Annotated in this window: 61 protein-coding genes and 1 tRNA gene (2 of these 62 cut by a window edge); 37 read left to right on the forward strand and 25 right to left on the reverse strand. The window is 70.2% G+C overall.

Going from position 1 to position 55,151, the window contains the following annotated elements; all coding sequences use genetic code 11:
* The 6 genes from JOE35_RS09680 to JOE35_RS09705 all read left to right on the forward strand — a co-directional run.
* Positions 1-523, forward strand: the 3' portion of a protein-coding gene (locus JOE35_RS09680; protein WP_307803018.1) for an MFS transporter. Its footprint begins 701 nt before the window's first position; 523 of the gene's 1,224 nt are visible here — the last part of the coding sequence; the start codon falls outside the window, past its left edge; its stop codon occupies positions 521-523.
* A gap of 257 nt (positions 524-780) precedes the next feature.
* Positions 781-1,350, forward strand: coding sequence for a recombinase family protein (locus JOE35_RS09685; RefSeq protein WP_209560908.1), 570 nt, complete (start codon positions 781-783; stop codon positions 1,348-1,350).
* 110 nt (positions 1,351-1,460) lie between these two features.
* On the forward strand, positions 1,461-1,892 hold the full coding sequence (locus JOE35_RS09690; protein ID WP_209560909.1) for a DUF4265 domain-containing protein: 432 nt from the start codon (positions 1,461-1,463) through the stop codon (positions 1,890-1,892).
* 69 nt (positions 1,893-1,961) lie between these two features.
* The gene (locus tag JOE35_RS09695; RefSeq protein WP_209560910.1) at positions 1,962-2,204 is read left to right on the forward strand and encodes a hypothetical protein; all 243 of its coding nucleotides are present in this window, start codon (positions 1,962-1,964) and stop codon (positions 2,202-2,204) included.
* A gap of 241 nt (positions 2,205-2,445) precedes the next feature.
* Complete coding sequence (locus JOE35_RS09700) at positions 2,446-2,844, forward strand: hypothetical protein (protein WP_192043262.1); 399 nt, start codon at positions 2,446-2,448, stop codon at positions 2,842-2,844.
* A 129-nt stretch (positions 2,845-2,973) separates the two neighbouring features.
* On the forward strand, positions 2,974-3,453 hold the full coding sequence (locus JOE35_RS09705; RefSeq protein ID WP_209560911.1) for a DUF3515 family protein: 480 nt from the start codon (positions 2,974-2,976) through the stop codon (positions 3,451-3,453).
* A 100-nt stretch (positions 3,454-3,553) separates the two neighbouring features.
* Here JOE35_RS09705 and JOE35_RS09710 read toward each other — a convergent pair whose 3' ends face one another.
* Together JOE35_RS09710 and JOE35_RS09715 are read right to left on the reverse strand one after the other, a co-directional pair.
* A complete protein-coding gene (locus JOE35_RS09710) occupies positions 3,554-3,931 on the reverse strand; it encodes a hypothetical protein (protein ID WP_209560912.1) in 378 nt (125 codons plus the stop codon).
* A gap of 100 nt (positions 3,932-4,031) precedes the next feature.
* Positions 4,032-4,400: a hypothetical protein gene (locus JOE35_RS09715; RefSeq protein WP_192043128.1), complete on the reverse strand. Its 369-nt coding sequence runs from the start codon at positions 4,398-4,400 to the stop codon at positions 4,032-4,034.
* A 531-nt stretch (positions 4,401-4,931) separates the two neighbouring features.
* Between JOE35_RS09715 and JOE35_RS09720 the strand changes: the two genes are divergently transcribed.
* From JOE35_RS09720 to JOE35_RS09730, 3 genes are all read left to right on the forward strand, one after another.
* Positions 4,932-5,513, forward strand: a complete 582-nt coding sequence (locus tag JOE35_RS09720) for a hypothetical protein (RefSeq protein ID WP_209560913.1) — start codon at positions 4,932-4,934, stop codon at positions 5,511-5,513.
* 77 nt (positions 5,514-5,590) lie between these two features.
* The gene (locus JOE35_RS09725; RefSeq protein ID WP_209560914.1) at positions 5,591-6,088 is read left to right on the forward strand and encodes an RNA polymerase sigma factor; all 498 of its coding nucleotides are present in this window, start codon (positions 5,591-5,593) and stop codon (positions 6,086-6,088) included.
* Positions 6,089-6,683: 595 nt separating this feature from the next.
* Entirely contained in the window at positions 6,684-7,115 is a 432-nt protein-coding gene (locus JOE35_RS09730; protein WP_209560915.1) for a hypothetical protein, read from the forward strand.
* Positions 7,116-8,432: 1,317 nt separating this feature from the next.
* On the opposite strand, the gene JOE35_RS09735 is transcribed toward JOE35_RS09730, so the two are convergent.
* Positions 8,433-8,924, reverse strand: a complete 492-nt coding sequence (locus JOE35_RS09735) for a DUF3515 family protein (protein WP_209561978.1) — start codon at positions 8,922-8,924, stop codon at positions 8,433-8,435.
* On the reverse strand, positions 8,924-9,610 hold the full coding sequence (locus JOE35_RS09740) for a TlpA disulfide reductase family protein (RefSeq protein ID WP_209560916.1): 687 nt from the start codon (positions 9,608-9,610) through the stop codon (positions 8,924-8,926). Before JOE35_RS09740 ends, JOE35_RS09735 begins: the two co-directional genes overlap by 1 nt.
* Before the next feature lie 160 nt (positions 9,611-9,770).
* Here JOE35_RS09740 and JOE35_RS09745 point away from each other — a divergent pair, with 160 nt between their 5' ends.
* Positions 9,771-10,130 (forward strand): HIT family protein, encoded by a 360-nt coding sequence (locus JOE35_RS09745; protein ID WP_307803019.1) that lies wholly within the window; start codon positions 9,771-9,773, stop codon positions 10,128-10,130.
* 32 nt (positions 10,131-10,162) lie between these two features.
* On the opposite strand, the gene JOE35_RS09750 is transcribed toward JOE35_RS09745, so the two are convergent.
* The 3 genes from JOE35_RS09750 to JOE35_RS09760 all read right to left on the reverse strand — a co-directional run bounded on the left by JOE35_RS09750 (position 10,163) and on the right by JOE35_RS09760 (position 12,092).
* Positions 10,163-10,507: a hypothetical protein gene (locus JOE35_RS09750; RefSeq protein ID WP_209560918.1), complete on the reverse strand. Its 345-nt coding sequence runs from the start codon at positions 10,505-10,507 to the stop codon at positions 10,163-10,165.
* Positions 10,508-10,662: 155 nt separating this feature from the next.
* Positions 10,663-11,226 carry a hypothetical protein gene (locus JOE35_RS09755; protein ID WP_209560919.1) on the reverse strand — a complete coding sequence of 188 codons (564 nt, stop codon included), beginning with the start codon at positions 11,224-11,226 and terminating at the stop codon, positions 10,663-10,665.
* Positions 11,227-11,480: 254 nt separating this feature from the next.
* The gene (locus tag JOE35_RS09760) at positions 11,481-12,092 is read right to left on the reverse strand and encodes a hypothetical protein (protein WP_209560920.1); all 612 of its coding nucleotides are present in this window, start codon (positions 12,090-12,092) and stop codon (positions 11,481-11,483) included.
* 904 nt (positions 12,093-12,996) lie between these two features.
* Here JOE35_RS09760 and JOE35_RS09765 point away from each other — a divergent pair.
* Positions 12,997-13,419 carry a hypothetical protein gene (locus JOE35_RS09765; RefSeq protein WP_209560921.1) on the forward strand — a complete coding sequence of 141 codons (423 nt, stop codon included), beginning with the start codon at positions 12,997-12,999 and terminating at the stop codon, positions 13,417-13,419.
* A 117-nt stretch (positions 13,420-13,536) separates the two neighbouring features.
* Here JOE35_RS09765 and JOE35_RS09770 read toward each other — a convergent pair whose 3' ends face one another.
* Positions 13,537-14,064: a hypothetical protein gene (locus JOE35_RS09770; RefSeq protein WP_209560922.1), complete on the reverse strand. Its 528-nt coding sequence runs from the start codon at positions 14,062-14,064 to the stop codon at positions 13,537-13,539.
* Positions 14,065-14,192: 128 nt separating this feature from the next.
* On the opposite strand from JOE35_RS09770, the gene JOE35_RS09775 reads away from it, so the two are divergent.
* Positions 14,193-14,447, forward strand: coding sequence for a hypothetical protein (locus tag JOE35_RS09775; protein ID WP_209560923.1), 255 nt, complete (start codon positions 14,193-14,195; stop codon positions 14,445-14,447).
* Between the two features lie 213 nt (positions 14,448-14,660).
* On the forward strand, positions 14,661-14,945 hold the full coding sequence (locus JOE35_RS09780; protein WP_209560924.1) for a cupin domain-containing protein: 285 nt from the start codon (positions 14,661-14,663) through the stop codon (positions 14,943-14,945).
* 448 nt (positions 14,946-15,393) lie between these two features.
* Here JOE35_RS09780 and JOE35_RS09785 read toward each other — a convergent pair whose 3' ends face one another.
* From JOE35_RS09785 to JOE35_RS09825, 9 genes are all read right to left on the reverse strand, one after another.
* Complete coding sequence (locus tag JOE35_RS09785; protein WP_209560925.1) at positions 15,394-16,374, reverse strand: alpha/beta hydrolase; 981 nt, start codon at positions 16,372-16,374, stop codon at positions 15,394-15,396.
* Positions 16,367-17,905, reverse strand: a complete 1,539-nt coding sequence (locus JOE35_RS09790) for an MFS transporter (RefSeq protein WP_307803020.1) — start codon at positions 17,903-17,905, stop codon at positions 16,367-16,369. Before JOE35_RS09790 ends, JOE35_RS09785 begins: the two co-directional genes overlap by 8 nt.
* 244 nt (positions 17,906-18,149) lie before the next feature.
* Positions 18,150-18,584 (reverse strand): VOC family protein, encoded by a 435-nt coding sequence (locus tag JOE35_RS09795; protein ID WP_209560926.1) that lies wholly within the window; start codon positions 18,582-18,584, stop codon positions 18,150-18,152.
* A gap of 56 nt (positions 18,585-18,640) precedes the next feature.
* Entirely contained in the window at positions 18,641-19,531 is an 891-nt protein-coding gene (locus tag JOE35_RS09800) for an alpha/beta hydrolase (RefSeq protein ID WP_209560927.1), read from the reverse strand.
* 326 nt (positions 19,532-19,857) lie between these two features.
* The gene (locus tag JOE35_RS09805; protein WP_209560928.1) at positions 19,858-21,252 is read right to left on the reverse strand and encodes an NAD(P)/FAD-dependent oxidoreductase; all 1,395 of its coding nucleotides are present in this window, start codon (positions 21,250-21,252) and stop codon (positions 19,858-19,860) included.
* A 147-nt stretch (positions 21,253-21,399) separates the two neighbouring features.
* Positions 21,400-21,651, reverse strand: a complete 252-nt coding sequence (locus tag JOE35_RS09810; RefSeq protein ID WP_192041624.1) for a hypothetical protein — start codon at positions 21,649-21,651, stop codon at positions 21,400-21,402.
* A 92-nt stretch (positions 21,652-21,743) separates the two neighbouring features.
* Positions 21,744-22,721 carry an aldo/keto reductase gene (locus tag JOE35_RS09815; protein WP_209560929.1) on the reverse strand — a complete coding sequence of 326 codons (978 nt, stop codon included), beginning with the start codon at positions 22,719-22,721 and terminating at the stop codon, positions 21,744-21,746.
* A 59-nt stretch (positions 22,722-22,780) separates the two neighbouring features.
* Entirely contained in the window at positions 22,781-23,668 is an 888-nt protein-coding gene (locus JOE35_RS09820; RefSeq protein ID WP_209560930.1) for an alpha/beta hydrolase fold domain-containing protein, read from the reverse strand.
* A gap of 143 nt (positions 23,669-23,811) precedes the next feature.
* Positions 23,812-23,896, reverse strand: a tRNA-Leu gene (locus JOE35_RS09825).
* 98 nt (positions 23,897-23,994) lie between these two features.
* Here JOE35_RS09825 and JOE35_RS09830 point away from each other — a divergent pair.
* The 7 genes from JOE35_RS09830 (at position 23,995) to JOE35_RS09860 (ending at position 31,764) form a co-directional block, all read left to right on the forward strand.
* Positions 23,995-25,317, forward strand: coding sequence for a M20/M25/M40 family metallo-hydrolase (locus JOE35_RS09830; protein ID WP_209560931.1), 1,323 nt, complete (start codon positions 23,995-23,997; stop codon positions 25,315-25,317).
* Positions 25,318-25,342: 25 nt separating this feature from the next.
* On the forward strand, positions 25,343-26,185 hold the full coding sequence (locus tag JOE35_RS09835; RefSeq protein WP_209560932.1) for an undecaprenyl-diphosphate phosphatase: 843 nt from the start codon (positions 25,343-25,345) through the stop codon (positions 26,183-26,185).
* Positions 26,182-27,441 carry a cysteine--1-D-myo-inosityl 2-amino-2-deoxy-alpha-D-glucopyranoside ligase gene (gene mshC, locus JOE35_RS09840; RefSeq protein WP_209560933.1) on the forward strand — a complete coding sequence of 420 codons (1,260 nt, stop codon included), beginning with the start codon at positions 26,182-26,184 and terminating at the stop codon, positions 27,439-27,441. The genes JOE35_RS09835 and mshC overlap by 4 nt, the downstream gene beginning before the upstream one ends.
* 72 nt (positions 27,442-27,513) lie before the next feature.
* Positions 27,514-28,860, forward strand: coding sequence for a sensor histidine kinase (locus tag JOE35_RS09845; RefSeq protein WP_209560934.1), 1,347 nt, complete (start codon positions 27,514-27,516; stop codon positions 28,858-28,860).
* Positions 28,857-29,609 carry a response regulator gene (locus JOE35_RS09850; RefSeq protein WP_374099703.1) on the forward strand — a complete coding sequence of 251 codons (753 nt, stop codon included), beginning with the start codon at positions 28,857-28,859 and terminating at the stop codon, positions 29,607-29,609. Before JOE35_RS09845 ends, JOE35_RS09850 begins: the two co-directional genes overlap by 4 nt.
* Positions 29,610-29,752: 143 nt before the next feature.
* Positions 29,753-30,637, forward strand: a complete 885-nt coding sequence (locus tag JOE35_RS09855; RefSeq protein ID WP_209560935.1) for an ABC transporter ATP-binding protein — start codon at positions 29,753-29,755, stop codon at positions 30,635-30,637.
* Complete coding sequence (locus JOE35_RS09860) at positions 30,634-31,764, forward strand: ABC transporter permease (protein WP_209560936.1); 1,131 nt, start codon at positions 30,634-30,636, stop codon at positions 31,762-31,764. The genes JOE35_RS09855 and JOE35_RS09860 overlap by 4 nt, the downstream gene beginning before the upstream one ends.
* A gap of 22 nt (positions 31,765-31,786) precedes the next feature.
* Here the strand turns inward: JOE35_RS09860 and JOE35_RS09865 are convergent, their stop codons facing one another.
* Positions 31,787-32,686 (reverse strand): proteasome assembly chaperone family protein, encoded by a 900-nt coding sequence (locus JOE35_RS09865; RefSeq protein ID WP_209561981.1) that lies wholly within the window; start codon positions 32,684-32,686, stop codon positions 31,787-31,789.
* Positions 32,687-32,845: 159 nt separating this feature from the next.
* Here JOE35_RS09865 and JOE35_RS09870 point away from each other — a divergent pair, with 159 nt between their 5' ends.
* The 9 genes from JOE35_RS09870 to lnt all read left to right on the forward strand — a co-directional run bounded on the left by JOE35_RS09870 (position 32,846) and on the right by lnt (position 43,147).
* Positions 32,846-33,538 (forward strand): HAD family phosphatase, encoded by a 693-nt coding sequence (locus JOE35_RS09870; protein ID WP_209560937.1) that lies wholly within the window; start codon positions 32,846-32,848, stop codon positions 33,536-33,538.
* A 75-nt stretch (positions 33,539-33,613) separates the two neighbouring features.
* Complete coding sequence (locus JOE35_RS09875; protein WP_209560938.1) at positions 33,614-34,678, forward strand: tRNA (adenine-N1)-methyltransferase; 1,065 nt, start codon at positions 33,614-33,616, stop codon at positions 34,676-34,678.
* Positions 34,679-34,745: 67 nt separating this feature from the next.
* A complete protein-coding gene (locus tag JOE35_RS09880) occupies positions 34,746-35,675 on the forward strand; it encodes an FKBP-type peptidyl-prolyl cis-trans isomerase (RefSeq protein WP_209560939.1) in 930 nt (309 codons plus the stop codon).
* A 92-nt stretch (positions 35,676-35,767) separates the two neighbouring features.
* Positions 35,768-36,787: a WYL domain-containing protein gene (locus JOE35_RS09885; RefSeq protein WP_307803021.1), complete on the forward strand. Its 1,020-nt coding sequence runs from the start codon at positions 35,768-35,770 to the stop codon at positions 36,785-36,787.
* Entirely contained in the window at positions 36,784-37,803 is a 1,020-nt protein-coding gene (locus tag JOE35_RS09890; RefSeq protein WP_209560940.1) for a YafY family protein, read from the forward strand. Before JOE35_RS09885 ends, JOE35_RS09890 begins: the two co-directional genes overlap by 4 nt.
* A 12-nt stretch (positions 37,804-37,815) precedes the next feature.
* Complete coding sequence (gene tatA / locus JOE35_RS09895) at positions 37,816-38,073, forward strand: twin-arginine translocase TatA/TatE family subunit (RefSeq protein ID WP_209560941.1); 258 nt, start codon at positions 37,816-37,818, stop codon at positions 38,071-38,073.
* 3 nt (positions 38,074-38,076) lie between these two features.
* Positions 38,077-38,913, forward strand: a complete 837-nt coding sequence (tatC, locus tag JOE35_RS09900; RefSeq protein WP_307803022.1) for a twin-arginine translocase subunit TatC — start codon at positions 38,077-38,079, stop codon at positions 38,911-38,913.
* A 4-nt stretch (positions 38,914-38,917) separates the two neighbouring features.
* Positions 38,918-41,440 (forward strand): RNA helicase, encoded by a 2,523-nt coding sequence (locus JOE35_RS09905; RefSeq protein WP_209560942.1) that lies wholly within the window; start codon positions 38,918-38,920, stop codon positions 41,438-41,440.
* 42 nt (positions 41,441-41,482) lie between these two features.
* Positions 41,483-43,147, forward strand: coding sequence for an apolipoprotein N-acyltransferase (lnt, locus tag JOE35_RS09910; protein WP_307803023.1), 1,665 nt, complete (start codon positions 41,483-41,485; stop codon positions 43,145-43,147).
* Between the two features lie 117 nt (positions 43,148-43,264).
* Here the strand turns inward: lnt and JOE35_RS09915 are convergent, their stop codons facing one another.
* The 4 genes from JOE35_RS09915 to JOE35_RS09930 all read right to left on the reverse strand — a co-directional run bounded on the left by JOE35_RS09915 (position 43,265) and on the right by JOE35_RS09930 (position 46,144).
* On the reverse strand, positions 43,265-43,630 hold the full coding sequence (locus JOE35_RS09915; protein WP_123545626.1) for an RNA polymerase-binding protein RbpA: 366 nt from the start codon (positions 43,628-43,630) through the stop codon (positions 43,265-43,267).
* An 86-nt stretch (positions 43,631-43,716) separates the two neighbouring features.
* A complete protein-coding gene (locus JOE35_RS16115) occupies positions 43,717-44,508 on the reverse strand; it encodes a glycerophosphodiester phosphodiesterase family protein (protein ID WP_307803024.1) in 792 nt (263 codons plus the stop codon).
* Positions 44,508-45,668: an SPFH domain-containing protein gene (locus tag JOE35_RS09925; RefSeq protein ID WP_209560943.1), complete on the reverse strand. Its 1,161-nt coding sequence runs from the start codon at positions 45,666-45,668 to the stop codon at positions 44,508-44,510. Before JOE35_RS09925 ends, JOE35_RS16115 begins: the two co-directional genes overlap by 1 nt.
* Before the next feature lie 11 nt (positions 45,669-45,679).
* Positions 45,680-46,144 carry an NfeD family protein gene (locus tag JOE35_RS09930; protein ID WP_197980631.1) on the reverse strand — a complete coding sequence of 155 codons (465 nt, stop codon included), beginning with the start codon at positions 46,142-46,144 and terminating at the stop codon, positions 45,680-45,682.
* A gap of 136 nt (positions 46,145-46,280) precedes the next feature.
* Here JOE35_RS09930 and JOE35_RS09935 point away from each other — a divergent pair, with 136 nt between their 5' ends.
* The 6 genes from JOE35_RS09935 (at position 46,281) to JOE35_RS09960 (ending at position 50,455) form a co-directional block, all read left to right on the forward strand.
* Positions 46,281-47,048 carry an SDR family oxidoreductase gene (locus tag JOE35_RS09935; RefSeq protein ID WP_209560944.1) on the forward strand — a complete coding sequence of 256 codons (768 nt, stop codon included), beginning with the start codon at positions 46,281-46,283 and terminating at the stop codon, positions 47,046-47,048.
* Positions 47,049-47,062: 14 nt separating this feature from the next.
* Positions 47,063-47,518, forward strand: a complete 456-nt coding sequence (locus JOE35_RS09940) for an NUDIX domain-containing protein (protein WP_307803025.1) — start codon at positions 47,063-47,065, stop codon at positions 47,516-47,518.
* A gap of 113 nt (positions 47,519-47,631) precedes the next feature.
* The gene (locus JOE35_RS09945; RefSeq protein WP_209560945.1) at positions 47,632-48,102 is read left to right on the forward strand and encodes a hypothetical protein; all 471 of its coding nucleotides are present in this window, start codon (positions 47,632-47,634) and stop codon (positions 48,100-48,102) included.
* A gap of 70 nt (positions 48,103-48,172) precedes the next feature.
* The gene (gene folE, locus JOE35_RS09950; RefSeq protein ID WP_209560946.1) at positions 48,173-48,766 is read left to right on the forward strand and encodes a GTP cyclohydrolase I; all 594 of its coding nucleotides are present in this window, start codon (positions 48,173-48,175) and stop codon (positions 48,764-48,766) included.
* Positions 48,759-49,667, forward strand: a complete 909-nt coding sequence (folP, locus tag JOE35_RS09955) for a dihydropteroate synthase (RefSeq protein ID WP_307803026.1) — start codon at positions 48,759-48,761, stop codon at positions 49,665-49,667. Before folE ends, folP begins: the two co-directional genes overlap by 8 nt.
* Entirely contained in the window at positions 49,664-50,455 is a 792-nt protein-coding gene (locus tag JOE35_RS09960; RefSeq protein WP_307803027.1) for a pyrimidine reductase family protein, read from the forward strand. Before folP ends, JOE35_RS09960 begins: the two co-directional genes overlap by 4 nt.
* 75 nt (positions 50,456-50,530) lie before the next feature.
* Here the strand turns inward: JOE35_RS09960 and dhaM are convergent, their stop codons facing one another.
* The 3 genes from dhaM to dhaK are packed head-to-tail and all read right to left on the reverse strand — an operon-like array spanning position 50,531 to position 52,955.
* Positions 50,531-51,229, reverse strand: coding sequence for a dihydroxyacetone kinase phosphoryl donor subunit DhaM (dhaM, locus tag JOE35_RS09965; RefSeq protein WP_209560947.1), 699 nt, complete (start codon positions 51,227-51,229; stop codon positions 50,531-50,533).
* 2 nt (positions 51,230-51,231) lie between these two features.
* Positions 51,232-51,903: a dihydroxyacetone kinase subunit DhaL gene (dhaL, locus tag JOE35_RS09970; RefSeq protein ID WP_209560948.1), complete on the reverse strand. Its 672-nt coding sequence runs from the start codon at positions 51,901-51,903 to the stop codon at positions 51,232-51,234.
* A 50-nt stretch (positions 51,904-51,953) separates the two neighbouring features.
* Positions 51,954-52,955 carry a dihydroxyacetone kinase subunit DhaK gene (gene dhaK, locus JOE35_RS09975; protein ID WP_209560949.1) on the reverse strand — a complete coding sequence of 334 codons (1,002 nt, stop codon included), beginning with the start codon at positions 52,953-52,955 and terminating at the stop codon, positions 51,954-51,956.
* Positions 52,956-53,227: 272 nt separating this feature from the next.
* Between dhaK and JOE35_RS09980 the strand changes: the two genes are divergently transcribed.
* The gene (locus tag JOE35_RS09980) at positions 53,228-53,920 is read left to right on the forward strand and encodes an MIP/aquaporin family protein (RefSeq protein ID WP_245186570.1); all 693 of its coding nucleotides are present in this window, start codon (positions 53,228-53,230) and stop codon (positions 53,918-53,920) included.
* Between the two features lie 120 nt (positions 53,921-54,040).
* On the forward strand, positions 54,041-55,151 hold the 5' portion of the coding sequence (gene glpK, locus JOE35_RS09985; RefSeq protein ID WP_209560951.1) for a glycerol kinase GlpK. Its footprint extends 407 nt past the window's final position; the window shows 1,111 of its 1,518 coding nt (coding positions 1-1,111); the start codon lies at positions 54,041-54,043; the stop codon falls past the right edge of the window.

The following is a 55,151-nucleotide window of genomic DNA, read 5'->3' on the forward strand; positions in this document are numbered from 1 at the left end:
GCAGGGCTGGTCGTCCCTCGGCGTCCGGAGCGCGCTCGTCCCGGTGCTGGTCGTGGAGGTGCTGCTCCAGCCCACCTCCTGGACCGGCGTGCTCTTCGCCGTCGCCGCCGTGGCGCAGACGCTCGCGCTCGCCCCGGCGTCCCGCTTCGTCGACACCGTGGGGCGCCGGCCTGCCGTGATCGGCTCGTTCGCGGTCGCCGCGGTGTCGCTGGCCGCCGTCCCCTTCGCGCCCGGACTCGTGACCCTCGGCGCGTTGCTGGCCGTCTACGGAGTCGCGACCGCGTTCATGGGCACGGCCCCGGCCGCACTCGTCGGCGACGCGGCGGGTGCGCGGGGCGGTCGCCCCGTGGCGATCTTCTCGATGTGCTCGGACGTCGGGGCGATCGCGGGCCCCCTCGTCGCGGGGCTGCTCGTCGATGCGGCGTCGTTCGAGGTGGCCTTCGGCACGGCCGCGGCGCTGCTCGCGGTCAGCGCGATCGTCGCGGTGCGGCTGCCGCGCGGCGTCTCGGTGCCGCAGCCGTAGCGGGAGCTCGAGGTCGATCTGCCGGCTGGCGGTCGCAGCGTCGCGACTCCAGCCGGTGGCCCGGTGACCGGTGATCTCGGGTTCTCGGGTTCCCGGGTTCTCGGGTTCTCTGGTTCTCGGTGCACGGTCGTTCATCGGGACACTCCTCGCGACCCTATTTGGCCGACTGAGGTCAAGTGGCTCCTGGCCTGCGGATTCGCGTATGCCTGTCCCGCAAAAATGCCCGGTGATGGGGGTCTAAACGCTACAGTCGTCGCATGCTCATCGGCTATGCCCGCGTCTCGACCTCGGGACAAGATCTCGCAGCACAACGTGACGGTCTCGCAGCACTGGGTGTTGACGATCAACACGTGCATGTTGACCACGGGCTCTCGGGCACTACTCGAGCGCGACCCGGCCTCCGCGAGGCGCTGGCCGCGTGCCGTGCCGGTGACGTCTTAGTCGTCACGAAGCTTGACCGCCTCGCCCGATCCCTCCGCGACGCCACCGACATCGCGGACGAGCTCACGAAGAAGGGTGTCTCGCTGAACCTTGGGGGAGCGGTCTACGACCCCACCGACCCTGTTGGCCGGCTCCTGTTCAACGTCCTCGGCATGGTGGCCGAGTTCGAAGCCGACCTCATCCGTGCCCGGACCCGGGAGGGCATGGCGATCGCCAAGGCCGCCGGCAAGCTCCGCGGCCGCAAGCCCAAGCTCACCGCCTCGCAGGAGAAGCACCTGGTGCAGCTGCACCGCACCGGCGCCCACACCACCAGCGAGATTGCCGAGCTCTTCGGCGTCGCCCGCTCAACGGTTTATCGTGCGATCCAGCGAGGGGAGCAGGCATGAGGAACTTTTTCCAGCGAGGTAAGACCGCCCCGGCGCAGTCTGGGGCGCCAAGGCAGCCATTCGCTGGCGAGCCAGAAGCTTCCGCCACAGAGCCCTACGTCCGTGTCCGTGTGCGGCTCGAGCAGCACGACGGCTGGCCGCCTGCCGAGTCGGAGGGCCTGTGGGCGCAGGAGCGCCCGGGAGGGACCTATCTACTCGCGAATACCCCGTTCTTCGCCTTTGGCCTCTCTAATGGCGATTTAGTCCGTGCGGCGCCCGATGACGACGGCGTGATCTGGTTCACCCAACGAGTCCAGAGAGGCGGCAACCTTACGGTGCGGATCATCACCACCGACCCGGCGGACCTCAACCAGGACGTCGTGGCAGAGTTCGAGCCCCTAGGGGTGAGCGGTGAGAGCATGGAGCGTCCTCGTCTGCTGGCTCTCGATCTGCCACCAGGCTCGGATCTCACCAGCGCCAAGACGTTGCTCGCGGTCGGTGTCACCTCCGGCCGCTGGCACATCGAGGAATCTGACGTCAGCGAGGAGTGGGCCGCTCTCTGACGGGCCGCCGTTAGCGTCCGATGAAGGATGGTTCTTCGGTGACTCTGTGGGCGGGGCTAGCTTGAGCTCATGAGCATCGGAATCGGTGATCCCGTCGTGTTTCCCTCCGTGATCGGTTTGGAGTTCAAGGACGCGGAGAAGGTCGCCTACGCCGCTGGTGTTGTGATCGCGGACTTCGACCCGGACGCGCCCCCCATTGGCGCGACAGTGTGGCCTCACCCTTACATCGTCACGGCACAAGAGCCGGGGCCCGGAGTTGCGGGCCGGGCTTGGGACTCACTCCGCATTCGAGTCGAGCGCCTGACCATCTGATGAGGGGACGAGGTGCCCGATAGCCGATCCCTGACGGGGAACCTGGGCGAACCCAGGAACCCCGCCATCCACAGCGGGGTCTGGGCTGCCCTACGCAACGTAGACGTGTGTCGGCCCAGCACCTAGTGCCCGGTGAAGGATCGGGCACCGGACGCGTTATCGACTCAAGATCATCGAGAGTGCGAGCCCGTTCAGAGGGTGCTCGTGCCCCCAGCGGCCGCGCCATCGCTAGGGTCAGGACATGGACGAGGCCGACAGAGAACTCCTCCGCGAGGCCGAGGCTGAAGTGGCAGCGCTGCCCCACCGCAACCCCCTCACCGACCTGCCACCCCGCCCGGGCGGCGGCCCCGCTGCCGAGACCGCGCCGACCGGTCGGGCTCGCTTGCTCGCCCCGCTGACCCTCATCGTCTGCTTCGTCACGGCCTGTGCCGAGGGTTCGTGGCTGTGGTTCTCCGCCGCAGACTGGACCTCCTCGTTGTGGTTCGCCGTGCCGTTCCTCCTGGTTGCCTCGATCGTGCTTGCAATCGTCGCCGGAGCTCTGGGCGGCCGCGCTGGCCGGTGGGCAGGAGTCTGCGGTGGCATCGCCGTCGTACCGCCCGTGTGCTTCGTGGTGTCGCTACCCCTGGCGCTCTTCGCGTAGTTCAACCCGGCTAGGGCCGATCAGCTGCACGATGATGCCCGGGCGGCGTCTGTTTGACGGGGTGCGCTGTGGGCGTCGAAGGCGCCGACGCGGAAGGCCGGGGTACGGTCTCGCCATGGGGGAAGACGAATGCGAGCTGTAACTGCTGTGGTGGTGGTGGTGGTGGTGGTTGGGGCGTCACTGGCAGGATGCGCGGCGACTGTCCCTATGAGCTCAGCCGACGAGGCCAACGCAGTGGGGTGCGCGCAAGTCACAGTGCATCTTCCTGAGACCATCGCTGAGACCGAAGTGAAACGTGAAACAGACGCCCAGGCCACTGGTGCTTGGGGTGAGCCCGCATCTGTCCTGCTTCGCTGCGGGGTCACAGAGCCAGGTCCCACGGATCTGCCGTGCTACACGATCCAGGGAGTGGATTGGATCGTCGACTCCCCACCAGACGACCCTGACACCGCCATCCTGACCACCTATGGCCGCTCTCCAGCCGTTGAGGTCGTCTTCGACACAACGACGCTGACGGGCGCTAGCGTCATGGGAGACCTAGCCGATGCCGTCGGGTACCTTCCGGCCAACGGGCGCGCATGCACGAGCGCCGAAGACTTAACCTCCTGAGCCAGGCGTACGGATGCGAAATCGCGGCACGAGCCTTTCGTAGCCAGCCCTGACGTGAGCCGCCTCTGATGGCTTGGCGCCGTAGACCGACTCCCTGCGTCTAGAGCGGGCCAACCCCAACCCGAAGGGCCGGCAGCGACGTGGTGAGCAACAATGCCGCCGTTCCCAGGCTCACGACGGCTAGGGGCCGGCGTGTTTCGCGTCGGATGCAACTGGCGATCGCGAGGCCAAGGGAGGTGGCGGACATGATGCCGACAGGTACCCAGGCCGCGAGAAAGATCGGGTAGAGGAACAGCCAGCCTTCGTTGTCCCAGAGGACGACCGGGGCCCACATCGTGGCGTACAGGATGACGTAGGAGATGAGAGCCACAAGGGCCACGATGCCGGCTGCCACGGCAAAGGAACTGGCGGCCACGAGACGAGACGGGCCGGTACGCGGTTCATGGGTTTGGCCAGGCCGCTCCGGGGTGGTCGTCACGATCGAAAGCTAGCAGTCCCCGATGCGGCGTCAACCGCCGGTCGACACCTCAGCATCGATTACTGGCGCCCGATAGGGGATCGGCTGCCGGACAAGGGGCCTAGGTGAGGCTCGCCTTGATGTCGTGCTCGAGCCTGGTGAAGCGCTCTTGATAGACGGCGTAGTGCGCCCTGGTTGCGACCAGGTAGCTGCCCTCGTCGCTCGTCATCTTCAGGCGCACTGAGCTGCCCGCTCCTTCAGAAGCGATGGACCACGTGACGACCATGGGGATGCGCTTCTTTCCCGCCTGAAGCAGCCCACCTAGAAGCCGGTAGGCAGTTCGAGATCCGAGGTTAACGCTGCCTTCGTGCGCCTGTACTACAGGCTTCTGCGCCACATCGCGAAGCAGCTCAACTAGCCGTCTGGCGGCCATGTCCGGGGGGAGACCCGTTGAAATGTCGGCGGTGTGCTGGGCGGGCTGGATCGGCATGCCTATTTGTAGCGCACAAGACGAGCCTGGGTAGGAAGTGCCCGATAGACGATCGCTCAGTGGTCCATTGGCCTTCGCGACGTCCCGTTGACGTCGTGGCCTTTGTTTTCAGGGTCTTCGCCTTTCGCCGCGTCTTCCGTGGTGGTGATGCCCCGGTTCTAGCCGTGTTTCTTCCCCCGGTACGGAGCGCGATTCCAAGCGCTAGGCCAAGCGGTAGTCCTGCAAGAGGGATAGCCGCGCCATCCAGAGAAACCAGCAGGAAGATGCCGACCGTGACGCCAATGGCGCAGAGAAGATAAATCTGTTGGTTGCTTCGAGGCGGCACAGAGGCACAGAGGCCGAAGGCTGGATCGCTGCGTGTCCCGCCAGATGGACGCTCGGTTAACTGGAACCGGCATTTGCGAGATTCCTGGCGCGTGCCGCTCCACCCGAGCGCTTACTAATTCATTTGTGGCTCCCGAGATGCAACGCTTTGGACGTTGCCGGCCATGTCTTGTTCAAACGACTCATTTCCTGAACGGTGGCCCTTTCATGACGAACAGAAACCTCGACGACATGCTGAACAGGAGTCGCCCGGCTACTGCCGAGGCCGATCCAGATTTGCTGTTCCTCATCGCCCCGATGTCCGAGGCTGCGCGCGCAGAAGCCAAGAAGGTGCGGGTTAGGCCACGCGCGACGCCCGCGTTCCGGCGGCCAAGTCGCCCTCTGCTCGCCGTGGCGCTGGGAGCCTCGCTCCTCCTCGCAGGCGGCGCCCTCGTCGAGGGCATCCAGCCAAACTACGAGGCGCGCACCACGATCGTGCTTAGCCTGCCGGGGGACCCGTTCCTCGACGACGGCGACAGCGCGCCGGCGGAATGCTTGGCCACGCTCATCTTCGACGTCTCAGGAGGCGCGGCAGAACAGGACAAGGTGGAAGCGGCGGTCCAAGGACACGACTGGTCGGGGCTCGAGTCTCAAGCCGCCGCGCTCGTGCAGAGCGACCGTGGTGACCCCGACCTAAACAAGAATGTTGTGGCAACCCTCGATGCGGGCGTCCGCGCAACCCTCGACCCTCAGCTCGTCGGCTTCGCCCAATACGGCGGTGTGGGCCTGAGATGCGAGGTCGCCAAGTGAGCTTCGGTCGCGGGGGGAGCCCTGGACTGGGCGGCAGCACCAGTCGTCGCGAGACACCGACGAGACCGCCCGAATCCGTGGATACGCATATCACGTCCACGATCGACGCGTCGTCGCAGGATCTGCTCGGTTATTTCTTGCGCCGAGTGTCATCGCCGGAAGACGCCGCCGACCTCCTCGGTGAGACGTTGCTCGTCCTCTGGCGCCGCGCGGACGACCTGCCCGCCGAGCCGCTCGAGGCGCGCTTATGGATGTTCGGCATCGCGCGACGCGTTCTGTCCACATACCGACGCGCGGGTCTACGTCGCGTCGCCCTGGCTGACCGGCTTCGGCTGGAGCTTGAGGTGCGCACATCTGCGTCTGAGCGATCGACCGAAGGCGAGGAGCTGCATGCTTTGCTCCTCGAACTGGACCTACTCGATCAGGAGATCATCCGCCTGGTGCACTGGGAGGGTTTCTCCCTTGCCGAAGTCGCGACCATCTTGGCTAGGAGACCGGGCACGATTCGGAGTCGTTACGCGCGTGCGCGCACGTCTCTTCGTAAAGCCATCGACGATCAAAACGGTGGCCTCTGATTCCGACCCACAGATCATCCGACGAGGCGCGCCCTGAACGGCAAGTTCGGGTCGAATGCCCGATGCGGCGTCATCCATGTAGCGATTCTGGGGCACTGCCAGATGAGAACGCGACGATCCTTCGCCGCGACTCGCGGTAAAGAGCGGTGTCCGATAGCCGATCGCCTAGCGCGCTTGGAATTCTCACCGATCGGCCGATCGCGCGGGTTCAATCGTGGACTCGCGGTTTGCCTGGCACGGTCTCGTCGTCTCGGGCGCGTTTGTTTGGGAAAAGGCAGAAGACGGTAATCGATAGGAGAACCAGTAGCTCGAGAGCCTTCCAGACGGACCATCCGTGGTCAACGGTTGTCCGGTACGTCCCTACGAGGATGACGACGATGCAGACGGCTGCAAGTGCGCGTCGCTTGGGAACGGGCAGCTTGCGCACAAGCCGCTGCATCTGGCTCTCGGTCACGACGTCACTTCACCACTTGCGCGACTCTGCGGCAACCCTTGGCAAGTGCCCGTTAGGGGATCCTCTATCGGACTTCGCCAGCCCCTCCTTGACGCAGTGATAAGCGTCAGGTTGGACCGATCAGTCTTCTACGGTGTGGCCATGAGGAATAGACGCGTCGTGGCCTTGGCTCTGATCGCGGGCCTAATGCCCCTTGCCGCTTGTAGTCATCAAGGGGTCCTGACGCTCGATGCTGCAGAGGCGCAGATACCTAACTGCACGACCTTTGACGACGTGGCGGTTGAGACCCTGAACGAGAAAGCTTCCTGTGCCCCAGGAGGATCACGCCTTGTCTTCCCCGATGGTGTTGTTTTCGAATTACCCGACGAAATCGGCGCCGGGCTCGATCAGCCCGGCGGGGTCGTCGGGCCGGTGTACACATACGTAGGGGTGGGAATTTACGGCGTCTTCGCTACGCGCAAGTCCGACGACTGCAAGACCGTCGAGGAGTGGGGCACAGCAGAGGCGCGGGAACGCGTGTATGAAGCTTTCGGAGATGAGTACGGGTGCAAGGGACCCAATTCACTACCGTGACGGCCACCTCACCAGGCGCGCCCATGGCATATCTGCGGCGGGTCGCTCGGGATGGCGTCGGCCATGTCCGCCTCTTCTCGACAACGTGCCTGTACGCGACCGTTGGTTCATTCGTAAAGTTACGACATGGGCGTGGTTGGGGGGCGAGCTGGAAGTTCGCGAACTGCTGGCGCTGATCGCGCCCTCAGGGAGGCCTTGTTGTCCGGTGCGGTGCTGGGGGGCCTGGCCTTCTTGGGGATTGCAATGGTGAATGACGACCTGGCCGGTGAGAGTGCGTCCTTTTCTCTTGTGGGCGTCGTGCTCAGTGCTCTCGTGGGTTGCTTCATCGCTGGTGTTGCCGCGTGCACGGGGCTGGTCGTCATGCGCTTGGTGAGTCCGTACAAGCGGCAGGGACGAGTCGGGGTCTGCGCTGGGTCTCTTGCCGCTGGGCTCGCCGCGTGGTTGTTGACTCGAATTCTTATCGTGCCCGAGCTGCTGTTGCCCAACCTTCTTCCTGCGGTTGCCGGATGCGTCGGTTGCGGGATGGCCGCAATCATCCTGACTCGCTCAGGGCAGGCGGACTCGGTGAGCCTCTCAAAAGCTCGAGGAACCCGCATGATCCGCTGTGGACAGCCGACATGGACGTCCTGGCTGCACGTCAGTGTTCGGGAGATGATCCGTCAGACGACCGGCTAGCAAGCTGGCGGTGTCTCTCCTCGCGCCAACCGACGCAAGGTCAAGCCGGCCGTGACGCCGGCGCCTAATGCGGCCATCAGACCGATGACCACTCCGGAAAAGACTGCCTCGGTGAGGATGCCGACAGCCATGCCTGCTGAGATCCCGACAATTGCCGCTGCGGCCGCTGCGGCTAGCGCGTGGCTTCTCGACCTTCCCCAACGGGGACGCTGTCGCCACAGCGACGCACTGATGAGTCCGGCGACAGCCCCGAGGAGGGCGAAGGCCACGGCAGCAGGAACTGCATAGACAAGGGAAATCAAGATCCATTCGGCGATCCCGCCGCCGTCCAGTCCGCTCACGGCGCCCCATACGACCACCCAGAGGATGGGCAATATCAGCGCGCTTCCGGCGCCGACCAGGGCTCCCGTAGAGACCAAGACGCGTCCGTCCGACCGGTGTGCGCGCGTCGGACGCTTCAAAGCAACGCTCATGACGACTCCTCTTTCCCAGCAGGTTAGGGCCTGCCTACGGCACGAGTATCCCCAGAATCAGGTGCTTCAGCGCGTGCTGCTGGCCCCAGAGGTGTGTGCAGCATCAGAAACGAGCCCCCTCTGCGGGTGACCCGTGCCCGATCGGGGGCTCGCTGACCGCTACGCCCGGTCAGGAGGGCAAATCTTCGGCGCTCGTGCAAGCTCGTCCAGTCGTTGGGAGATATCCGACAGCATCAGCGAGGTCTCCCATGACGCTCGCTCCTGTCAGCTTCGTTGTACTGAAGATCACCTCCACGGCGGGGGAGCGGCCATAGGCGGTCGAGATGGCGCTCTCGGGGTCGTCCGTCGGTGAATCGACGATCCAGTCGACTCCCTTGATCGTGTAGCAGGGCAGATCCGTGGGACCTGGTTCTGTGGCACCGCAGCGAAGCAGGACGGACGTAGGTTCTCCCCAGGCGCCAGTGGCTTGGGCATCTGTCTCGCGACGCGTTTCGGTTTCACCCATGGAGTCAGGAAGATGCACGGTGACCTGCGCGCACTCCACCGAGTTGGCATCGGCGGCAGGGCTCATGGGGACCGCTGCTGCGCATCCTGCTAACGACACCCCGGCGATCGCTGCTGATCCCACAGCTACGAGCGGTCTTGCCCGGTTCCGCAACATCACTCAGGCGTCGCTGCCGCTGTCTTGACGAGTGCTCGCAGGATGGACGGATCGACTGCTCCGAGTACGCGAGCGCTGACACGCCCCTCGGGGTCGAGAACAAACGTCGCGGGGGTCGCATTGGGGGCCGTCTTGCCAGCGAACGCGAGCTGGACACTGCCGGTGTTCACGTCGATGGCGGTCGGGTAGGTGACGTCGAATTCTTGGGTGAATGCGTCGGCGGTGTCGGGTTGGTCCCTGACGTTGACGCCGAGGAATGTGGCGTCATCGGCCACCTGCTCGCTGACTGCTTGAAGATTTGTTGCTTCCATCCGGCACGGGACACACGTGGCGTACCAGAAGTTGATGACGGCGACTTTCCCCTGGTAGTCAGCCGCCGTGATCTTGCTGCCGTCACTCAGCTCGGAGTCGAACTCAATCGGTTCGTCCCGGTCCTCGGGCGCGATTTCGGTCACGAGCTGTTCGGCCGAGATGTATCCCTTGCCGTCGCCCCACTGCTGTTCGAGACCTTCAGCCGAGGTGCATCCCGTCACGGCTGCACTGGTGGCGAGCAGTAGGGCCGGAAGGGCTAAGAGTCGACGTGTTCGCACGCGTGAGAATAACTCGTCGAACCTGCAGACGAGCAGCGTCTCGATGGAGATGGTTCCGGGGCCGCGGAACGCCGACGTGGATTCAGCAGCGCTCATCCACGTGCCCATCGCCTCAGATCGCTGCTAGGCGCGATAGCCCCTCTTGGAGGCAACCTGAGAGACACCAACGGCTCAACCGATCGTCCCTCGTCCCGATAGTCGATAGTTGTGCGCGACACGTGCAGCGGGTTGAGTTGCAGGCATGACAAGGCCATCGGTGTTCGAGCAGATATCGAGCGACGAGTGGGTTGCGGACAATGCACTGGTTTTCGCGATCCGTGACGCGCACCCAGTGTCGCCTGGACACACCCTCGTCATACCGAGGCGCGCAATTGCAAGCTGGTTCGACGCGACGCCAGACGAGGTCGCGGCCATGGCAGAGGTGGTGGGGATTGTGAAGGGTCAGCTCGAGATGGCCCACCATCCGGACGGGTACAACGTTGGCTTCAATGATGGTGCCGCGGCCGGCCAGACCGTCTTCCACGCCCACCTACACGTCATTCCGCGCTTCGACGGCGACGTCGCTTCACCAGAAGGCGGGGTCCGACATGTGGTGGTCGGGCGGGGCTACTACTGACGCGTTCTCGCTATCGCCCGATAAAGAATCGGTCATTGGAGAACACGAGAGTCCTTGAGATGCTGGACGAGACTCGCTGCATCAACCGTCATGGCAGCGAAAATCCGGTAGAGCGTCTCAGATCGATCACTTGGCCCCACTGCCCAGCAACGTTTACCGAGTCCGTAGGCGATTCCGGCCTCGATGTGCGCCGCTGCGCCGGCGGGGAGGACCAGCACGAAGTGGTCGGCGCCGTGTAGTTCGGCCAGATCTTGGTCGAAGAGGTTCTGAATGCCCGGCGCGTGAAGGTCCGCGTCGTCCGCGCCTCCCGGAAGGGCGAATTTGGCGGCGTCTTCGTCGTACTCGGCTCGGACGAAGCTGTAGGACGACGCCCCCACCTGGTCAAGTGCCTCAACGACGTCGATGATGGCTGCGCGGTTGCGCTAACTACCCGCGACGAAGAAGTGGCTCACGAGCCCACGGTACCTGTGCAGTTACTCACGATGGGTCTGTCCGATAGGCGATCGGCAACCGGTGCTTTGCCGGGGGGCGGTCAGGATTCCTCCGCGCGTTGCGTCCCGCAGCCGAGTGCGGAGGGTGGAACGTCGTCCATGTCGGTTGGTCCAATGTAGGCAGGCTCGAGGGGAGGCAGGGTAGTCATGCTGGTGGCGACGCCAAGTGCGGAGATCTTCCCGTCGAAAGTCGGTGACGTGGGGTCGGAGTCGGTGGTGAAGACAACGAAGTAGGCGCCCTCGGTGCCTTGCTGGGTTTCCGTGTTCTCGACGAGGCCAGTAAGCGTCCACAGCTTCAGGTCGGTGTCGGGTCGGGCGCTGAGCCAGGGCAGGACGGACTCGACTGTGCCGTTCGTGGCGGACGCCTCGTGCAATGAGTCGTTGACCACTGCGAGGACTGCTGCCGAAGCGTCCTGGCACGATGGCGTCTTGGCGTCGGAGCCGTCCGGCCAAGCGTCGTCGCTGCCCCGTCCGTCCACTGAGGTAGGCGTTGTCGTCGCCTGGGGAGCCAATGCCGTCGCATCCAATGCGCAGCCGGTCAGCGTGAGACCCCCGACGATTGCCAGCGCAGCAAGCACAACAACTCTTGTTTCCCTGTTCCCCATGGAGTCAGGTTAGGGCGTCACCGGATCTGCGTAAGTCAGCCTGGATGATGATCTCCGTGGCTGTAGTGGAATCGGCACCGGTGTCCGTTTGTCGCTTTATCACCGATCGCGATAGGCCGCGTCTCCCTAGGTCCTGCCTGCGCGTCCGACTCCATGGAGGCAACAGTCCCCCGGCACAGGGACGTAGTCGCCCGCCTGTAGAACGCTTCACGACCACCCGCGCGTACCCGACGGCCGGTTGCTGACTGAACACCTCATGCCCTGGCCCCTAAGGATTCGGGGGTCGCCCGCCGGCGAGGTCTCAGCGTCCGACTGGTCGCGAAGAGGCAGGCACTCAGGAATGCCCACCCGAAGAAAGCTGGCTCGACACAGACCGTCGCCAGCAGTCCGAGCCCGAGCAAGGCCGCACCGAGGGCGACGGGCAACGGTCGACGCGACAGCGTGGCGATCACCGTCCCGAGAACGGCCGCGGCAACGCTGGGCACCAGGGGCAACACGGTTGCGGCGATCAGGGGCGATGCCGGGTACTCAGCTCGGCTCGCCACAACGGACCAGGTCGCAGCAAGGGCCAGTGCGAAGACGGGAGTCGCCGCCGCAAGGCCGGCGACCTGGTGACTTCTCGTCAGCGCCGTCCGGCCCTCGTTCCCAACGAACGATCGGTGCCAGCCAGCGAGGCAGACCAAGAACGCCGCGACCGCAGACAGGAAGGCAGGCGCAACGACGGCCGATCCGTCGATGCTCACACCGCGCTCCTCCACGGCCTCCCGCACGACCAGCACCGGGCCAGCCGCGAGGACCACGCCCATCAGGGGGCCTGCAACCAGGAAGGCCGCAGAAAGGCGAGCCCGCGAGTTGTCACTGGTCATGGGGCAAGTGCATCAGCTCAGGACGCGAACGGCATCGTCCAAGAGGCGTATCCGGACCCCTCGCCGACCGCTCGGCAGGGACCCTGCAGTGGGGCGACAGCCCCCAACATCGTTGTTCAGCGGGTCCTGATGGCGTCCATACCTCGCCAAGAGACCTGCTGACCTTCCCTGCTCTCGTGTCCGATAGCCGGTAGCCGATAGCTGCCCGGCGAGGTGGAGAGGGGTCGGCTCGCGTAGGTTCGTGTTCATTCGCCCAGAGCCGGAACATTGACCTGTCGGGACCTGTGGCCACTTGCCCTGACGAGGCATCAGGGGGTGGGGATGAGGAGAGCACCGGTCTTCCGTAGACGGGAACGCTTGGGAATCTCGGTGGTGGTTCTTCTGACCTACGTGTAGACGTCGTACGTCTCGTACGCCATCGTCTCAGTCTTGCTCGACGGTCGAGGGCTTCTGCAAGCTCTTGTTGTCGGGCTCAACCCTGGTTGGGCTCTGCTGCCACTCGGCTTCTTTGCAGCACTGCTCGGAGCAGCCCTGTTCGGAGTGCTGGGTCGTGCACGACGCTTCAACAGACGGGCGGCGTTAGCCGTCATTGCTGTCCTCTCGACTGTCGGAGGGTTACGCCTCATCGCTTTCGCGGGCGAAGCCGCCTTGGTGACGGGCGGCACCGTCCAGAACGTGACACCGGCGGCAACTTCGTGCACCTCATCACCGAGATGCTGGTCAGTCTGCTCGTCGTCGCAGCAACCGCGTTGGCAGCTTTCGTGGCAGCGAGGTATCTCGTCACAGATGACAGATCCGGCAGTGCCCGTCAGACGATCTTTCGACGCGACGGTTGCGACGTCGATCCTCGAGGTGGGTAGGAGCTGCCCTGTTGCTGGCGTCATTGCTCGGCCAGGATGAGGACATGAACACGGGGAAGTGGGGCCGGTTGGCGATAGTGCTCCTGGCGGCCGGGGCGCTAGCGGGCTGCTCCGTCGCTACAACGAATGACGTCTTTGCGGACGAGCAGGTCACTTCGGACACGCTGCCGCAGGTCGAGAGTGTGGTGCTTGAGGATCTAGTGCCGGAGTCGGCGCGATACCTCGGCGAGGCGGAGGGCTCTCGGTACTGGGCCGCGCGGAACGCGGATGACGAGTTCTGCGTCCTCACCCAGGTTGTCGAAGGCGAACCTGAGGACATGATGTCCGCCTGCAGCCCGGGCGATGGGGACACGCTCACAAGCTCGTTGAGCGGTGGACCCTCAGCGTCCTGGTCGGCCGTTGAAAATCCGACTGTGCCGGATGGCAGCACGCTGCTTCGCGGCCACCTCGTGGTGTCGCCCCGCTGACTAGCCATTCGGTCAGTCGCCCTGTGGCGGACAACCGTGCCCGAACACGCCTCGAACGGGCTGGCTTGGCGTTCGTATCGCCCCCAGTGTGACCAACCCGTCTCGGTAGGCGATCGCTTAGCGGTGATCAATCGTCGTAGCTCGCTTCTCGGCGCGTGATTTTTGTGACGGGGTGGCAGGCGTTCCGGTTCTGGTGGTGGAGAACAGCAGGGAGAGCAGCGCGAGCGCGCTGATGCCGCTCACGCACAGCAACACCAAGTGCCAGGGGGTGCGGAGTCCACCGGAAACTCCGAAGGCGTCGGCGACGTCCATGCCGAGCGGGAAAGCGGCGAAGAACGAGACGGGGGCTCCCAGGACCAGCAAGCCGAGGTGCAGCGTCGCGATGGCGCTCAGCGAGAGCCGAGCCCGACGGCCCATGGTGCTGGCCGCTACTGAGAGCCCTACCCCAATCAGTCCCACAATCACGAGGGACCAGGTCAGCGCGGTGAGATCGCTGCCGAAGTCATCGAGTGCCTGTGCTATCTCGGTTCTCGTAAGGTCCGGGACTGCTGCTCGTGGCTCCAACCAGCCCAGGGACACGACCATGACGCCGGCGTAGAGGGCGACAAGAAGAGGTCCGCCGACGACAACGGCACGTACTGGCACGATGTCGACCGTATGGCCCGCTTGTTCGCCGACGCGTCCATCGGGCGGTTGATCCTGTGCCGGCAGACGATCGTTCTGCGGTCGCAACTGCGCGGACCCGCGGGCTATTTCACGGCCAAGATGAGGCGATGACAGAGCTGCAGGGCGCCGCCGTGGTCTTCGCACCCCTGTTCGCGATCTTCGGGGTCTGCTTCATCGTGTTCCACCAGCACATCTCCGACGCCGCTCGCAGGGCCTACGAGGAGCAGGGGCGGCGGATCGGCCCCCAGACCCAGTCGCCAGGGCTGATGATCGTCGGCGGGATCGGCATGCTGATCATCTCGACTGTGATCGTGCTCTACGCCTTCACCGACGTGTTTCCTCCTCCTCCTCCTCCGCAGTAGCTCTCGTCCGGAGCGCTGTTCGATGGGGGATCGGCCAGCGAGCCGGAACGAAATGCATCTGCGACGGGACGTTCTGTTGGTGAAGAAAGCGACGAGCCGAGCGAAAGGAAAGAAGGGCCTGACACCCGATGGTTCAACAGGACATGAGACGCTGCCGCGATGACTGACTCACCTGTTGCTCGAACGACTCTGTTGGATCAGGACCTCGGCGCTGTGACCAGCGTCTCGCATGTGGAGGTGCGCCGGATCTCGATCGCGCCCGCCACGACCGGCGGTGCCCACGTGCACAACGGGCCGGTCTTCGGCACGATCGAGAGCGGCTCCGTCACTTTCCAGATCGGCACGGGCACCGAGGTCGTCCTGAGGGCTGGTGACGTCTTCTACGAGCCGGCCGGGGTCGTGGTCTCGAAGTTCGACACCACAGACGAACCCGTGGTGTTCCTCGGCTACTTCCTGCTCGACGACGGCGCCGTTCCCGAGATCCGGTTCACCTCGTAGAACTGTCCGGCAGCGATGGATGCTCGAGTCGCTCAGGGTCTCGCCGACATGAACGCTCCTGGCCGCCGGGTCCCGCGGGGATCGGTCGGGTTGTCAGCGTTGAGGGATGCTTGGAAATCTGACTGGTTCGCACGTCGCCGTCTTGGTCGGCGTGATCGTTCTCGCCGTCGCACTGGTCGTTCTCGCTGCGTGGCTCATCGCCGTCATCGTGAGGCGATCGGGGCCACGATGAGAAGTCGAGTCTCGTAGGCGATGGGAGGGGCGTTCCTGTCCGTCGCCTACGTGGCCGTGGTGGGGTTCCTGACGCTCCGCATGATCCGCGTCCGGGGTGGCGCCGTGCTCGGCTTCGACAATTCTCTCGTGACGAGCACCCTGGTTCTCAGAGCTAGCCGATTCCTGCGGGGGCGGGCCCGGAGCGGGCGATCCACCTGCCCGCCCCGGGCTGCCGTCAGGGCGTGGGGTCGAGGAGGCGCCCGGTCCAGTCGCGCAGGGCGGTGACGGCCCGGCGCGACAGGGTCGCTCCCGGCATCATGCTCGCCGACCCGTGGAACGCTCCCGGCCACACGTGCAGCTCCGCCTGCACGCCGGCCGCCCAGAGCGCGCTGGCCCAGGTGACGGTCTCGTCGCGGAACACCTCGGCGCTGCCGCAGTCGACGTACGCCGGCGGAAGGCCCACGAGGTCGGTCGCGCGGCCGGGAGCGGCGTAGATCGACACGTCGCCGCCGCCGCGACGGTCGCCGAGGTAGGCGTCCCAGCCGAACCGGGTCATCTCGCGGTCGGCGACGCCCACCCCGTCGAACTGCCGGGCGGAGACGGTCGCGTCGCGGTCGTCGAGCATGGGGCTGACGAGCACCTGCCCCACGACGGCCGGCCCCTGTCGGTCGCGGGCGAGGAGCGCCGTGCCCGCAGCGAGCCCTGCCCCGGCGCTCTGGCCGACCAGGACGATCCGCTCGGGGTCGACGCCGAGCTCGTCGGCGTGCTCGGCGACCCAGACGAGGCCCGCGTAGCAGTCCTCGACCGGGTACGGGTCGGGGTGCTCCGGGGCGAGACGGTAGTCGGGGCTGACCAGGACGACGTCGTGCACGAACAGCCAGTCGTCGTACGAGTCGAGGTTGCCGAGGTGGTGGCCGAACATCATGCCGCCGCCGTGGATCGCGTAGGCGCAGGCCGCCGTCCCGGTGCGGCCGATGCGCTGGATCACGGCGAGGGCGATCGGCTCGCCGAGGTGCCCGGGCACGGTGATGCTGCGCCTCTCGAGACCGCGGGCGCGCAGTCCTTCGTCGAGCTGCGCCTCCGTCATGTCCAGCTGTCGCATGCGCGGCAGCATCTCGGCCTCGAGGCGGAAGTGGCCGCGGGCGTCCATCGCCTCCAAGAAGGGCACGAACTCGGGGTCGAACGGCGGGCGAGGCAGGGCGGTGGTGTCAGGCACGAGAGGTCTCCTGGGTGGTGGGGGCGAGAGTGGTGGGAACGAGAGTGGTCGAGGGGGCAGGTGCAGTGGTGCTGGGGGCCAGGTCGGCAGTTCGTGCCCGGAGCATCCCGACCACGACGAGCACGGCGGCGACGACGGCGAGGCCGAGCCCGGCGACGGTGAGGGCGTCCTCGAAGGCCGCGAGCCGCGGGGCCGTCCACGGGGTGGTCGTGATGCTCCCGTTGACGAACGCCGCGACGATCGTGCCCGCGGCGGCGACCGCGGCTCCTCCCGCGAGCTCGCTGGAGGTGTCGACTAGGGCAGCGCCGACCGAGGTGCGGTCGGCGGGGAGGCCCGTGAGCACGGAGGCTCCGGCCACGACGCCGACGACGCGCATGCCGGCGGCGACGAGCACGAGAGCCACGAGCACCCAGCCGTACCCGTGACGGCTCAGGGCGCCGAAGACGGCGAGGCCGGACACGACCGAGGCCGCGCTGATCCACGCCGCCCGGCCGAGGCCCACCCGCTGCACGAACGGCCCCACGAGACGACCTCCGGCCAGGAGCACGACGACCTGCGGCAGCGTGCCCACGGCGGCGAGGGCCGGCGGCCAGCCCCAGGCGAACTGCAGCTGCAGCGTCACGAGGTACGACAGCCCGGCTACGGCGAGGCCCGACGCTGCCTTGAACGCGAGGCCGCTCGACACCAGGGGGCGGGCGAGCAGGTGCACGTCGACCACCGGGTGCCGCGCCGTCCGCAGGCGCACGACGAACCCGGCCCCGCACGCGACGGTCAGCACGACGGCGGCCCACCCCCACGAGGAGGCGGTGGCCGGCCCGACGAGGACGGTCGGCGTCACGAGCAGCCCCGCCACGGTCGCGGTGCCGAGCAGTGCCCCGCCCACGTCGACGGGGTCGCTCCGCAGCCCGGCTGCGTCATCTCGAGCGACGCCGCACCGGATACCGACGAACGCGAGCACGGCGATCGGCACGTCGGCCAGCAGCAGCACCTGCCACGGAGCGGCGGCGAGCACGAACCCGCCGACGGTCGGGCCGACGGCGAGGCCGACGAGGCCCGCGGTCGAGATCACCGTGAGGGCCCGGACACGGAGGCCCTCGTCGTCGAACAGCCGGAACGCCAACGCCATCGACCCTGGGGTGGTCATCGCTGCGGCGACGCCCGTCAGCACCCGGACGGCGATGAGCTGCTCCGTGGTCGTGACCGCCACGGTGGCGAGGCTCGCCACGGCCAGCAGCGCGAGGCCCGCGAGCATGACGCGGCGGCGCCCCACGCGGTCGGCGACGGCGCCGAAGAGCAGCATGAGCCCGCCGAACGCGACCGCGTAGGCGCCCGACACCCACTGCAGGCCGGTCGTCGAGGAGCCCAGCTCGCGACCGATCGTCGGCAGGGCGACGTTGAGGACAGAAGTGTCGAGCATCTCGAACAGGAACACCGCGGACAACCCGGCCAGGGCGATCCACGCATCGGACAGCCGCGGAGGCGCGTCGCCAGCACGCAGCCGACGGCGGGAGAGAGAGGTACTGGGGGACACGAGATGCACTCCTTCTGGGAAGAAGTGGCGACTCGTTCGATGCCGCGTGCGGGTGCGTCGCAGAGCGCGACGCCTTTTACCTCAGTGACGTGCACGATACACGGGCAGCTGCCAAAGGAGAACTCCAGCAGTTCTCCCGCTCACGCAGGTGCCCGACAAGGGATCAGCGGCCGGGCCTACCGAGCCGGCGCGTCCTCAGGCGTGAACACCACAGTGCGATGGTGATCAGGCTGATCTCTCGGCTTCACTTCGTCAGTGACTGGGCGAGCATCACGAGGATGCCGCTCGGTCCTCGGAGGTACGTGAGCTCGTAGACGCCCTCGTAGTCAGCGACACCTCGGAGCGGGTAGCAACCGTGGCGTGCCGCGATCTTGAGCGCCTCCTCGATGTCGTCGACGGAGAAGGCGACGCGGTGCATGCCGATCTCGTTCGGCAGGGTGGGTGCCGTCTCGACGGCGTCGGGGTGGAGGTACTCGAAGAGCTCGAGGTGCCCTTGGCCGCCGGGCGTCGCGAGGAGCGCGATCTTCGCGTGGTTGCCGTCGAGACCCACGGCGGTGTCGGCCCAGTCGCCGCTGATCGTGTCGCGGCCGACGAGCTCGAGGCCGAGATCGGTGAAGAACGAGATCGCGGCGTCGATGTCGCGGACGGTGATGCCGACGTTCTCCATCGTGATGGCCATGGCTGGCAGGGTAACCCCGATGCCGATACCGATACCGATACCGATACCGATGGATCTCAACCGTCGTGGCTCCACTCAGCGATCATGGAGATCGTCGTGGCGAATTCGTCGAGGGCGGGCCTGTTCAGGAATGCGTGCCGCGTGCCAGGGAGGACGTGATGCTCCAGGTCGGTTCCCGCGGCGGCGAGCTCAGCGGCGAAGAGGTCGCCGGACGCGCGCATGTTGTCGTGCTCGGCATTGACGACGAGAGTCCGTGGAAAGCCAGCGAGTTCATGGCCACCGGGGAAAGCGAGGCGGTCGCTCAGCGAACCTCTCGACCCGGCGTAGTTGCGGTTCATCACGTCCAACGCCCACGGAGCATGACTGATCCGGCGGTGCCGACGAGATCGCTGACGAGGGTCTCGCGCTCGGGGATGCTCGGAGTGGAAGAAGCCGTAGACGAAGACGGCGCCTGCCGGGCGGAGGCCCTCATCTGCGGCACGAAGGGTCGCAGCGGCGGCGAGGCACGCACCCGCACTCGCCCCGCCGAGGATCACCCCTTCTGGTGATCGAGCACTCACTTCGCGGTACGCCGTGAGGACATCGTCCAGTGGCAGAGGGAATCGCCCTCGCGCGCGTCCTGTCCGTGATCTGACCCAGCCCAAGCCCGGCGGAGGCGCCAAGCGGTAACCCACGGTGGCCACAGCCACTCCCTGCCGTGCGAGCGCGCCTGCAACGTCATGTGCTTCCGGCTGGTGGAGGCTGCCTCGGATGAAGCCACCCCCATGCAGCCAGAGCAGCGTCGGGCCTGGGACCGGTCCTACGTCAGCTGCTGGTTCGTAGTAGCGAACGGGGACTGTGTCCTCGGAGTCGGCGGCGATTTCCGACGCGGCGCGAGCGGGATCAGACGGCGGCATGGTGTCCGATCTCGCGTCGACCTGTTTGTCCTCTGAACTCGTAGTGCTCATGCCAGATCGCAGGTTCAGCCTGCGCGCTCACTTTCTCGGCTCCCGAAGGCGGTAGAGGGCGGGAGCAGCGCCTTCGGGCAGGATCTGGGGATCGGCAGGAAGGGGCTCATAGCTGGGCCAGAACGACACAGCCACAAGATAGCCCAGCAAGTGGACAGGGACTCGCGTGTCCCACGAACGATCTCCCGCCGCTGGCCTGGAGCCGTGGGCGGCGCCGGCGGCCTTCCGGAGAGCCGCGGCTGCACCGAGCAGAGCACCTGCGGCGGCAGACGAAGGAGGCGCGCCCCGGTCACCCGGGACGCGCCTCCTGCGATCAGACGGTCGCGCTACTTCTTGGCGGCGCCGGCCTTCGTCGCGGGCTTCGCCGCGCTCTTCGACTCGGTCGCGGGGTCCGACTTCGGCTCGACGACCTGGGTCACCTTGAGGAACCCGGCACGCGGGTCCTTCAGGCCGACGAGGGGCGTCTGGTCGCGCCCGCCGAAGAAGTTCGTGATCCAGCCGGTGAGGATGCGCCACTTGCGGTTCAGCGTGGGCATCGCGTACAGGTGGTACCCGCGGTGCGCGAGCCAGGCCGGCACGTTCGTGACGGACACGCCCTTGAGCACGCCCGCGCCCTTGCCGATGCCGTAGCTCGCGACGGTGCCGAGCGACTCGTGGCGGTACTCGGAAGCCGGGGCGCCCGAGAGCGCCGCGATCACGTTGTCCGCGACGGTGACCGCCTGGCGCACGGCGTTCTGCGCGTTCGGCGGGTAGTAGGCGGGCTGCTTCTCGGCGAGCAGGTTCGGCACCTGCGCGACGTCGCCGAGCGCCCAGACTCCGTCGAGCTTCTCGCCCTGCTCGGTCTCGACCTGCAGGGTGGCGCTGACGTTGACGTGGCCCTTCGGGCCGAGCGGCAGGCCGAGGTCGGCGACCACGGGGTTGGGCTTGACGCCCGCCGTCCAGACGATGGTGCCGGCGGGGACGGTCTCGCCGTCGCTGAGGACGACGTTCCCGTCGACGCACGAGGGCATCGTGGTGCCGAGACGCACGTCGATGCCGCGGCCACGGAGGTGGCCGAGGGTCCACTTCGAGAGCTCGGGGCCGACCTCGGGCGCGACACGGTCGAGCGCCTCGACGAGGACGAACCGCAGCTCGTCCCGCGACAGGGTCGGGAACTGGTCGACGGCCGCCTTGGCGGCGTCGTCCAGCTCGGCCATCGCCTCGACGCCGGTGTAGCCGCCGCCGACGAAGACGACGGTGAGCAGCTTGCGACGCGTGGCGGCGTCGGTGACCGACGCGGCTTCCGAGATGTTGCCGAGGATGCGGTCGCGGACGTACTGCGCCTCCTCCACGCTCTTGAAGCCGACGCCGTTCTCGGCAAGGCCCGGCGTCGGGAACGTACGCGTGACGGCGCCCAGGGCGACGACGAGCTGGTCGTAGGCCAGCACCTGGTCACGACCGTCGGCCGTGGTGACGGTGACCTTCTTCGCTGCCGAGTCGAGGCCCGTGACCCCGGCCTCGATCACGGACGTCTTGCGGAGCGCCTTCCGCAGCTGCACGGTGACGTCGCGCGGGGCGATGTGCCCGCCCGCGACCTCCGGCAGGAACGGCTGGTACGTGTAATACGGCGACTGGTCGACCAGCGTGATGCTGGCGCTCTGCGGCGGACGACGCTTCTGGAGCTCGAGTGCGGCGGTGAGCCCGGCGGAACCCCCGCCGAGGATGATGATTCGCTGTGTCATGGATGTGTTCCTCCCTGCGACGACCGTACTCTGCGGGCAGCACGCGGGGCGAGCCGCCGGGCCGGGCGCGGCGATGCCCGGACGCACGACGACGCCCCGGCCTCAGGAGGCGCGGGGCGTCGTGCGGGGGAGCGAGCGTCGACCCCGTCAGCGGTCGGAGGGGACGTCCGAGTCGGTGTACGAGCCGTCGGCCTCGCCGTCGTGGGGGCCGGCCGTCGTGCCGCCGTCCTCCGGGATGTCGCTGTCGACGTACGAGCCGTCCGACTCGCTCGACGTCGTGCTGTCGTGCGAGACGTGCGTGTCGCCGTCGACGTGGCCCTCGTGGTGCTCGTGGTGCTCGGTGCTGGTGTGCTCCGTGTGCTCGTGCTGCTCGTCGGTGCCGTGGTGCTCGGTGCCCATGGGGTGCCTCCGTGTTCGTCGTGGTGGTCGGCGTCCTCGCCGCCCGTGCGGTTCACAGTAGACGGGCGGGGTGTGCGGTGGGTCAGAACCCGTCAGAACCCCTCGTTCTCCCGGGTGACGTACGGCGTCTCGAGGCGGTCGAGCTCGTCGTCGGTCAGCCAGAGGTCGGCGGAGGCGACGGCGTCGTCGAGGTGCTGCATCTTCGTCGCGCCGACGATGGGCGCCGACACGACCTCCTGCTGGCGCACCCACGCCAGGGCGATCTGCGCGCGCGACACTCCCCGTTCTTCGGCCACCTCGGCGACGGCCGCGGCGACGCGACGGTCGCCCTCCTCCTGCTGCTTGTAGAGGGTCTGCCCGAAGCGGTCGGTCTCGGTGCGCGCCGTCGTGGCGTCCCAGTCGCGGGTCAGCTTGCCGCGGGCCAGCGGCGACCACGGGATGACGCCGACGCCCTGGTCGAGGCAGAGCGGGTGCATCTCCCGCTCCTCCTCGCGCTGCACCAGGCTGTACTGGTCCTGCATCGAGACGAACCGGGTCCAGCCGCCGAGGTCGGCCGTGTGCTGCGCCTTCGCGAACTGCCAGGCCCACATGCTCGACGCGCCGATGTACCGCGCCTTGCCCGAGCGGACGACGTCGTGCAGCGCCTCCATCGTCTCCTCGATCGGCGTCTCGGGGTCCCAGCGGTGGATCTGGTACAGGTCGACGTGGTCGGTGCCGAGCCTGCGCAGGCTGTCGTCGATCGCGCTCATGATGTGGGCCCGCGAGAGCCCGGCTCCGTTCGGCCCGTCGTTCATCCGGCCGTTGACCTTCGTCGCGATCACGACCTCGTCGCGTCGCGCGTAGTCGGCGAGGGCCCGTCCGACGATCTCCTCGCTCGTGCCGTCGCTGTACACGTCGGCGGTGTCGAAGGTGGTGACGCCCTGCTCGAGCGCCCGACGGATGAACGGTCGCGACGCCTCCTCGTCGAGGGTCCACTCGTGGGCGCCCCTGCCCGGCACGCCGAAGCTCATGCAGCCGAGGATGACGGTCGAGACCCGCAGGCCGCTCGTGCCGAGTCTGGTGTGCTCCATGGTGTTCGTCCTCTCGTCCGGCCCGCTCGCGTGCGGGCCCTCTCTCGTCGAGGGCGAGACTATGCCCGGCCGCGCAGCACGCCGGCCAGGTGCGCGATCGCACGCCGCGCCTCCCTGGTCCAGGGCGCGCCGACGAAGACGTGGAACGCACCGCGGTAGACGCGCAGCTCGCCAGGTGCCCCGACCCGGGCGAGTCGCCGGGCCAGCTCCTTGGCGTCGGCGACGAACAGGTCACGGTCGCCCTGGTAGGTGAAGACGGGCGGGAGGCCGGCCAGGTCGCCGAACAGCGGGCTGACGAGCGGGTCGCGTCGGTCGCGGTCGCCGGCCCACCAGGCCCCGGCGGCGACGAGGCCGTCGCGTCCCAGCATGGGGTCGAGGTCGGCGAGCCACGGCACCTCGGGGTCGCTCAGGGTCGCGTCGAGCCAGGGCGAGACCAACAGCACCGAGGAGGCGGCGGGCCGGCCCGTGTCCCGGTGACGCATCGCCTGGGCCAAGGCGAGCGCGCCGCCGGCCGAGTCGCCGCCGAGGTGCACGACGTCGGCCCCCTCGGCGCGGAGACCGTCGTGCACGGAGTCGAGCAGCCGCACCGCGTCGTCGACGTCGTGCTCGGGCGCGAGCCCGTACAGCGGGACGGTGACCGTCACGCCGGAGGCGCGGACCAGCCGGGCGAGGAGGGCCCAGTGGGTGCGCAGCGCCGGGTACACGTACGCACCGCCGCACGTCCAGATCAGATGTGCCCCGGTCGAGCCCCGGCGCGGGGTGATCCTGACGACGCGCTGCCCCTCGACGGTCGTCTCCGTCACGACGGCGACGCGGTGAAGCTCCCGGGGGATCGGCGCCGCCTCCAGGCCGCGCTTCGCGATCTCACGCCGCACGCTCTCCTCGCTGCGCGTCGTGCGGGGGAACAGGTACAGCAGCGAGCGTGTGGCGGCCATGAGGAGCGACATGAGCCGACCCTACGGCTCCCGACGATCCCGACGAGGAGAGTCGCGCCGGGAAAGAAGAAAGGCCCCGCCGAAGCGGGGCCGTTCTTGTGACACTGTCTCAACCAATGTCGTGATCTCAAGAACTGGAACAGTCTTGCGATCGGTGTCCGAGGGGGGACTTGAACCCCCACGCCCTATACGGGCACTAGCACCTCAAGCTAGCGCGTCTGCCATTTCCGCCACCCGGACTGGATGGTGCCTGCCGAAGCCGACCACGAAACACTAGCACGGCGGCGGAGGCACTTCTGACCACGGGCAGGAGGCGGTCGCCGGGTACCGTGGACGGCATGACGACGAGCGCTCCGCAGCCGGACCACCACGACCTCGACGAGACGGCCGTCATCGCGCGCGACCTGATCCGCTTCGACACCTCCAACTACGGCGGCGGCAGGTCCGAGGGCGAGGCCGACGCGGCCGAGTACGTCGCCGAGGCCCTGCGGGCACTCGACCTCGAGCCGCAGCTCTTCGAGTCCGAGCCGGGCCGCGTCAGCGTGGTCGCCCGGGTCGAGGGCGCAGACCGTGCGAAGCCCGGCCTCGTCGTGCACGGCCACCTCGACGTCGTCCCCGCCGACCCGGCGAACTGGTCGGTCGACCCGTTCGCGGGCGTGGTGAAGGACGACATGCTCTGGGGCCGCGGCGCCGTCGACATGAAGAACATGGACGCGATGATGCTGACGTCGCTCGGCGACATCATCCGCTCCGGCGAGCGCCCCGCCCGCGACCTGGTCGTCGGCTTCTTCGCCGACGAGGAGGCCGGGGGAGTGCTCGGCTCGCACTTCCTGGTGAAGGAGCACCCCGACCTCTTCGCCGGGGCGACCGAGGCCATCAGCGAGGTGGGCGGCTACTCGACCTACATCGACGGGCGGCGCTCGTACCTGCTGCAGACGGGCGAGAAGGCGCTGATCTGGATCACGCTCCGCACCCGCGGCACGGCGGGCCACGGCTCGCAGATGATCAAGGCGAACGCGGTGACGCGGCTCGCGGAGGCGGTCGCCGCGCTCGGTCGCCAGGAGTGGCCCATCGCCCTCACCGAGACGACGACGGCGCTGCTGCGCGAGGTCGCGCGCATCCTCGACGTCGACGTCACGCAGACGGCGCCCGACGAGCTCGTGCTGCACACGGGCACGGCGCAGGGCTTCATCCGCGGGTCGCTCCGCACGACCACGAACCCGACGATGCTGACGGCGGGCTACAAGCACAACGTCGTCCCCGACACGGCGGAGGCGCGGGTCGACATCCGCTGCATGCCCGGCGAGGAGGAGGCGGTCCTCGCCCAGGTGCGCGAGCTCGTCGGCGACGACGTCGAGATCGAGACCGTGCACACCGACATCGGGCTCGAGACGCCGTTCTCGGGCGACCTCGTCGAGGCGATCACCGCCACGCTGCAGCGGCACGACCCCGGCGCGCCCGTGCTGCCCTACCTGCTCTCCGGCGGCACCGACAACAAGGCGCTGAGCCTGCTGGGAATCGCCGGCTACGGCTTCGCCCCGCTGCGCCTGGGGGAGGACATGGACTTCCCGGCGATGTTCCACGGCGTCGACGAGCGGGTCCCGCTCGACGCACTAGCCTTTGGCAGTCGCGTCCTCCGGGACCTCCTGGCGACCTACTGACACCCCCACCAGAAGGGCACCCCGCGTGGAGCATCTCCTCCAGGCACTCCTGCTCGGCCTCGTCCAGGGCCTGACGGAGTTCCTCCCCATCTCGTCGAGCGCGCACCTGCGCCTCGTCGGTCTGTTCTTCTCCGACCCCGACGCCGCGGCGGCCTTCGACCCGGGCGCGACGTTCACCGCGATCACGCAGCTCGGCACCGAGCTCGCGGTCGTCATCTACTTCTGGGGAGACATCAAGCGGATCGTCACACGCTGGTTCCAGGGCATCACGGGCAAGATCCCCCGCACCGACCCCGACGTGCGGATGGGCTGGCTCGTCATCATCGGCACGGTCCCGATCGTGCTGGTGGGCTACTTCGCGCAGGAGTACATCCGCACGGTGTTCCGCTCGCTCTGGATCGTCGCGATCGTGCTCATCGTCTTCGGCGTGCTGCTCGGCCTCGCCGACCGGCTCGGCAAGAAAACGGCCCGCTTCGACGAGATGACCTACGGCCACGGCATCGCGGTCGGCGTCGCCCAGGTGCTGGCGCTCTTCCCCGGCGTCTCCCGCTCGGGCGCGACGACGACCGCGGCGCTGAGCCTCGGCTACACGCGGCCCGCCGCGGCCCGGTTCTCGTTCCTCCTCGCCGTGCCCGCGGTCTTCGGCAGCGGCCTCTTCGAGCTGGTCCAGAGCTTCAGCGAGCCGGGCCCCTACTCGCTCGGCGAGACCCTGGCAGCGACGGTCGTGGCGTTCGTCGTCGGGTTCGTCGTGATCGCCTTCTTCATGAACTACATCTCGAAGCGCAGCTTCCTGCCCTTCGTGGTCTACCGGATCCTGCTCGGCGGCGTGCTGCTGGTCCTGCTCGGCACGGGAGTGGTGGCCGCATGAGGTCCTGGAACGCACCCGTCGTCCCTGCACTGCCCGGCGACGGACCGCTGCCTGTCCTCTGGGACACGGCCACCGCCTCCTTCGTGACGACCCGCCCGGTCGACGGCGCGGCGACGCTGTACGTCTGCGGCATCACGCCCTACGACGCCACGCACCTCGGCCACGCGAGCACCTACCTCGCCTTCGACTCGCTCGTGCGCGTCTGGCGGGACGCGGGCCTCCGGGTGACCTACGCGCAGAACACCACCGACGTCGACGACCCGCTGCTCGAGCGCGCCACGGCGACGGGCGTCGACTGGCGGGCCCTCGCCGCCTCGCAGACCGATCTCTTCCGCTCGGACATGGAGCACCTCGCCGTCGTGCCGCCCGAGCACTACGTCGCGGTGACCGACGTCGTGGGCGACGTGGCCGACGCCGTCGCGGGCCTGATCGACACGGGCGTCGCCTACCGCGTCGAGACCCCGGGCTCCGAGGCCGGCGACGACGTGTACTTCGACGTCCGCGGCGCCGAGCGCGACACCTCCTGGCACCTCGGGCTCGAGAGCCGCTACGACGGGCCGACGATGGCCCGCTTCTTCGCCGAGCGCGGGGGAGACCCCGACCGGGCAGGCAAGCGCGACCCGCTCGACCCGCTGCTCTGGCGGGCAGCCCGTGCCGACGAGCCGTCCTGGCCGTCGTCCGTCGGCCCCGGCCGACCGGGCTGGCACATCGAGTGCACGGTCATCGCCGAGCAGCACCTCGGCGCCACCGCCACGGTGGCGGGCGGCGGCAGCGACCTCGTGTTCCCGCACCACGAGATGAGCACGGCCCACGCGACGGCGATAGGCGGCGAGCCGTCCGCCCGACAGTGGGCGCACGCCGGGATGGTCGCCTACCAGGGCGAGAAGATGAGCAAGTCGCTCGGCAACCTCGTCAAGGTCAGCGAGCTCGTCTCCGCAGGTCACGACGCCCGTGCCGTCCGGCTCGCGATCACGGCGCACCACTGGCGGTCCGACTGGGAGTGGCTCGACGACGACCTCGTCGACGCCGAGGCACGTCTCGCGAGCTGGACGACCTGGGCGGACGGCGTCGGGGCGCAGGAGGCGGGGGCCGGGACGACGCCGCTGCTCGCCGCCCTGCGCGCCGCCCTCTCGGACGATCTCGACACGCCCAGGGCGATCAGGGCCGTCGACGACCACGTGGCCGCCGGCCGACCGGCGACCGCCGTCGACGTCGACGCTGTGGACGCGCTGCTCGGGATCGACCTCCGGCGCTGAGCCGCACAGGCGCCGAGCCGCACAGGCGCTGACGTAACCTCACGACACACGGTCCCTGACATACTGAACGGGATGTCTGCCCTCGACTGCCCCGCCGACGCGGACGAGACCGTCTGGCGACGTGGCACCCTGACCCGCCGCCAGGCCAGGGGCGACGTCTGGCTGGCAGCCGGTCTCCTCGGCCTCGGGCTCCTCACCCTCTGGCTCGCGTCGGTGGCCGTCGAGGGCAGCGACGTCCAGGCTGCCGCTCCGCCGGAGGCGCTCGCCTGGCTGGTCGCGCTCTGCGCCCCGACGGCGCTGAGGCGGCGCGCGCCCGTCACCGTCATGGTGGTCGTCAGCGCGGTCTTCATCCTCAGCCAGCTGCGCAGCTACCCCGACTCGACGGCGCCGTCGATCATCGAGTTCCTCGTCATCTACACGGCCAACGCCTGGGCCAGCTCGCGTCGCGTCGCGGTGATCGGCAGCGCGGTCGTGACCGCCGCGATGCTCGTCTGGCTCGGCGTCGCCGTGCTCGGGCCGCTCCAGCAGGGCGGCCCGATGCTCGCCTCGACCGTCGCGGGCGTCGTCTACTCGTTCGTCCTCAACCTGCTGTTCTTCGTCTCGGCCGTCTGGTTCGGCCGGTCGTCCCGCGTCTCGGCCGCCCGCCTCCACGCGCTCGAGCGCGCCGGAATCGACCTCCGTGCCGCGCAGGAGCTCGTCGCCGAGCAGGCCATCGGCGAGGAGCGCACCCGCATCGCCCGCGAGCTGCACGACGTCGTCGCCCACCACGTCGCCGTGATCGCCATCCAGGCGGGCGCGGCGCGGCGCACGCTCGATCGGCCAGAGGTCGCGAGCGGTGCGCTCAGCGCCGTCGAGTCGACGGCGCGCACCGCCATCGACGAGCTGGAGCGCCTGCTCACCGTGCTCCGGGCGCAGGACGGCACCCCGCACGAGGGGCCGACCGGGCTCGCGGCCCTCCCGCAGCTCGTCGCCGAGACCCGCCGACTCGGCCTCGACGTCCGCTTCAGCACCCACGGCGAGCGCTTCGACGTGCCCGAGAGCGTCGGGGTCACCCTGTTCCGGGTCGTCCAGGAGGCGCTGACCAACACCCTGAAGCACGCCTCGGCCGGCGTCGCGGACGTCCGCCTGCGCTTCCGCGACCGCGCCGTCGAGGTCGAGGTCACGGACGACGGCGTGGGCGGCGCGGCCTCCTCGTCGCCCCGCGGGCACGCCCCCGCCGGGACGCGAGGCTCCGGCCTCGGCCAGCGCGGCATGCGCGAGCGCGTCGACCTGCACGGCGGCGAGCTTCACGTCGGCCCGCACGCCAGGGGCGGCTACCGCGTGCGTGCCGTGCTGCCCGCGGTCCGGTCCACGCCGGTGGTCGACGACGCCGCTGACGCCGCCGCACCCGACGACTCCCGAGAGGCACGCACGCGATGACCGCCGACGCACCCGACATGCCCGACGCCGCCGACGCCCCCGGCTCCCCTCGTCGCCGGCGCGAGGCGCAGCGCCCGGTCCGGGTCCTCCTCGCCGACGACCAGGACCTCGTCCGGGCCGGCTTCCGGATCATCCTGGAGACCGTTCCCGACGTGGTCGTCGTGGGCGAGGCGAGGGACGGGCTCGAGGCCGTCGCCCTCGCCGCCTCGACCGCGCCGGACGTCGTCGTCATGGACGTCGAGATGCCCGGCATCGACGGCCTGGAGGCGACGCGTCGCCTCCTCGAGGCCGCGGCGCCCGGCGGCCCTGCCGTGCTCGTCCTCACGACGTTCGGTCGCGGCGAGTACCTGTTCAGGGCGCTCCGTGCGGGGGCGAGCGGGTTCCTGCTCAAGACGTCCAGCCCGGAGGAGCTGATCGAGGCGATCGCCGTCGTGCACCGCGGCGACGCGCTGCTCGCCCCCGAGCTGACCCGGCGCGTCGTCGCCGCCGCCATCGCCGAGGCCGTCGTGCCCGTCATCGAGCCGAGTCCCCGCCTCGCCGCCCTCACCGACCGCGAGCGCGAGGTGCTCGACCGGATGGCGACCGGCTGCTCGAACGCCGAGATCGCGCGCGACCTGTACCTCGGCGAGGCGACCGTGAAGACCCACGTGTCGAACGTGCTGACGAAGCTCGGGCTCCGCGACCGGACGGCCGCCGTCGTCTTCGCCTACGAGAACGGCGTGGTCGTCCCGGGCGAGGCGCCTCGATAGCCCGTGTTCCTCCGCCGCACGGGTGACGGCCCGCTGGGTCGCGAGTCGGACGCGCCCGCCGCCCGCCGCCTCCTACGCTGAGGTCGACGGCCGACCCCGGCTGACGCCACAGGGCCGCGCGGCGCCGCCCGGAGGGAGGGCCAGTGCTCCAGCTCGACCACGTCCGACGCTCGTTCGGCGGCCGGACCGCGCTCGACGACGTCTCGTTCGACGTCGCCGACGGCCGGCTCACCGGCTTCGTCGGGGCGAACGGCGCCGGGAAGACCACGACGATGCGGATCGTCCTCGGGGTGCTCGCCGCCGACTCCGGCGAGGTCAGGTGGGACGGCGTCCCGCTCGGCGACGAGGTGCGCCGCAGCTTCGGCTACATGCCGGAGGAGCGCGGCCTGTACCCGAAGATGACCGTGGTCGCGCAGCTGGTCTACCTGGCACGCCTGCACGGCGTCGGCCGGGCGGAGGCCCGTCGCCGCGCACTCGAGGTGCTCGACCGGCTCGGCCTGGGGGAGCGGGCGGGGGACAAGCTCGACAGCCTCTCCCTCGGGAACCAGCAGCGGGTCCAGATCGCTGCGGCGCTCGTCCACGAGCCGCGGATGCTCGTGCTCGACGAGCCGTTCTCGGGCCTGGACCCGATCGCGGTCGACGCGGTCGTCGCGGTGCTGCGCGAGCAGGCCGCGGCAGGGGTGCCCGTCCTCTTCTCGAGCCACCAGCTCGACGTCGTCGAGCGGCTCTGCGACGACCTCGTCGTGATCGCCGACGGCACCGTCAGGGCTGCCGGGCCGAGGGACGAGCTGCAGGCGCGGTTCGCCAGGGCTCGCTGGCGCATCGTCGTCGACGACGACGCGGGCTGGCTCCGCGACGTGTCGGGGGTCACCGTCGTCGAGCTGGACGGCCCCGTGGCCCTCGTCGAGCTGGCCGCCGGTGTCGACGACCAGGCCGTGCTGGCGGCCGGGCTCCGGCACGGGCCGGTGCGCGCGTTCCACCCCGTCCTGCCCCGGCTCGCCGAGATCTTCGAGGAGGTAGTCCGATGACGCCCGTCAGCCGTGCTGCCGGGCGGACCACGGACCAGCCCGCTCCTCACGGGCTGCTGTGGGTCGTCGCCCGACGCGAGATGGCGGTCAAGCTGCGCGACCGTGCGTTCATCGTGAGCGGCCTCGTCATGCTCGTCCTCATCGCCGCCGCGCTCGTCGTGCCGGCGCTGCTCGCGGGCGGGCCCGACCGCGTCGCGGTGCTCGACGCCCCGACGGCCGCCGTCGTCGAGGCGACCGGCGCGGAGGCCGTCACGACCCGGTCAGAGGACGACGCGACGGAGGCGGTCCGCTCGGGCGACGTCGACGCCGCGGTGCTGCCCGACGCCTCGTCGCCCACCGGTCTGCGTGTCGTGGCCCTCGAGTCGGTCTCGAACGTGCTCGTGCTGGGCGTCAGCGAGGCGTCGCCCGTCGAGCTGTTGGAGCCCTCCGACGCCGACCCCCTGGTCTCCGTGTTCGCGCCGCTCGCCTTCGGGGTCCTCTTCATGACGACGTCGCTGCTCTTCGGGCTGAGCATCGCGCAGAGCGTGGTGGAGGAGAAGCAGACCCGCGTCGTCGAGATCCTGGTCGCCGCGGTGCCGGTCCGTACGCTGCTCGCTGGCAAGGTGCTGGGCGCCGCCGTCCTGGCGATCGCCCAGACGGCCGTGCTCGCCGCGGTCGCCCTCGGCGGCCTCGCGCTGACGGGCCGGGCCGACGCCCTGCCCGCGGACCTCCTGCCTTCGCTGGCGTCGGCGGTCGGCTGGTACGTGCCGTTCTTCGTCGCCGGGTTCTTGCTGCTGGCCGGCATGTGGGCCGTGGCCGGCGCCCTCGTGTCGCGCATCGAGGACCTGGGCTCGACGACGACGCCCGTGCAGCTGCTCGTGATGCTGCCGTTCTTCGCCACCGTGTTCGTGAACACGCCGGGGCCGGCCCTCACCGCGTTGTCGTTCGTGCCGTTCAGCGCCCCGGTGGCCATGCCGGTGCGGATGGTGCTCGAGGGCGGGGTCCCGACCTGGCAGCCGCTCGTGGCCCTGGGGCTGCTCGTCGTGTGCGCCGCCGCCGTCGTGCTCGTCGCGGCGCGCCTGTACGAGGGGTCGCTGCTCCGCACGGGCGGCACGGCATCGCTCGGCCAGGCCTGGCGTCGCCGGTAGGCGAGTCCGGCAGGTGACGCCGCTAGGGAGCCGGAGGCAGGCGCGGGTCGTCAGGGCCCTTGCCGTCGTTGCGGCGCAGGTAGCGCTCGAACTCCTCCGCGATCGCCTCGCCGCTCGCCTCGGGCGAGTCCACGGTGTCGCGCGCCTGCTCGAGCTGCTCGATGTAGCCGGCCATGTCGTCGTCGTCCGAGGCGAGGGCGTCGATGCCCTGCTCCCACGCGGCGGACTCGGCCTCGAGGTCGCCCCGGGGGATGCTGACTCCCGCGACCTCGTCGAGCTTCTCGATCAGGGCGAGGGTCGCCTTCGGCGACGGCGAGGCGTGCACGTAGTGCGGCACCTGGGCCCAGATCGACAGGGTCGGGACACCGGCGGACTCGACCGCGTCGCCCAGGACGGAGAGGATTCCGACGGGGCCCTCGTAGGTGCTGCGCTCCAGCGCCAGCTCGCCCCGCACCTCCTCGTTGTCGCTGCTGACGAACACCGAGATCGGGCGCGTGTGCGGCACGTCGGCGAGCATGGCGCCGAGGAACACGACGGCGGACACGTCGTGCACGTCGATCAGGTCCACCACCTCTGCCGCGAAGCCGCGCCAGCTGCGCGAGGGCTCGGCACCGAGCAGCACGAAGACGTCGGGGGCGTCGCCCGCGGGGCCGGTCGCCGGCGTCGAGGCCAGCTCGGGCGAGGCGTGCAGCTGGATGCGCGGCCACACCAGGGTGCGGACGCCGTCGTCGTCGTAGCCGACCTGTGGCCGGTTGAACTGGTAGTCGATGTACCGCTCGCCGTCGAGCTCGGCGACGGGCTCGAGGGCGAGGGTGTCGACGATGCTGCGGGCGACGCCGCTGGCGGCCTCGCCGGCGTCGTTCCAGCCCTCGAAGGCCACGACCAGGAGGCGCCCGGTCGCGAACGACGGGGTGCCGCCCACCGCGGACCCCTCGGTCGTCGTCTCGCCGGGCGTCGTCTCGCCGGGCACTGCGTCGCCGGGCACTGCGGAGTCGGGCACGTGATCCTCACCGGCCGGGCACGGTCCCCGGCATCTCGCCGTCCACGATAGTCGCCCCCGTCTCCCGTAGACTCGTGCCCCGTGAACGACTCCCTGCCTGCCGCCGTCCTCTGGGACATGGACGGAACCCTCGTCGACACCGAGCCCTATTGGTTCGACTCCCAGGTCGACCTCGTCGCCTCCTTCGGCGGCACCTGGACGAAGGAGCTCGGCGACACCCTGATCGGCTCGGGCCTCTGGCACTCGGCCGCCGTGCTGCAGCAGCACGGCGTCGACCTGCCGGCGGACGAGATCATCGACCGGCTCACGACCGAGGTGCTGACGCGCTGCGCCGAGCACGTGCCGTGGCGACCGGGGGCCCGCGAGCTGCTCGCGGAGCTCCGCGAGGCAGGTGTCCCGACGGCGCTCGTCACCATGTCGATCCGCCGGATGGCCCAGTTCATGGTCGACGCCATCGGCGACGACTCGTTCGACGCCGTCGTGGCCGGCGACGAGGTCGAGCACAGCAAGCCGCACCCCGAGGCCTACCTCCGCGGCGCCGAGCTGCTGGCCGTCGACGTCGCCGACTGCGTCGCCATCGAGGACAGCGTGCCGGGGCTCACCTCGGCCATGGCAGCGGGGGCCGTGGCCCTCGGCGTCGAGCACGCCGCCCCGCTCGCGGACGACTCCGGCTACGTCCGACGCGACACCCTCGTCGGCGTCCGCCTGGCCGACCTGCGCGAGATGCACGCGGCGGGCCGACGCGCGGCCGCTGCACGCACCTCCGACTCCTGAGCCCCCGGCGCCGCGCGCGCCGTTCCCTCCCGCACCGCGGCCCCGACCTGGGCCCGACAGAGAGCAGCACCCACCATGAGCGCCACCCGCCGCCAGTCCGGTCCTTTCCTCGAGGGCGACAAGGTCCAGCTCACCGGCCCCAAGGGCAGGATGAACACCGTCGTGCTGACGCCGGGAGCCGTGTTCCACACGCACCGCGGCATGATCGCCCACGACGACCTCGTGGGCCTGCCCGACGGCTCGGTCGTCGCGAGCACGACCGGCGACGAGTACCTCGCCCTCCGCCCCCTGCTGAGCGACTTCGTCATGTCGATGCCCCGCGGCGCCGCCATCGTCTACCCGAAGGACGCGGCCCAGATCGTCGCCTTCGCCGACATCTTCCCCGGCGCCACCGTCGTCGAGGCCGGTGTCGGGTCGGGTGCCCTGTCTCTGTGGCTGCTCCGCGCGATCGGGCCGGAGGGGCGCCTCGCGTCGTTCGAGCGCCGTCAGGAGTTCGCCGACGTCGCCCAGGGCAACGTCGTCAGCTTCTTCGGCGCCGAGCCGCAGAACTGGACGGTGACCGTCGGCGACCTCGTCGACGAGCTCGCGGCCGTCGTCCCCGACGGCACCGCCGACCGGGTCGTCCTCGACATGCTCGCGCCGTGGGAGTGCGTCGACGAGACCGCCGCCGCCCTGACGCCCGGCGGGCTCGTGATCTGCTACGTCGCCACCGCGACGCAGCTCTCCCGCGTGGCGGAGGCCCTCCGCGCCTCCGGCCAGTTCACCGAGCCGGAGGCCTCCGAGACGCTCGTCCGTGGCTGGCACGTCGAAGGCCTCGCCGTGCGCCCCGACCACCGCATGATCGGGCACACCGGCTTCCTCATCACCGCCCGCCGCCTCGCGCCCGGGGCGGTGCTGCCCCAGCTCAAGCGCCGCCCGTCGAAGTCCGACTTCTCGGACGAGGACGTCGAGCTGTGGACCCCCGGCGCCCTGGGCGAGCGGTCGGCGAGCGACAAGAAGCTCCGCAAGACCGCACGGCAGGCACGATCGGCGGCCGACAGCGCCGTCGCCGCGACCGAGAGCCTGTCCGGCGAGCAGAGCGGCGACGCCGACGGCCGCGGCGACGCCAGCCGCGACGGCCAGGTCGACGCGCCGCACTAAGCTGTCCTCCGCATCACCAGCGACCCGCCAGTCGCGGCCACCGGCCGCAGCCCAGGAAAGAGCCTCCGTGCGCAAGATCCCCGCCCTCGTCGTGACCGTCGGCCTTCTGGCCTCGCTGACCGCGTGTGCGACGACCCCCGCGCCGGGCTCCGCCGGGTGCCCGCCCACGGGCGACGCCGCCTCGGTCGTCACCGCCACCGGCGCCTTCGGCGAGAAGCCGGACGCCCAGGTGCCGAGCCCCATCGTCACGACCGAGACGCAGGTCTCGACCCTGATCGAGGGCACCGGCGACCGGATCCTCGAGGGCACGCCGGTCATCATCGACTACACCCTCTACGACGGCACCACGGGCGCCGAGGTCGAGGACTCGGGCTACGACGGCAGCCTGAACGCGCCCATCACGGTCGGCGGGAACGCCCTCGCGCCGCTCGCCTCCGCCCTGGAGTGCTCACGAGTCGGCTCCAGGGTCGCGGTCGCCATCAAGGCCTCCGAGCTCTCGGCGTCGGTCAACGGCGGCGCGGGCGCCACCGACGACGACCCCGACGCGGCCTACGTCGCGATCGTCGACATCCGCCAGTCGTTCCTCGCCAAGGCGAACGGCCGTCCCGTGCTGGCTGCGCAGGGCATGCCCGCCGTCGTCCGGGCTCCTGACGGCGCCCCCGGCGTCACCGTCCCCGCGGCCTCGGCGCCCACCTCGCCCGAGTCGCACCTCGTCCTCGACGGCTCCGGCCGCGAGCTCGCCGCCGACGACACCGCCGTCGTGCAGTTCACCGCCGTGACGTGGGCCTCGCCCTCGACCGTCGCGACGTCGTCGTGGACCAACGGCGGGTCGGCCACGTCGCTGCCGCTCGGGGACGAGCAGATCCCCGCGTCGATCCGAGACGCGCTCGTCGGCACTCCCATCGGCTCGCAGGTCATGGTCGTCGTGCCCGCCGACGAGGCCGGGGGCGTTCCCCAGCCGCTCGTCTACGTCTTCGACGTCCTGGGCGCGCTCTGATCCGCCTCCCCGCGCCGGTCCGGCACACCGTGTCGGCACCGCCGCACGCCCCCGGGGCCCCCGGCCTCGCGGGCGTGTCCTAGGATCGAGCCGTGGCAGCCGTCCGCGCTCCGCGCATCCCCGTCGAGGAGCGCCTCTTCAGCCTCGTGCTCGCCCTCCTCGCGACCGACTCCGGCCTGACGAAGACCGAGGTCCTCTCCACGGTCCAGGGCTACCGGCAGAAGTACGTCGCCGGCGGCGACAACGCCGCCCTCGAGCGACAGTTCGAGCGTGACAAAGACGACATCCGCGAGCTCGGGGTGCCGCTTGAGACCGTCGACGACCCCTCCGCGGCCGGTGACAACCACCTCCTGCGCTACCGCATCCTCCGCGGCGACTACGAGCTCCCGCTCGACATCTCCTTCTCGCCGGAGGAGACGGCGCTGCTCACGCTCGCCGGCATGGTCTGGCGCGAGGGCACGCTCTCGGCCGAGTCACGCCGCGCGCTGCTCAAGCTGCGGTCCCTGGGAGGCGCGACGAACGTCCCCGAGCTCGCCTACGCACCGCGCGTGCGCAGCCGCGACGCCGCCTTCGAGCCCCTGCGCACCGCCCTCGACCGCGGCGTGCTCGTGCGCTTCGACTACCTCAAGCCCGGCGAGGTCGCGCCGCGCCGACGCGAGGTGGCGCCCTTCGCCCTGGTCCAGCACATGGGCCGGTGGATGGTCTCCGTCGTCGAGCCGGACACGTCGTCCCGCAAGAACTTCCTGCTGTCGCGCATCGTCGGCCCGGTGACCGTCACCTCGAGGGTGTTCCCGCGCCCCTCGGACGCCACCGCCGACTCCGCGCTCGAGGGCCTCGACCGGCTGTGGGAGCAGAACACGGCCACGGTCCGCACCGCCCCCGACTCGGACGCCCGCACGCGCCTCGGCGCGCGACGCGGCACCGTCGCGGGCGACGACGACGTGCTGCTGGTGCACTACAGCGACCGCCAGGTCCTGGCCGAGGAGCTCACGTCGTTCGGGCCCGAGGTCGTCGTCCTGGCGCCCGTCGAGCTGCGCGACCTCGTGGCGTCGCGCCTCCGTGACCTCGCCGCGGACCACGCCGTCGCCGAGCAAGGGGGAGCAGCCTCGTGACCGATCGCCTTCCTGCCCTGCACGCCACCGACAAGCTCGCCTTCCTGCTGTCGCTCGTGCCCTGGCTGATCGACCACGAGCGGGTCAGCGTCGCCGAGGCCGCCGCCCACTTCGGCGTCGGCGTCAGCGACATCCGGCGTGCGGTCGAGCTGATCGCCGTCTCCGGCATCCCCGGCGACACGGCCCAGTACCAGCACGCCGACCTGTTCGACATCGCGTGGGACGACTTCGAGCAGAACGACGTCATCGTCCTCACGAACCTGGTCGCCATCGACGACACGCCCCGCTTCTCGGCGCGCGAGGCCGCCGCGCTGATCGCCGGTCTGCAGTACCTGTCGTCGCTGCCCGAGAACGCCGACCGCGGCGCCGTCGCGTCGCTGATGTCGAAGCTGTCGCGAGGCGCCTCGGGGGAGCCGAGCCAGGTCGCCGTGGCGCAGGAGGGGACGAGCGAGGTGCTCGCCCTCGTCCGCGAGGCGGTCGAGCGCGGGGTGCAGCTCGAGTTCGACTACGCGGGCGTGCGGGGCCTCGTCGAGCGCCGCCGGGTCGACCCACTCCGGGTCGAGTCCCTCGACGCCGACTGGTACCTGCGCGGCTGGGACCACCTGAGGGAGGCGCTCCGCACGTTCCGCCTCGACCGAATCGCGTCGCCTGCCCTCACCGACGCGCGCATCACGCACCGCGCCTCCGACCTCTCCCTGCCCGACACGCTCTTCGAGGGATCACCGGACGACCTCGACGTCGTCGTCGAGATCGACGCGGCGGCCGCGCCGCTGCTGGACGACTACCGGCCGACCGACGCCGAGGACGCGGGGGAGGGACGCACCCGCCTCACCCTCCGGGTCGGCCACGTGGGCACCGTCGCCCGTCTCGTCAGCGGGCTCCCGGGCCGCGCCCGCGTGGTCGCGCCGGACGAGGCTCGTCGTGCTGTCGCGAGCTGGGCCGCCGAGGCCGCCGCGCGCTACGACCAGGCCCCGTCACAGGCTGCGGGTTACACTGGTGGCTCCCCTTCCCGCTAGGAGACACCCCTCATGCTCGGAAACCTCACCGGCTGGCACCTGATCATCATCCTGGCGATCATCCTGCTGCTGTTCGGCGCCCCCAAGCTCCCCGCACTCGCGAAGAGCATCGCCCAGTCGATGCGCATCTTCAAGAACGAGATCGGCGACGACAAGAAGGCGAGTGACGACGACGTCACCCGCAGCTCGACGACCGACAGCACCCTGCGTCGCGACGCCGAGGCCCCGACCGTCCGCCCCACCAGCGGCGACGACCACCTGAAGAACTGACGCGTGGCCACGACGACGACTCGTGGCACCGACGAGGGCGACCAGGCGCCCCGAGGCTCGCGGAAGCGATCGGCCGACGGGCGGATGTCCCTGGGCGCGCACCTCGTCGAGCTGCGCAAGCGCCTCTTCCGCTCTGCCCTCGCCCTCATCCTCGCGAGCGTCGCGGGCTGGTTCGTCTCGCAGTACGTCCTCGACTTCCTGCGACAGCCTGTGCTCGTGCTGGCCGGCGGCAACGCCAGCGAGGCCGTGCTCAACTACGGCCAGATCACCAGCAGCTTCGACCTGCGGATGCAGATCGCCGTCACCGTCGGCGTCATCCTCAGCAGCCCCGTCTGGCTGTACCAGGTCTGGGCGTTCATCGTCCCGGCGCTCGTCCGCCGCGAGAAGCTGTACGCGGTCGGGTTCATCGGCTCGGCGATCCCGCTCTTCCTGCTCGGCTGCCTGAGCGGCGTCTACGTCCTGCCGAACATCGTTCGCGTGCTCACGGGCTTCGTCTCGGAGCAGGACGCGGCGATCATCGACGCGAAGCAGTACTTCGACTTCGTGCTCAAGCTCGTCCTCGCCTGCGGCATCGCGTTCGTCCTGCCCGTCTTCCTCGTGCTCCTCAACTTCGTCGGCGTCATCAGCGCGGGTGCCATCATCAAGGGATGGCGCGTCGCGATCCTGTTGATCGCCGTCTTCACCGCCATCGCGACGCCCGCGGCCGACGTCTTCTCGATGTTCCTGCTCGCGGTCCCCATGGTGTTCCTCTACTTCGTCGCCGCCGGCGTCGCCTGGATCCACGACCGAGGGGTGGCCAAGCGGGCCGCAGCGCTCGACGCCGAACTCGCCGGAGGGTGACCCCATGACCAGCAGCGACCTCAGCCCGGCCGCCCGCTTCGCCGCCTCGAAGAACCGCGTCCGCACCCCGCAGCTGCAGTCGTTCCGGTCGCGGCTGGGCTTCTCGCTCGACCCGTTCCAGGAGGCGGCCTGCGCCTCCGTCGAGGAGGGCTCGAGCGTCCTCGTCGCCGCGCCCACCGGCGCCGGCAAGACACTCGTCGCCGAGTTCGCCATCCACCTGGCGATGCAGCACCCCCGCGACAAGGTCTTCTACACGGCGCCGATGAAGGCGCTGAGCAACCAGAAGTTCCAGGAGCTCGTGGCCGAGTACGGCGCCTCCGAGGTCGGCCTCCTCACGGGCGACACGAACGTCAACTCGCGCGCCCGCATCGTCGTCATGACGACCGAGGTGCTCCGCAACATGATCTACGCGGGCTCCGAGATGCTCGACGACCTGCGCTACGTCGTGCTCGACGAGGTGCACTTCCTGGCCGACCGGTTCCGCGGGGCGGTGTGGGAAGAAGTGATCATCCACCTCCCGCTCGACGTCCGACTCATCTCGCTCAGCGCGACGGTCTCGAACGCCGAGGAGTTCGGCGACTGGCTGCAGACGGTGCGCGGCGGCACCGACGTGATCGTCTCCGAGGACCGCCCGGTGCCGCTCGACCAGCACGTCCTCGTCGGGGGCAAGTTCCTCGACCTGTTCGACTCGAGCGGGCAGGCGGCCACCAACCGCGTCAACCCCGAGCTGCTGCGGGCCACGTCGCTGTCGAGACGAGGAGGCGGCAGCCGGCGCGAGCGCGGCGGTCGCGACGGCTTCTCGGGCCGCGGCCCGCGCGGCCACGTCGTGCCGCCGACGCAGCACGCCCAGGGGCGCCTCGACCGCTGGAAGATCGTCGAGATGCTCGACGACCAGAACCTGCTGCCCGCGATCTTCTTCGTCTTCAGCCGGGTCGGCTGCGACCAGGCCGTCAAGCAGGTGCTGCGCTCGGGCATCCGCCTCACGACCGCCGACCAGCGCCAGGAGATCCGAGAGATCGTCGAGGCGCGGTGCCGCACCCTGCGCGACGAGGACCTCGCCGTGCTCGGCTACTGGCAGTGGCTCGACGGACTCGAACGCGGGGTCGCCGCACACCACGCCGGCCTGCTGCCCGCCTTCAAGGAGGTGGTCGAAGAACTGTTCCAGAAGAAGCTCGTCAAGGTCGTCTTCGCCACCGAGACCCTGGCGCTCGGCATCAACATGCCCGCGCGCACGGTCGTGCTCGAGAAGCTCGAGAAGTTCAACGGCGAGGCCCGCGTGCCGATCACGCCGGGGGAGTACACGCAGCTGACCGGCCGTGCCGGCCGTCGCGGCATCGACGTCGAGGGCCACTCGCTGATCCAGTGGCAGCAGGGCCTCGACCCGCAGGCGGTCGCGAGCCTCGCCTCCCGCCGGACCTACCCGATGAACTCCAGCTTCCGCCCGACCTACAACATGGCCGTGAACCTGATCGAGCAGTTCGGCCGGTCGCGCACCCGTGAGGTGCTCGAGACGTCGTTCGCGCAGTTCCAGGCCGACCGCGCCGTCGTCGACCTGGCGCGCAAGGTCCGCACGCAGCAAGAGAGCCTCGACGGCTACGCCCGCAGCATGCAGTGCCACCTCGGCGACTTCGGCGAGTACACGACCATCCGCCGTGAGCTCGGCGACCTCGAGAAGCAGGGCGCGGCCCGGGCCGACTCCCAGTCACGGGCCGAGCACGACAAGCGCCAGCGGCACCTCGCCGACCTGCGCCGTCGGCTCCGACAGCACCCCTGCCACGCCTGCCCCGAGCGCGAGCAGCACGCCCGCTGGTCGGAGCGCTGGTGGAAGCTCAAGAAGCAGACCGATCAGCTCTCTGCACAGATCAGGGGGCGCACCGGCGCCGTCGCCAAGGTCTTCGACCGGGTCACCGACGTGCTTCTCGACCGTGGCTACCTCGAGCCCGCGTCGCCGCGGTCGTCGACGTCCGGCGCTGCCGCGCCCGGCTCGTCCAGGCGAGGAGGCGACCGCACGGCCGAGGTCGCGGTCACGTCCACGGGACGCACCCTCCGACGCATCTACGGCGACCGCGACCTGCTCGTCGCCGAGAGCCTGCGACTCGGCCTCTGGGACGCGCTGGACGTGCCCTCGATGGCCGCGATGGCGGCCACGCTCGTGTACGAGCCCCGCCGCGACGAGGGGCAGCTCAGCGAGCGGTTCCTGCCCCGCGGCGCCTACCGCGAGGCGCTCGACGAGACGCAGAAGCTGTGGGCCGAGCTCGACGACCTCGAACAGGAGCACAGGCTGCCCGGCAGCAACCCGCCCGCGCCGGGGCTCGCCCTGGCCATGCACCGGTGGGCCAGGGGAGCGGACCTCGACTCCGTCCTCGAGGACGCCGAGCTCGCGGCGGGCGACTTCGTCCGCTGGACGAAGCAGACCATCGACCTGCTCGACCAGCTGTCCGTGGTGGCCGACCTGCCCGTCGGGCCGATCGCGCGCCGGGCGCTCGACGCCGTGCGACGCGGGATCGTCTCCTACTCGGCGGTCTGAGGCGGTCTCCGCCTCTCAGCCAGGCCCCCGTAGGATCGCACGGTGCCCCTCCGCGTGACCGACTTCCGCCTGCCGCTCTGGGTGGCCGTCCTCGTGGCGGCCGGGGCCGGGGTCGTGCTCGACGCGGGCTTCCCCGACGGTGACGTCTGGCCCCTCGCCTTCGTCGGCATCGCCCTCGTGCTGGTGTCGCTCCGCGGCCGCCGTGCCGGGGGAGCGTTCCTCGTCGGTCTCGTCGCCGGGCTCTCGTTCTACCTCGTCCACATCTTCTGGGCGACCCTCTACCTCGGGCTGCTGCCCTGGATCGCGCTCTCGACGCTCGAGGCCCTCTTCTTCGGCGGCGGGGCCGTGCTCATCGCCCTCGCCTACCGCTGGGTGCCGCGCATCTGGCCCGGCCTCGTCGGCCAGGCCGTCGTCGTCCCGGTCGTCGTGGCCGGCCTCTGGACCCTCCGCGAGTTCGTCGCGGGCAACTGGCCGTACGGCGGCTTCGCCTGGGGCCGCATGGCGCTCAGCCAGTCGCAGAGCCCCTTCGCCGGGCTCGTGGCGTGGGTCGGCATCTCGGGGCTGAGCTTCCTCATGGTCGCCCTCGTCGCCGCCCTGATCCAGCTCGCCCTGATGGTGACGCTGCCCCGCGCGACCCGGCTGCTGGCGGCGGCCATCGCCGTCGTCGCCGTGCTCGCCGTCCCCGCCTGGCCCACCTCGTCGAGCGGCACCGCCCGCATCGCCGGCGTGCAGGGCAACGGCCCGGCGGGCTACTTCGACGAGCGCGAGCAGGGCGACCTGCTCAACTCCCAGGTGCTCGCGATGAGCGGCCTCCAGCCCGGCGACGACCTCGACCTCGTCGTCTGGCCAGAGGGCGGCAGCGACCGTGACCCCACACGTGACGCCTACGGCCGCTACGTCTTCGACGCGATCACGACCGGCTACGACGCCCCCCTGCTCTCCGGGGTCATCACGCAGAGCGACGACGGCGAGACCGTCTGGAACTCCTCGATCCTCTGGGACGACGGGGAGGTGCAGGGCCAGTACGACAAGAAGCACCCGATCCCGTTCGGCGAGTACGTGCCCGACCGCGCGTTCTGGCGACCGTTCGCCCCCGACCTCATCGACCTCATCGCCCGCGACTACACGCCCGGCACGCGGCCCGAGGCCATGACGATCGGCGACTTCACCGCGGGCATCTCGATCTGCTTCGACATCGTCGACGATCAGCTCGTCACGAACATGATGCGCGACGGCGCCCAGGTGATCATCGCCCAGACCAACAACGCCGACTTCGGCGACACCGACGAGAACGCCCAGCAGCTGGCCATCGCCCGGCTGCGGGCCATCGAGACGGCGCGGCCGGTCGTCAACGTCTCGACCATCGCCTCCAGCCGGGTCATCGACGCTCGCGGAGAGATCGTCGCGGGCGTGCAGGACTTCACGGCCGGCACCATGGTCCACACGGTCGACCTCGGCACGGGGACGACACCGGCCGTCGTCGACAGCCGGGCGATCGAGCTCTTCGTGTCGTTCCTCGGGCTCGCCCTGCTCGTCCTCTCGCGGGTGCTGATCGGTGGTCGCCGCAGCCGGCGCCGCCGGCTGCTCGAGTCCGCACCGTGGGCAGCGCTCTCGTCCCCGCGGCTGGCCGCCGAGAGGCCGCGCGCCCTGGAGGAGGAGCTCGACGACCCGGGCCAGTTCGACTCGGTGCGCGGCCGGCGACGCTGACCGCTCCTCACGACGTCCACGACATCACCGGGGCGCGGGACGCACATCGGCCCCGGCGTCGTGACGACGACCGGGGCCGATGGTGGGGGGCGGGCTGGGGACCAGCACGCCGGGAGCTCAGGCTCCGATGGCCTGCTTGCCGCGACGCGCACGGAGGAACGTCAGGCGCTCCTCGAGGAGCTCCTCGAGTTCTTCACGGCTGCGTCGCTCGAGCAGCATGTCCCAGTGGCTCCTGGGGACCTTGACGTCTCCGGCCTCGATCTCGACGGGCTTGCCGTCCGCGGCGAGCAGGCGACCTTCTTGGCCGCTCTTCGGCGACTGCCAGATGTCGGGGATCTCCGCGTCGGCCGCGAAGACCATGTCGAACTCCGTGCCGTCCGCCGTCTGGTAGACGGCACGCTTCCGGGGTGAGAACTCCACGCCCTCTTCGCTCTGCAGGCTCTGACTGCCGAGCCGCATTCCACGCAAACTGCGATCTGCCATTGTGTGGTCTCCTCTCGCGTTGCAATCTCCCGTTGTAACGTCAGGTCGGGTCTGCCTGTTTCATCCGGGACGGATTCACAGTCCGCTCACAGTGCCCTGGCAGTGGCGGCCCGCACCTCGGCCAGGGCAAGATCTGCCCTGTCGGAGACGAGGCCGTGCACGCCGAGGGCGAGCAGCCGCCGCATGGCGACAGGGTCGTTGACGGTCCACACGTGGGTCTCGACGCCGACGGCCTCGAGGTCGCGGACCCGGCGTCGCGTGACGACGCGGAGGGGGCCCTGGCGCTCTGGCACCTGGACGGCGCCGCAGCCGCGGAGCACCCGTGCCATCAGGCGTCGGCGCAGCGCCGTGACGGGCAGGGCGCCGAGGGCGACGACCGCGATCACGCCCCAGGACGACGCGGAGGTCGCGACGCCCGGCAGGCCCGCCAGCACACGGCTGCGGATGCGCTGGTCGAACGAGGTGAGGAGCACTCGGTGCTCGGCACCCGCGCGCCGGACTGCGTCGATCGTCGGGCCGACGGCCTCGGCGACCTTGACGTCGATGTTGAAGCGGGTCTCGGGGAACGCGGCCAGCGCCTCCTCGAGGGTGGGCATCTCGTACCCGCCCTCGAGCCGGACGAGACGGAACTCGGCCAGCGTCAGGTCGTGGACCTGCACGTCACGACCGGCTACCCGCGACAGGTCGGGGTCGTGGCTCACGACGGCGACCCCGTCGCTCGTGGCGTGCACGTCGGTCTCGACGTAGAGCGCGCCCGCGGCGATCGCCTGCACGAAAGACGCCGTCGTGTTCTCGGGCACGTCGAGGGCGAGGCCCCGGTGCGCGAGCACCCTCGGCGTCGGCGCCTCGAACCAGACGGAGGCGCGGGCCGGCACCACTAGGGAGCTGCCGGGGGAGCGGTGGGCGGCACGTCCGTGCTGCCGTCCGACGATCCTGCCGTGTCGGCGGAGCCCGTCGTGTCGGCGGAGCCCGTCGTGTCGCTGGAGCCCGTCGTGCCGGCGGACCCTGGCAGGTCACCAGCCCCGGGGCGCGTGACGGTGGGGAAGCCGAGATCGGGCTCGCTGCCGAGGTCGACGGTCGTGGCGAGGTCGGGCGTCTGCTCGGTCTCGGACACCTTCGTGGTGCCGCGGTCGACCCAGCCCGGCGCCGACGGGTCCTTCGGGGCGAAGAACCCGGAGCCGATGCCCTTGAGCGCCTCGGTGAGCTCGCTCGGGATGATCCAGAGCTTGTTCGCCGAGCCCTCGGCCAGCTTCGGCAGCGTCTGGAGGTACTGGTAGGCGAGCAGCTTCGGGTCGGGGTCGCCCAGGTGGATCGCGTTGAAGACGGTCTCGATGGCCTCGGCCTCGCCCTGTGCGCGCAGCACCTGGGCCCTGGCGTCGCCCTCGGCCCGGAGGATGGCCGACTGACGCGACCCCTCGGCCTCGAGGATCTGCGACTGCTTCGTGCCCTCGGCGGTGAGGATCGCGGCACGGCGGTTGCGCTCGGCGCGCATCTGCTGCTCCATCGAGTCCTGGATGGACAGGGGCGGGTCGATCGCCTTGAGCTCGACGCGCCCGACGCGGATGCCCCACTTGCCGGTGGCCTCGTCGAGGACGATGCGGAGCTGCCCGTTGATGTTGTCCCGGCTGGTCAGGGCCTCTTCGAGGTTGAGCCCGCCGACGACGTTGCGGAGGGTCGTGGTGGTCAGCTGCTCGACCGCGCCGAGGTAGTTGGCGATCTCGTAGGTCGCCGCCCGCGCGTCCGTCACCTGGAAGTAGACGACCGTGTCGATCGAGACGACCAGGTTGTCCTCGGTGATGACCGGCTGCGGCGGGAACGAGACGACCTGCTCGCGCATGTCGATGAGCGGCCGCACCCGGTCGATGAACGGGACGAGCAGGTTCAGCCCGGGCATGAGGGTCTTGTGGTACTTGCCGAGCCGCTCGACGACGCCGGCGCTGGCCTGCGGGATGATCCGCACGGCTCGGAACAGCACGACGAGCACGAAGACGACGACGATCGCGACGACGACGACGGTCACGATGGTGGTGGGGTCCATGGTCAGTCCCTTCAGGCGGGGACGACCAGGGCGGTCGACCCCTCGATGGCTGTGACGACGACCGGCGCGCCGGTGTCGAGGACGATCCCGGCCGAGGCCGGGGGAGAGGGGAGGAGGCGGGCCGTCCACGTCTCGCCGTTGGCCAGCTTGACCTGGCCGCCGTCGACGCCGATCGGCACGACGACGGTGCCGCGGATGCCCATGAGCGCCGCCAGGTTGCTGGGTGTCGGGTCGCCGCCCTTGCCGAGCGCGCGGAGGAGGGGCGGCCGGACCGTGAAGAGCAGGAGGACGGCGATCAGCCCGGCGACGATGACCTGCAGCCACCACGGCGCCCCGAACAGGCCGGCGAGGAGACCGCCGGCGCTGCCGATGGCCAGCATGAGGAAGGTCAGCTCGAGGGTCGTGACCTCGACCACCACGAAGACGAGGAGCAGCCCGATCCAGATCAGCCACGCCCACTGGGTGACGACGTCCATGTCGGCCTCCTTCGCCTCGCGCATCGCGTGGTCTCGAAGCTATCAGGGGCGACCGACAGCGGGACGGGGGGACCGATAGTCTCGAGGCGGTCCGTCGGGACCCGCCGCACGCCCCCACGACAGTCTGGAGCCCACCGTGTCCAACCCCCTCGCCGCAGGATCCCTCGCCGGCAAGCGCGCCCTCGTCACCGGCTCGTCCCGGGGCATCGGGGCCGACACGGTCGGCTACCTCGCCGAGGCAGGCGCCCGCGTCGTCGTCAACTACCGAAACAAGGAGAAGCGCGCGCTCCAGCTCGTCGGCAAGATCGAGGCAGCCGGCGGCGAGGCGATCGCCGTCGGCGCCGACCTCACCGACGCCGAGAGCCTCGACGCCATGTTCGCGCAGGTGCGCGAGGCGTTCGGCGGTCTCGACGTGCTCGTCATGAACGCCTCGGGCGGCATGGAGACCGGCATGGCCGAGGACTACGCCCTGAAGCTCAACCGCGACGCGCAGGTCGACCTGCTGACGGCCGCCCTGCCGCTGATGGCCCCCGGCTCGCGCGTCGTCTTCGTCACGAGCCACCAGGCGCACTTCATCCGCACCACCGAGACGATGCCCGAGTACCTGCCCGTCGCCCTCAGCAAGCGCGCGGGGGAGGACGCCCTGCGCGAGATGCTCCCGCAGCTCGAGGCCGCCGGTGTCGAGTTCGTCGTCGTCTCGGGCGACATGATCGAGGGCACCATCACCGCGACGCTGCTCGAGCGCTCGAACCCGGGGGCGATCTCGTCGCGGAAAGAGAGCGCGGGCAAGCTGTACAACGTCGCCGAGTTCGCAGCCGAGGTCGCGTCGGCGGCCGTCGACCCGGTGCCGGCCGACCACACGCGCTACGTGGGCGACACGAGCGACTTCGCCCCGCTGGTCTGAGACGGGGGCACCTCGTGACCGAGCGCGTCGTCCGTCCGACCTCCCGCCTCCTCGTGCTCGACGAGCAGGACCGCCTCCTGCTCATGCGGACGAAGGCGCCCGACACGAGCGGCTCGTCCCGATGGATCACGCCCGGAGGCGGCGTCGACCCAGGGGAGGACCACGCGCAGGCGGCCGTCCGCGAGCTGCTCGAGGAGACCGGGCAGGTGGTGGCCGACGTCGGCCCCGTCGTCCGCGTCGACGACTTCGAGGTGCCGTGGGACGCCGCTGACCACACGCACGGCCACGCCGAGTTCTTCGTCGTGCGGCTGCCGCACTTCGAGGTCGTCGACGACGGCTGGACCGACGACGAGCGCGTCGACATCCTCGAGTCGCGCTGGTGGTCGCTGTCCGAGCTCGAGTCGACCGCCGAGCCGGTCGAGCCTGCCGACCTGACGACGCTGCTGCGCGACGTGCTCTCACACGGCTGATCAGTACCCCTCTCGGCCCTCTGCATAGGCGCTGATAATGCACATTATGTCAGCTCGCTGATCCGTACCCCACCTCCCGGCCCTCCGACATCCTCCCGGTGTTCAGTCGGCGCATGAGCGACCACAAGACACCGGACGACGCCCACCTCCGACCTGACGGCGTCGACGACGCGACGATCGCCGCGCTCGGCAAGCTCTCCGAGGCCCTCGAGGTCGTCGAGCACGCCCGCGGCCTGCTGTACGGCTTCCACAGGCTCACCGGCAAGGCGGACCTGGCCCTCGGCGAAGCCGTCGACCTGCTGCGCGAGGCCGGCCACGACGAGCACGCGGACGCCCTCGAGCGCGACCTCGTCGGGCGCAACGTCGTCGAGGGCCGCTGGACCTTCCAGATCGTCGAGGACTACGACGACACCTACTGGTCCGAGTTCCGTCGCAGCGAGGCGGCCGTGCGCGACGCGCTGGCGGGCGGCAGGCGGCACGTGTTCGAGTCCGAGATGAAGGAGGAGCGGCGCAGCCCCGGCCGACGGCACCACGAGTCACGACCGGCCGAGCAGCACGGCTCCCCCGGCGACGACTCCCGCTGAGCCCTTCGGGCCCGCTGGGAACTGCCCACGGCGCGCGGGCCCTGGCGAGGCCACCTGGCAGGATGGCGAGATGACCCCGCCTCCTGTCGACCGGCCGCGCATCGAGGCCGCCGTCACCGAGATCCTCGCGGCGATCGGCGAGGACGGCACGCGTGAGGGCCTCCTCTCGACGCCCCGACGCGTCGCCGAGGCGTACGCCGAGTTCTTCGCAGGCCTCGACGTCGACGCCGCCGAGCTCGTCCGATCGTCGGCCGTCGCGTCCGACCCCGAGAAGCTCGGCGAGCTCGTCGTGGTCCGCGGCATCGCGCTGCGGTCCGTCTGTGAGCACCACCTCCTGCCGTTCGTCGGCCAGGCCCACGTGGCCTACGTGCCGGGCGAGCGGATCGTCGGCCTCGGCACCGTGCCCCGCGTGGTCGACGCCGTGGCCTCGCGGCCCCAGCTGCAGGAGCGCCTGGGCGAGGAGATCGCCGACGCCTTCGTCGTGGGCCTCTCCCCCGCCGGCGTCCTGGTCGTCCTCGACGCGGTGCACGGCTGCGTCACGACGCGCGGCCCGCGGCAGACCGGCAGCTCCACGCTCACGGTCGCGAGCCGCGGAGCCCTCGCCGAGCCCGGCGCCAGGGCCGAGGCGATCGCGCTCATCACGGCAGGTGGCGACCGTGCCTGAGTCGTCGCTCCCGGTGTTCGTCGCTCCCCCGCTGCGCTTCCCCGTGCGCACGATCGGCCGCCGCACCTTCGACTTCTCCCGCCAGGTGGCCGTGATGGCCGTGGTCAACCGCACCCCCGACTCCTTCTTCGACCAGGGCCGGACCTTCGCGCTCGACGCGGCCGTCCAGGCGGCCGTCGACGCGGCCGAGGCCGGTGCCGACTGGGTCGACATCGGCGGCGTCCCGTTCGCGCCGGGTCCGGAGCTGTCGGCCGCGGACGAGCTCGACCGGGTGCTGCCGGTCGTCCAGGCCCTCGCCGCCGTGTCCGACGTCGTCATCTCTGTCGACACGTTCCGGCCAGAGGTGGCTGCGGCGGTGATCGGGGCAGGGGCAGGGGTCGTCAACGACACGACCGGGCTGCACGACCCGCGGCTCGCCGACGTCGTGGCCGACAGCGGAGCGACCCTCGTCGTCACGCACAGCCTCGCCGCCCCGCGCCGCCCGCACCCGCGGCCGCACTACGACGACATCGCCCGCGAGGTGGCCGACCTGCTCGCCCGTCGCGTCGACGTCGCCCTCGCCCACGGCGTCCGGGAGGACCAGATCATCGTCGACCCCGGCCACGACCTCAACAAGACGACCGTGCACACCCTCGAGCTGACCCGCCGGCTCGGCGAGGTCGCCGCACTCGGGCACCCCGTGCTCGCGGCGGTCTCGAACAAGGACTTCGTCGGCGAGTCCCTCGACCGGGCCAAGCCCGACCGTCTCGCGGGCTCCCTGGCGGCCGCCGTCGCGAGCGTCTTCCTCGGCGCCCGCATCGTGCGGATGCACGATGCCCGCGCCTCCGTCGACGCTGCCCGCATGGTCGAGGCGATCCTCGGCTGGCGACGACCCGTGCACGCCGTGCACAACGTCTCGTGACCGGCTCGGGCGGCTCGCGCCTCGTCCGCGTGGTCCCCGGGGGCCACGAGGAGGCGCCCCTCACCGACGCGGACCTGCTGGCGACGCTCTCCCCCCACGACCGCGGCCGTCCGTGCCTCCGCGTCAACTTCGTGACGACCCTCGACGGCGCCTCCACCTCGGACGGCATCTCCGGCTCGCTCGGCGGCCCGGCCGACGGCCGGGTCTTCGACCTCCTGAGGCGCGTGACCGACGTCGTCGTCGTCGGCGCGGGCACCGTCCGCGACGAGGGCTACGGCGCGATGCGGCTGGACGACGACGCGGCATCGTGGCGCGAGGAGGCGGGCCTCGCGCCCCAGCCCGTCTTCGCACTCGTCTCGGGATCGCTCCGGCTCGACCCCGAGTCGACCGTCTTCACCGAGGCGCCGGTGCGGCCCGTCGTCCTGACCACGGAACGGGCCGACCCGACAGCACGTCGGGCGCTCGAGCGCGTCGCCGACGTGGTGGCCTGCGGCGACGAGCGGGTCGACCCGCACCTCCTGCGCGACGCCCTGGTCGAGCGCGGCCTGGCCCAGATGCACTGCGAGGGCGGTCCTCGCCTCTTCGGCGACCTCGTGCGGGCCGACGCCGTCGACGAGCTGTTCCTCACCGTCTCTCCGTTGCTCGAGGGCGGCCACGGGCTGCGGATCAGCCAGGGCGCAGACGGCGACGGCTCGAGCCCGCTGCGGCGGATGCGGCTCGCCCACGTGCTGCAGGACGGCGACGAGCTGCTCACCTGGTACGTGCGGGACCGGGAGCCGGGCGCCTGAGGCCGACCGTCTGACACGACGAGGGGAGCGGCACCGCGAACGGCGCCGCTCCCCCGCACGGCGGATCTCGTCGGGTCAGCCCTGCGAGGCCTCCGCACCCTCGCCGAACCCGCCCTCGATCAGCGCGACGAGGTCGTCGACGGCCTGCTGTGCGTCCGGCCCCGTGGCCATCAGCGACACGGTCGACCCGATGCCGAGTCCGAGCCCCATGATGCGGAGCAGGCTCTTCGCGTCGACGCCGTTCACCGTCACGTCCGCCTGGAAGCGGGAGGCGTGGGTCACGAGCTCGGCAGCGGGCCGGGCGTGCAGGCCCGACGCGTTGACGAGCACGGCCGACCGCTCGACAGCGTCGCCGCCGCGCAGCTCACGCTCGTCGGCGTGCGGATCGGCGACGCCCGTCGCGCTGCGGGCCGCCTCGGCGACCTGGGCCAGCGAGCCGCCGGTCTCGGCCGCGACGGCCGCGGCCACCGCTCCCTCGACGATCGGCGCGTCGACGATGACGACGCGCTCCTTCTCGGCGTCGTCGAGGAAGTCGACGGCGGTCTCCGACGTGAGCACGGCGGAGCCCAGGTCGCAGAGCACGACGACTCCCCCGCCGCCGCCGGCCGTGCCGAGCGCGGCCGAGACGGCGTCGAAGCTCGTGCCGATGCCGCCCTCGTCGGTCCCGCCCGCCGCGACGAGGGTGGTGGTGGGCGCCATCTGGCGGGCGAGCTCGACGGTGCCCTCGGCGATCTTGGAGCTGTGCGAGACGACGACGATGCCGACGGAGGCCATGGTCACGCCTCCCCGGAGGTCGTCGTCGCGGCGGCCGCGACGTCCTCGGCGGCGTCCGCGGCGGCGGCGAGGATGAGCGCGGACGACTGCGCGCCCGGGTCCCTGTGCCCCACCGCGCGTTCGCCGAGGTAGCTCGCTCGCCCCTTGCGGGCGACGAGCGGCTCGGTCGACTCGGCACCGGCCGCGGCGGCGTCGGCCGCTGCACGCAGGACCGCCCCTGGCTCGCTGCCCGCGTCCGCGGCGGCCTTCGCCGCGTCCGTCGCGGGGGTCCAGGCGTCGATCATCGTCTTGTCGCCGACCTCGGCCTTGCCCCGGAGCACGGCGCCGTCGCGCGCCGCGGCCACGAAGGCCGCCACGGCGGCCGAGTCGAGCTCGGTCGCGTCGCCCAGCGCACCCGCGCCCTTGAGGAACGCGGTGCCGAGCAGGGGCCCGGAGGCGCCTCCCACGGTCGAGATCAGGGTCGTCGCGACCATCTTGAGCAGGGCGCCCGGCGTGGCGTCGTCCGGCTGCGAGGCCAGCTTCGCGCGGACGGCCGAGAAGCCCCGCTCCAGGTTCTCGCCGTGGTCGCCGTCGCCGATCTCGCGGTCGAGCTCGACGAGCGCCGACCGGTTCTCGCTGACGGTGTCGGCCGCGCGCTCGACGAAGCGGCGGGCCCAGGTGGAGTCCAGTGTCATGTCGTCCTTCTCTCGGGTGTCGGGTGTCTGGTCTGGTGCGCGGCGCCGGGTCAGCGGCCGCGCCGCAGGGCGGCGGTCTCGACGGGCGCGTCCCACAGCTCCGTCAGCTCGTCGTCCAGCTTGGTCACCGTGATCGACATGCCCTGCATCTCGAGCGACGTGACGTAGTTGCCGACCAGGGTGCGCGTGACCTCCACGCCCTTCTCGGCCAGCACCTCCGCGGCACGGCGGAAGGCGATGTACAGCTCGACCAGCGGCGTCCCGCCCATGCCGTTGACGAACAGCAGCACCCGGTCGCCGGAGGCGGTGCCCAGGTCGTCGAGGACGGCGTCGAGCAGGCGGTCGACGATCCGGTCGACCGGCTCGAGGGGCACGCGCTCGCGACCTGGCTCGCCGTGGATGCCGATGCCGATCTCGATCTCGTCGTCGGCGAGCGTGAAGCTGGGCTCTCCGGCGTGCGGCACGACGCCCGCCGCAAGGGCGACGCCCATCGTCCTGGTGGCGGCGTTCGTGCGGCGAGCCACCTCGGCGACCTGCTCGAGGGAGTCGCCGCGCTCGGCCGCGGCACCCGCGGTCTTCTCGACCACGACCGTGCCCGCGACGCCGCGCCGACCAGCCGTGTAGAGCGAGTCCTTGACGGCGACGTCGTCGTCGACGAGCACGGACGCGACGGTGATGCCCTCGGCCTCGGCGAGGTCGGCGGCTGTCTCGAAGTTGAGGACGTCGCCCGTGTAGTTCTTGACGATGTAGAGCACGCCGGCACCCCCGTCGACGGCCTGGGTGGCGGCGACGATCGGGTCGGGAGTGGGCGAGGTGAACACGGGCCCCGGCACGGCGGCGCTGAGCATGCCGTGACCGACGAAGCCGGCGTGCAGGGGCTCGTGGCCGCTGCCGCCGCCGCTGACGATCGCGACCTTGCCGGCGACCGGCGAGGAGGCGCGGCGCACGAACGTCGGGTCGTGCGAGACGACCAGCAGGTCGGGGTGCGCGGCGCCGATGCCTGCCACCGCCTCCTCGACGACGTCCTTCGGATCGTTGATGAGCTTCTTCATCGAAGTCCCTCCCTGGAACGGGCGCGGTGCACGGGCGGCACCGTCGCGCCTCGAAGCTACTCCGGGCGGGGCCGGTGCAGGGAGGGCGCGCTCCGCTGCCCGTGCACATATGTGCATCCGTGGTGATTCGGGTGGCGGCCGGGGTGTTCCCCGGGTCTATGGTGATGCCACACGCTCACCGCGGAGGTGCACAGTCGCACCCCGCCCGACGACTAAGGAAGGTCGACGTGGACCTGGGAACGATTTTTCTCTCTGAGCTGGTGGGCACCGCCATGCTCCTCACCCTCGGTGGCGGCGTGGTCGCCAACGTGGCCCTCACGAAGTCGAAGGGCTTCAACGGCGGCACCCTGATGGTGAACTTCGGCTGGGGCCTCGCGGTCTTCGCCGGCATCTCGGTGTCGTACTCCTCCGGCGCCCACCTCAACCCGGCCGTCAGCATCGCGCAGCTGATCCTCGGCAACATCGACTTCCCGCAGTTCCTCGTCTACGTCGCGGCGCAGATGGTCGGTGCGATCATCGGTGCGGTCATCGTGTGGCTGGCCTACAAGAACCACTTCGACGAGGAGCCGGACCCGGCCTCGAAGCTCGGCGTGTTCTCGACCGGCCCTGCCATCCGCAACTACGGCTGGAACCTGGTCACCGAGATCATCGGCACCTTCGTGCTGGTGTTCGTCATCATCGCCTTCACCAACGGCAGCGCCGCCCCGGCCAACCTGGGCGCTCTCGGCGGCCTCGCCGTCGGTCTCCTCGTCGTCGGCATCGGCGCGTCCCTCGGCGGCCCGACCGGCTACGCCATCAACCCGGCCCGTGACCTCGGGCCGCGCATCGCCCACGCCCTGCTGCCCATCAAGGGCAAGGGCTCGAGCGACTGGTCCTACGCCTGGGTGCCCGTGGTGGGCCCCCTGGTCGGCGGTGCGCTCGCAGCGCTGCTGTCGTACCCGCTCCTCCCCCTCATCAACGGCTAGCAGGCCGGCCACACCCGTTCTACGACTGCACCGCGGGGACACCCGGGACACGCTCCGGCCCAGGCCGGGGCGTGTCCTCCCTGCCCGGTGCACACCATCAACGACGAAGGAGAACCACCCGTGAGCGACGACTACATCCTGGCGATCGACCAGGGCACCACCAGCACCCGCGCGATCGTCTTCGACCACTCGGGCTCGATCGTGTCCACCGGCCAGAAGGAGCACGAGCAGATCTTCCCGCGCGCCGGCTGGGTCGAGCACGACCCCGCCGAGATCTGGGAGAACACCCGCGAGGTCATCGGCCAGGCCCTGTCCCGCGCCGACATCACGCGCCACAACATCAAGGCCGTCGGCATCACCAACCAGCGCGAGACCGCCGTCGTGTGGGACAAGACCACCGGCAAGGCCGTCTACAACGCCATCGTCTGGCAGGACACCCGCACCCAGTCGATCGTCGACCGCCTCGCGGCCGACGGCGGCGTCGAGCGCTTCAAGCCCGTCGTGGGCCTGCCGCTCGCGACCTACTTCTCGGGCACGAAGGTCGTCTGGATCCTCGAGAACGTCGAGGGCGCCCGCGAGAAGGCCGAGGCCGGCGACCTGCTGTTCGGCACGACCGACACCTGGGTCCTCTGGAACCTCACCGGCGGCACCGAGGGCGGCGTCCACGTCACCGACGTCACCAACGCCTCGCGCACCCTCTTCATGGACCTCGAGACGCTCGAGTGGCGCGACGACATCCTCGAGGCCTTCGACGTCCCCCGCTCGATGCTGCCCGAGATCAAGAGCTCGTCCGAGGTCTACGGCACGGTCGAAGCCTCCAGCCTCCTCCGCGAGGTCCCGATCGCCGGCATCCTGGGCGACCAGCAGGCCGCGACCTTCGGCCAGGCCGCCTTCGACCAGGGCGAGTCGAAGAACACGTACGGCACCGGCAACTTCCTGATCTTCAACACGGGAGAGGAGATCGTCCACTCCAAGAACGGCCTCCTGACGACGCTGGGCTACAAGCTCGGCGACGCGGCGCCGCACTACGCGCTCGAGGGCTCGATCGCCGTCACCGGCTCGCTGATCCAGTGGCTCCGCGACAACCTGGGCATCATCGGCTCCGCCCCCGAGGTGGAAGAGCTCGCCAAGAGCGTCGAGGACAACGGCGGCGTCTACTTCGTGCCTGCGTTCTCCGGCCTCTTCGCGCCGTACTGGCGCTCGGACGCCCGTGGTGCCCTCGTCGGCCTCA

The sequence above is a fragment of the Frigoribacterium sp. PvP032 genome (assembly GCF_017833035.1).
Classification (GTDB): domain Bacteria; phylum Actinomycetota; class Actinomycetes; order Actinomycetales; family Microbacteriaceae; genus Frigoribacterium.

Excerpts from the sequence above, each read along its gene's own strand:
- JOE35_RS09685 (WP_209560908.1), top strand. The coding sequence starts at position 781 with ATGCTCATCGGCTATGCCCGCGTCTCGACCTCGGGACAAGATCTCGCA.
- JOE35_RS09695 (WP_209560910.1), top strand. The coding sequence starts at position 1,962 with ATGAGCATCGGAATCGGTGATCCCGTCGTGTTTCCCTCCGTGATCGGT.
- JOE35_RS09700 (WP_192043262.1), top strand. The coding sequence starts at position 2,446 with ATGGACGAGGCCGACAGAGAACTCCTCCGCGAGGCCGAGGCTGAAGTG.
- JOE35_RS09705 (WP_209560911.1), top strand. The coding sequence starts at position 2,974 with ATGCGAGCTGTAACTGCTGTGGTGGTGGTGGTGGTGGTGGTTGGGGCG.
- JOE35_RS09715 (WP_192043128.1), bottom strand. The coding sequence starts at position 4,400 with ATGCCGATCCAGCCCGCCCAGCACACCGCCGACATTTCAACGGGTCTC.
- JOE35_RS09720 (WP_209560913.1), top strand. The coding sequence starts at position 4,932 with ATGACGAACAGAAACCTCGACGACATGCTGAACAGGAGTCGCCCGGCT.
- JOE35_RS09730 (WP_209560915.1), top strand. The coding sequence starts at position 6,684 with ATGAGGAATAGACGCGTCGTGGCCTTGGCTCTGATCGCGGGCCTAATG.
- JOE35_RS09735 (WP_209561978.1), bottom strand. The coding sequence starts at position 8,924 with ATGTTGCGGAACCGGGCAAGACCGCTCGTAGCTGTGGGATCAGCAGCG.
- JOE35_RS09740 (WP_209560916.1), bottom strand. The coding sequence starts at position 9,610 with ATGAGCGCTGCTGAATCCACGTCGGCGTTCCGCGGCCCCGGAACCATC.
- JOE35_RS09755 (WP_209560919.1), bottom strand. The coding sequence starts at position 11,226 with ATGGGGAACAGGGAAACAAGAGTTGTTGTGCTTGCTGCGCTGGCAATC.
- JOE35_RS09760 (WP_209560920.1), bottom strand. The coding sequence starts at position 12,092 with ATGACCAGTGACAACTCGCGGGCTCGCCTTTCTGCGGCCTTCCTGGTT.
- JOE35_RS09765 (WP_209560921.1), top strand. The coding sequence starts at position 12,997 with ATGAACACGGGGAAGTGGGGCCGGTTGGCGATAGTGCTCCTGGCGGCC.
- JOE35_RS09775 (WP_209560923.1), top strand. The coding sequence starts at position 14,193 with ATGACAGAGCTGCAGGGCGCCGCCGTGGTCTTCGCACCCCTGTTCGCG.
- JOE35_RS09795 (WP_209560926.1), bottom strand. The coding sequence starts at position 18,584 with ATGGCCATCACGATGGAGAACGTCGGCATCACCGTCCGCGACATCGAC.
- JOE35_RS09800 (WP_209560927.1), bottom strand. The coding sequence starts at position 19,531 with ATGAGCACTACGAGTTCAGAGGACAAACAGGTCGACGCGAGATCGGAC.
- JOE35_RS09805 (WP_209560928.1), bottom strand. The coding sequence starts at position 21,252 with ATGACACAGCGAATCATCATCCTCGGCGGGGGTTCCGCCGGGCTCACC.
- JOE35_RS09810 (WP_192041624.1), bottom strand. The coding sequence starts at position 21,651 with ATGGGCACCGAGCACCACGGCACCGACGAGCAGCACGAGCACACGGAG.
- JOE35_RS09815 (WP_209560929.1), bottom strand. The coding sequence starts at position 22,721 with ATGGAGCACACCAGACTCGGCACGAGCGGCCTGCGGGTCTCGACCGTC.
- JOE35_RS09820 (WP_209560930.1), bottom strand. The coding sequence starts at position 23,668 with ATGTCGCTCCTCATGGCCGCCACACGCTCGCTGCTGTACCTGTTCCCC.
- JOE35_RS09830 (WP_209560931.1), top strand. The coding sequence starts at position 23,995 with ATGACGACGAGCGCTCCGCAGCCGGACCACCACGACCTCGACGAGACG.
- mshC (WP_209560933.1), top strand. The coding sequence starts at position 26,182 with ATGAGGTCCTGGAACGCACCCGTCGTCCCTGCACTGCCCGGCGACGGA.
- JOE35_RS09845 (WP_209560934.1), top strand. The coding sequence starts at position 27,514 with ATGTCTGCCCTCGACTGCCCCGCCGACGCGGACGAGACCGTCTGGCGA.
- JOE35_RS09850 (WP_374099703.1), top strand. The coding sequence starts at position 28,857 with ATGACCGCCGACGCACCCGACATGCCCGACGCCGCCGACGCCCCCGGC.
- JOE35_RS09860 (WP_209560936.1), top strand. The coding sequence starts at position 30,634 with ATGACGCCCGTCAGCCGTGCTGCCGGGCGGACCACGGACCAGCCCGCT.
- JOE35_RS09875 (WP_209560938.1), top strand. The coding sequence starts at position 33,614 with ATGAGCGCCACCCGCCGCCAGTCCGGTCCTTTCCTCGAGGGCGACAAG.
- tatA (WP_209560941.1), top strand. The coding sequence starts at position 37,816 with ATGCTCGGAAACCTCACCGGCTGGCACCTGATCATCATCCTGGCGATC.
- JOE35_RS09905 (WP_209560942.1), top strand. The coding sequence starts at position 38,918 with ATGACCAGCAGCGACCTCAGCCCGGCCGCCCGCTTCGCCGCCTCGAAG.
- JOE35_RS09915 (WP_123545626.1), bottom strand. The coding sequence starts at position 43,630 with ATGGCAGATCGCAGTTTGCGTGGAATGCGGCTCGGCAGTCAGAGCCTG.
- JOE35_RS09925 (WP_209560943.1), bottom strand. The coding sequence starts at position 45,668 with ATGGACCCCACCACCATCGTGACCGTCGTCGTCGTCGCGATCGTCGTC.
- JOE35_RS09930 (WP_197980631.1), bottom strand. The coding sequence starts at position 46,144 with ATGGACGTCGTCACCCAGTGGGCGTGGCTGATCTGGATCGGGCTGCTC.
- JOE35_RS09945 (WP_209560945.1), top strand. The coding sequence starts at position 47,632 with ATGAGCGACCACAAGACACCGGACGACGCCCACCTCCGACCTGACGGC.
- folE (WP_209560946.1), top strand. The coding sequence starts at position 48,173 with ATGACCCCGCCTCCTGTCGACCGGCCGCGCATCGAGGCCGCCGTCACC.
- dhaM (WP_209560947.1), bottom strand. The coding sequence starts at position 51,229 with ATGGCCTCCGTCGGCATCGTCGTCGTCTCGCACAGCTCCAAGATCGCC.
- dhaL (WP_209560948.1), bottom strand. The coding sequence starts at position 51,903 with ATGACACTGGACTCCACCTGGGCCCGCCGCTTCGTCGAGCGCGCGGCC.
- dhaK (WP_209560949.1), bottom strand. The coding sequence starts at position 52,955 with ATGAAGAAGCTCATCAACGATCCGAAGGACGTCGTCGAGGAGGCGGTG.
- JOE35_RS09980 (WP_245186570.1), top strand. The coding sequence starts at position 53,228 with ATGCTCCTCACCCTCGGTGGCGGCGTGGTCGCCAACGTGGCCCTCACG.